Raw genomic sequence first — 57,671 nt, forward strand, 5'->3', positions numbered from 1 at the left:
AAAGAAAAAATGTCAGCGCCGGGATATGAAGATATCCATCCTGATGCCGTGCCGGATGTTGCTATAGGGCAACAGATCAGGGTGAAAATACTGGCTGGTGAATTTAATGGCGTCAGTGGTCCGGTTAAAAGTCATTCTGTCGATCCGCTGTTTATTGACGTACAAAGCGCTGCTGAAGAGGAAGTGATGTTGCCGCTGGCGGATGAACACAATACATTTGTTTACTGCTACGAAGGTGGCCTGCAAATTGCTAAGCAACCGGTAAGTCATGGAAAGTTGGCTGTACTAAGTAAAGGAACAGAATTAACGATGTCAATGCAGGCCGGCACAAAATGCATTATTGTCAGCGGTGCGCCTATTCAGGAACCTGTGGTGCAGTACGGACCATTTGTGATGAACACCGAAGCTGAAATTCATCAGGCCATTAAAGACTATCAGAACGGGCGTTTTGCTGGTTAAACAGGCATTTTTAAGCTGCTTTGTGTCGAAATTGTTAAAATTGCATGGTTTTGACGACTTTCCACTGACAAACAATTGAACCAAAGCAGCCACTCGCTTAGTATTCAGTGAGGCAGGAAAAAGAATTAGCCGTACTTATAAAACAGGAAAGTCAATGAAACCAGTTATCTTAGCCGGTGGGACAGGGAGTCGATTATGGCCCAAATCCCGCGCAGCACTTCCAAAGCAATTTCTCGCGCTTACGTCAGAACAAACTATGTTGCAGGAAACGGTTACCCGTCTGAAAGGGACCGATTCTGAAAGCCCCATTTTTATTTGTAATGACGCCCATCGTTTTCTGGTTGCAGAACAGTTACGCATACAGAACATTGCCCATGACGGAATTTTGCTTGAGCCGGTAGGGCGCAACACTGCCCCTGCGATTGCGCTGGCTGCGTTGCATGCAACCAAAAATGGTGAAGATCCTATTTTACTGGTGCTGGCAGCAGACCATCTGATTAAAGATACGCCGGCTTTCCATCTCGCCATCGAAAAGGCGGAGATCCTGGCACGAACAGGTAAGCTGGTAACCTTCGGGATTGTACCGGACCAGCCGCATACCGGTTACGGTTACATCAAAGCCGGAGACGGAATTGATAACGGATTTGTGGTTGATGAATTCGTAGAAAAGCCGGATCTTGCCACTGCGGAAGGTTATGTGTCTTCCGGTAAGTATTTCTGGAACAGCGGCATGTTCATGTTTAAAGCAAGCCGTTATCTGGAAGAGTTAGAAAAATTGAATCCTGAGATCTTGTCAGTTTGCCGTGATGCCATCGATACTGAGTCTGCTGATCTGGACTTCATCCGTGTCGACGGTGATGTATTTGCATCCTGCCCGGACGATTCAATCGATTATGCAGTGATGGAAAAAACCGACAGTGCGGCAATGGTACCACTTGACGCTGGCTGGTCTGATGTAGGCAGCTGGTCATCCTTGTGGGAAACCGCAGAGAAAGACACTCGTGGCAATGTTATTGTCGGAGATGCCATTCTTGAAGGCGTTAACAATAGTTATATTAATGCCGAGCAGCGTTTGATTTCTGTTATCGGACTGGATGATGTTGTTGTTGTTGAAACAAAAGACGCCATCATGGTTGCGCACAAAGACAAAGTGCAAAACATCAAAAATGTGGTTAACCGTCTGAAAGCTGAAAAACGCCCGGAATTCGAATTCCACCGTGAAGTATTCAGACCCTGGGGCAGCTACGATTCCATTGATAACGGTGCCCGTTTCCAGGTGAAGCGTATTACGGTTAAACCGGGTGAGAAATTATCAGTACAAATGCACCATCACAGAGCTGAGCACTGGATCGTAGTAAGCGGCACAGCCAATGTTACCATCGGAGAAAAAACGCAGTTGGTGACAGAGAACGAGTCGACCTATATTCCAATCGGTGAAGTTCATGCGCTGGAAAATCCGGGCAAGATCCCTCTGGAGCTGATTGAAGTGCAATCCGGTGGTTACCTGGGTGAAGATGATATCATCCGTTTCTCTGACCGTTATGGCAGAACAGAAAAAAAGGATGGTAAAGCGTGAGTCAGCTAATTACCTGTTTTAAAGCCTATGACATCCGCGGAGAGCTGAACAAGCAGCTCTCCGAGGAAGTGGCTTACCGTATAGGCCGCGCTTTTGCTGAAGAACTGAAAGCGAAAACTGTGGTTGTCGGTGGTGATGTGCGCCTTACTTCTACACCATTGAAACTGGCTTTGTCAGCGGGCCTGATTGATGGCGGTGCAAAGGTTTATGACTTAGGTGATACCGGCACTGAAGAGATATATTTTGCCACTAAGCACCTGGGTGTTGACGGTGGTATTGAAGTAACTGCCAGCCACAACCCGATTAACTACAACGGTATGAAGCTGGTTAAAGCCGGCTCTGTTCCTATCAGTGGTGATACCGGGTTAAATGCGATTAAAGCCCTTGCTGAGACATACGGTGACGAAGCGGTTGCAAGCCGTCTGGCATTTTATTGCAATGATGCCAGCATTGATGCTGAAGCGTTCTTCAATGGCCACAGTCATATTGATATTGCGAAGCTTAAGGCTTCCGGTGCCTACGAAGAAAAAGACTGCCTCACAGATTATGCTCGCCACGTTGTCTCGTATATTGATACAGCTAACCTGACGCCCCTCAAGATTGTCGCGAATGCGGGTAATGGTGCAGCCGGTAAGGCGCTGGATGCCATTGAAGCGGTATTCGCTGAAACTGGTGTGCCGGTGGAGTTCATCAAAGTGCACCATCAGCCTGACGGTACATTCCCTAACGGGATCCCCAATCCCCTTCTGCCTGAAAACCGTGCGGATACTGCAAAAGCGGTTATTGCCCATAACGCTGATTTCGGCATCGCCTGGGATGGTGATTTTGACCGCTGTTTCCTGTTTGATGCGAAAGGGGAGTTTATTGAAGGCTATTACATTGTAGGTTTGCTTGCTCAGGCGTTCATCGACAAGGAAGATGAAGCCAAAATTATCTACGATCCCCGCGTGTTCTGGAATACCGAAGACATCGTAAAAACATCTGGCGGGACGCCGGTTAAATCCAAAACCGGTCATGCGTTCATCAAAGAGCGTATGCGTAAAGAAGATGCTGTGTACGGCGGCGAAATGAGTGCTCACCACTATTTTCGCGATTTTGCTTATTGCGATTCAGGTATGATCCCCTGGTTGCTGGTGGCAGAATTGCTCTGCACAAAGCAAACATCGCTGGCTGATATGGTGGCAGCACGGATTGAAGCATTTCCGTCCTCAGGGGAAATTAACAGCGTGCTGAAAGACGCAGATGCTGCGCTGGCGCGGGTTAAAGAAAAATATGAAGCAGACGCTGAAGTTATCGATGATACTGACGGCATCGGTTATGAATTTGCTGAGTGGCGCTTTAATTTGCGTAAATCGAATACGGAGCCGGTAATACGCCTGAACGTTGAGTCCCGCGGTAACATTCCGTTGATGGAAGAAAAAACACAGGAATTAATTACGCTTATTCGATCTGAATAATAGTCATTCCTTAAATGTCTAAAGCCTCGTTCTAACGAGGCTTTTTCGTTTAAATAACCTGATTCAGAACAGGAAAATCAGCCATGCATGTAACAAAACAACCACTGTTGTTAAAGCCATCCGCAAGGTGATATAGCTGATAATCGCTGATTTATCTAATGCGAGTACCTGCTTGTCATAAAATAATACTGCCAGATAAGTCACCGACAGCACACCCAGCGTAGACAGGTTTCCTGCAAACACGAGACATAGCCAGCCAGTAATCGTGGGCAGCATGGCAATCACAAGTTGCGGACCATACGCTTTTTTATTCAGGGCATCCCACCAGTAGATGCCACCAAAAAATGAAAGCAGAACGGCAGAATACTGGGTGAAATAACGGGCACTTTCATGCAACGGCAGCAGGTTAAGGACCACTGCAAGAGGCAAAAATAAAAAAGGGACCAGTCCCGCAACCCCTAATAGCACAACCTGATAGGGCATATACACTCCTTAAAACAAAAATAGCGCCATAAGGCGCTATTTTAACTCATCGGGAAAAAATTACTTTTTCAGCGGTGAGAATTTACGTTGGTTGTAACCAGTATACATCTGACGTGGACGACCGATTTTTTGCTTTGGATCGCTCATCATTTCATGCCAGTGTGAAATCCAGCCAACTGTACGGGACAGGGCGAAGATACACGTGAACATGTTGGTAGGAATACCAATCGCTTTTAATATAATGCCTGAGTAGAAATCAACGTTCGGGAACAGTTTCTTCTCAGCGAAGTACGGGTCGTTAAGGGCGATTTTTTCCAGTTCCATTGCTACATCGAGTAATGGGTCCTGTACATTCAGCTCTTTCAGTACTTCGTGACAGCTTTCACGCATTACTGTGGCGCGCGGGTCGTGGTTTTTGTAAACACGGTGACCGAAGCCCATCAGACGGAAAGGATCGCTCTTATCTTTCGCGCGTGCGATAAACTCAGGAATACGGTCCACGCTGCCGATTTCTTCCAGCATTGTCAGACATGCTTCGTTTGCACCACCGTGCGCAGGGCCCCAAAGAGATGCGACACCGGCAGCGATACACGCATAAGGGTTAGCACCTGAAGAACCTGCCAGACGGACAGTAGACGTAGAAGCGTTTTGTTCGTGGTCAGCGTGAAGCGTGAAAATACGGTCCATAGCCAGTTCAACGGCAGGACTGATTTTGTATTCTTCAGCAGGGACTGAGAACATCATATTCAGGAAGTTTGCAGCGTAGCTTAAGTCGTTACGCGGGTAAACAAACGGCTGACCGATGTTGTACTTGTAACACATAGCTACCAGCGTAGGCATTTTCGCGATTAAGCGGTGTGCACTGCGCATACGCTCTTCAGGGTTAGAAACGTCCAGGTCACTGTGGTAGAAAGAAGACATCGCACCTACAGTGCCGCAAAGCATGGCCATCGGGTGGGCATCATTGCGGAAACCGTGGAAGAACATGTTGATTTGTTCATGAACCATTGTGTGACGGGTAATTGTCGCACGGAAATCATCATATTCTTCTTTAGTTGGTGCTTCGCCGTTTAACAGCATGTAGCACACTTCGAGGTAGGACGCATCACGTGCCAGCTCTTCGATAGGGTAACCACGGTGCAATAATACACCAGCCGCGCCATCGATATACGTAATTGCAGACTCGCAAGAGCCTGTCGCCATGAAACCGGGGTCAAACGTGAAATATCCGTGTGCACCCAGTGAACGTACATCAATTACATCTTGACCCTCGGTGCCGGACAAAATCGGTAGTTCGATCTCTTTATCACCGGCTTTCAGAATGGCCTTCTGATCTGCCATAAATGCTCTCCTCAGAATGGTTCTTTGGCAACGTTCTCGCTTAAAAACTAAACGAGTTAGTTGGAAAAAGTGGCGTAGTTTTACTTTATTATGCAGCTAAAAGTCAATTTAATTGCAAAATTGTATAATAAATATTCCAAGTTATTAAAAGTTATATCGAAACTGTATTACAACTTATGTTTATTTTATTTACGCACTAAAAAATAAGTTGTAATTGAAGTGAAAAGAAATGGTTTCTTCATGACAGATTAACAATCATGTGAAATTTCCATGGATTACATCTGTTTCATCTAAATGCATAGAATTTCAGGTGTGTTATATTAATACGCGACGCCATAGGTGTTGAGTGTAGATTGCCTGCTGCACTTGCGCTTGCTTCGATAAGCAAAAGTAACGCTCTCATCATACACCCCGCCATCCGGTGTTCAGAAGTTATACGACTAAAGTCCTAATAGGGTACAAAAAATTGTAATTGTACAATGCGCTGGATATACTCAGGCGTGCTTGAAACGAGGCACTACTGCCTTGTTAATAAAGCAATAAATACTTCACAAATTGTTAACAACTCATTGGACGAGACTATTAACAGGTAAACAACCGAATTACTCTGTCAGGACATAAAAACAGCGGGTAATTCATATCCCTACGGATTAAACAGGCATAAATTGTGAAAAAGCAAAGACCAGTAAATTTAGACCTCAAGACAATTAAATTTCCTCCCTCTGCTGTTTCTTCAATTCTCCATCGCGTCACCGGCGTAGCCATGTTTTTCGCACTTTTATTTGTTATCTGGGCATGGGCAGTTTCTGTTTCATCACCAGACGGCTTTGCTAACGTGCAAACAATCATGGACGGAGTAATTGGAAAACTGATTGCTATCGGTACAGCTTCCGCACTTACGTATCACATTCTTGGCGGTATCCGTCACGTTATTATGGATATGGGTCACTGGGAAGAATTAGAGTCAGGTAATAACAGCGCCCGTGCAATCATCGCACTGTGGGTTGTTCTTACTGTCGTTTTGGGAGTCGCACTATGGTAACTAACCAGGCAAGCATTAAGCGCGACGGTGTACAAGATTACGTTACACTGCGCACAACCGCCGCAATCATCACCGCATTTTCATTTTTCATGGTGTGGTTCTTCATCACCACCGATGAACTCAGCTATGAAATCTGGCGTGGTCTGTTTACTGGCTTAGGCATGAAGGTCTTCACATTTGCAACACTGGTTGCTGTTATGTTTCACGTTCGTGTTGGTCTGTGGCAAGTTCTTACCGATTACGTTAAAGCGCCCGGCCTGCGTGCTGTTATCCAGTTCGTATTGAACCTGATTGCGTTTGTATACGTTCTTGTTGGCCTGTTTGTTTTGTGGAGTATCTGATATGAATCTACCAGTACATGAATTTGACGCCGTTGTAATCGGCGCAGGCGGTGCGGGTATGCGTGCCGCATTGCAAATTTCTCAGTCAGGTAAATCCTGCGCCTTATTATCTAAGGTTTTTCCTACCCGTTCTCACACCGTATCTGCGCAGGGTGGTATCACCGTAGCGCTGGGTAACTCACATGAAGATAACTGGGAATGGCACATGTATGACACGGTAAAAGGTTCCGATTATATCGGTGACCAGGACGCCATTGAATATATGTGTAAAACCGGTCCCGAAGCCATTATTGAAATGGAAAACATGGGTCTGCCTTTCTCACGTTTCGAGAATGGTAAAATTTATCAGCGTCCTTTCGGTGGTCAGTCGAAAAACTTCGGTGGCGAGCAGGGCGCACGTACAGCGGCTGCTGCCGACCGTACTGGTCACGCGCTGCTTCACCTTCTGTATCAACAGAACGTGAAAAACAAAACGAAAGTATTTTCTGAGTGGTACGCACTGGATCTGGTTAAGAACCAGGACGGCGATGTAGTAGGTTGTACTGCTATCGACATTGAAACCGGTGAAGTGGTTTACTTTAAGTCACGTGCTGTTGTACTGGCTACCGGTGGTGCTGGTCGTATTTACGCTTCTACTACTAATGCTCACATCAATACCGGTGACGGTGTTGGTATGGCACTGCGTGCCGGTGTTTCCGTACAGGATATGGAAATGTGGCAGTTCCACCCGACAGGTATTGCCGGTGCCGGTACGCTGGTAACCGAAGGTTGTCGTGGTGAAGGTGGTTACCTGCTTAATAAAGACGGCGAACGTTTCATGGAGCGTTATGCTCCTAACGCGAAAGACCTTGCCGGTCGTGACGTTGTTGCCCGTTCAATGATGACGGAAATCCGTGAAGGTCGTGGTTGTGAAGGTCCCTGGGGTACTCACATTAAATTGAAGCTGGACCACCTGGGTAAAGATGTACTTGAGTCACGTCTGCCTGGTATCCTTGAGCTGTCACGTACATTTGCTCACGTTGACCCGGTTAAAGAACCTATTCCGGTAATCCCGACTTGTCACTATATGATGGGTGGTATTCCAACCAACGTTCATGGTCAGTGTCTGACTGTTGATGAAAACGGTAACGACTCCGTAGTAAATGGTTTATTCGCCTGTGGTGAGATTGCTTGTGTATCTGTACATGGTGCAAACCGCCTGGGTGGTAACTCATTGCTTGATCTCGTGGTGTTCGGTCGTGCGACCGGTCTGCACCTGGGTGAAAAACTGTCTGAAATCGCGCCTGCCCGTGATGCTTCTCAATCTGATCTTGATGCGGCTATGGCCCGCTTCAATCGATGGGAGTCCTCTGAAAAAGGCAAGGGTGAAGATCCGGTTCAAATTAAAAAGGACCTGCAGCAATGTATGCAACTTAACTTCTCGGTATTCCGTGAAGGTGATGCAATGGCTGAAGGTTTACAACAACTTAAAGAAATCAGAGAACGCCTGCAACACGCCCGTCTTGATGATAAGAGTTCAGACTTTAATACCCAGCGTATTGAGTGTCTTGAGCTTGATAACCTCATGGAGACAGCATACAGCACTGCAGTGGCTGCGAACTTCCGTACGGAAAGTCGTGGTGCACACAGCCGTTTCGACTTCCCGGACCGTGACGATGAGAACTGGTTATGCCATAGCATCTATCGCCCGCAAACCGAGTCTATGTTGAAACGTGACGTCAATATGGCGCCAAAGTTACGGGAAGCATTCCCGCCTAAAGTGCGTTCGTATTAAGAGAGGCAAGTACCATGCAATTACATTTTTCAGTTTATCGCTACAACCCTGACGTAGACGACGCACCTAAGATGCAAGACTACAAAATGGAAGTGGAAGAAGGCCAGGATATGATGGTGCTTGATGCACTGCTGCTTCTTAAAGAACAGGATCCTACGCTGTCTTTCCGTCGCTCATGCCGTGAAGGTGTATGTGGTTCAGATGGTATGAACATGAATGGCAAGAATGGCCTGGCATGTATCACACCATTATCTGCTCTGGGTAAAGGTAAAATTGTTATCCGCCCACTGCCAGGTTTGCCGGTAGTGCGTGACCTGGTTGTTGACATGACGCAGTTCTACAACCAGTACGAGAAAATTAAACCGTTCCTGATTAACGACAGTAAGCAGCCGCCTGCACGTGAACATCTGCAGTCGCCTGAAGACCGCGCAAAACTGGATGGCCTGTACGAGTGTATTCTATGTGCTTGTTGTTCAACGTCTTGTCCGTCGTTCTGGTGGAACCCTGACAAGTTCATCGGCCCTGCTGGTCTGCTTCATGCTTATCGTTTCTTAATCGATAGCCGTGACACCGCTACCGAAGAGCGACTCAACGACCTGGATGATGCATTCAGCGTCTTCCGCTGCCACGGTATCATGAACTGTGTCAGTGTATGTCCGAAAGGATTGAACCCGACAAAAGCTATCGGTCAGATTAAGTCGATGCTTTTACAACGGGCTGTTTAGTACAAATTTCTGTCACTTTTTTAGTTTCAGATTGTAATTAGCTAAATGGCCATCCATCGAGGATGGCTATTTTTTTATATATACGGCATAAACGGTTGGTTTTTATTCACAATATGATCATAACTATTGGTTCTTATGAAAATAACCGTCATAATATAACACCGTGTTAAAGAATATTTCCTAAACGTAGCAAGGCACAATAATGCAAGAAAGCGTGATGAAAGCGTGGTGGGATTCCTCGCATATGGCGGGCGCCAATGCTGCCTATGTGGAAGAGCTGTACGAAATGTACATCGACAATCCACAAAGCGTTTCAGATACATGGCGTCAAGTGTTCGATACCCTACCGAAAGTTGACGGCGTAGAACTGGAAAGCAACCATACGTCAATTCGTAATCAATTCAGGCAGCTCGCTGCCCTTGGACCAACAGCCAGGATGTCTTCATCTGCCAGTCAGGAAGGCTCCGCTCCTTCAGATGACCGTCAGGTTAAAGTTCTTCAGCTGATTAACGCGTATCGTTTTCGTGGTCACCAGAATGCAAATCTCGACCCGCTTGGACTTTGGAAACAAACTAAAGCCCGCGATTTGGATCTCTCTCATCACTCTCTGACAGATGCAGACCTCGACGTTAACTTTAATGTCGGTTCGTATGCTATCGGTCAGGACAGCATGTCGCTACGTGACCTGTTTAAATCTCTTAACCGCACTTACTGCGAATCTATCGGTGCAGAATACATGCACATTACCGATACTGAGCAGAAGCGCTGGTTACAACAACGCATTGAATCTGTAGAAGCCAGCCCGCAAATCTCTAAAGAAGAGAAGCTTGCTATCCTTAAAGGGCTGACAGCTGCTGATGGTATGGAAAAATACCTGGGTGCAAAATTCCCGGGTGCCAAGCGCTTCTCACTGGAAGGTGGTGATGCACTGGTTCCTATGCTTAAAGGCCTTATTACTGAAGCCGGAACCGTTGGCACTAAAGAAGTGGTAATCGGTATGGCTCACCGTGGCCGTCTGAACGTACTTATTAATGTGCTGGGTAAAAACCCGTCTGTATTGTTCGACGAGTTCTCCGGAAAACATGACAACACGTTGGGTTCCGGTGACGTTAAGTACCACGCAGGTTTTTCTTCAGACTTCGCAACGCCCGGCGGTAATGTTCACCTGGCGCTGGCGTTTAACCCGTCTCACCTTGAAATTGTTAACCCGGTAGTGATGGGCTCTGTACGTGCACGTATTGACCGCCGCAATGACGATTTCAATAAAGTGCTGCCAATTACCATTCACGGTGACTCTGCGATTGCCGGTCAGGGTGTTGTGCAGGAAACCTTTAACATGTCTCAGACACGTGGTTTCGCTGTGGGCGGTACAGTGCGTATCGTAATCAACAACCAGGTTGGTTTCACAACGTCCAAGACTGAAGATACCCGTTCGACTCAGTATTGTACTGACATCGCGAAGATGGTTCAGGCGCCTATTTTCCACGTGAATTCTGACGATCCTGAAGCGGTGATGTTTGTGACTAAACTGGCCCTTGAGTATCGTAATAAATTCAAAAAAGACGTGGTTATCGATCTGGTTTGTTACCGTCGTCATGGTCACAATGAGTCTGATGAGCCGAATGCGACTCAGCCATTGATGTATCAAAAAATTAAAAAGCATCCTGTTCCCCGTCAGATCTATGCTGACCAATTAATTGCTGAGGGTACAATTGAAAGTCGTGATGCTGAACGTTTCATTGAAGAATACCGTGCAGCATTAGATCATGGTGCTTGTGTGGTAGAAGAATGGCGTCCGATGACAGAGCATTCTGTAGACTGGACTCCGTATATTGGTCACGATTGGGATGCACCTTACGATGGCAGTTTGTCTATCGAAAAACTGAAGTCTCTTGCTGAAAGCATCAGTAGTTATCCGGAAGACTTCAAACTGCATTCACGTGTAAATAAGGTCTATCAGGACCGTAAGGCCATGGCATCCGGTGAGAAACCTCTTGACTGGGGTATGGCTGAAAACCTGGCGTACGCATCGATTGTTGACGATGGAAGCAGCATCCGTATGACCGGTCAGGACTCAGGTCGTGGTACCTTCTTCCACCGTCATGCTGTACTGCACAACCAAACTGACGCTTCAACCTATATGCCTTTACAGAATATCCGTGAAGGTCAGGGTGAAATCGAAATCTTCGATTCTGTATTATCAGAAGAAGCTGTTATGGCGTTCGAATACGGCTTTGCTACTGCGGAACCCGGTACGCTGACTATCTGGGAAGCGCAATTCGGTGACTTTGCTAACGGCGCTCAGGTTGTTTTTGACCAGTTCTTAAGCTCAGGTGAAGCGAAGTGGGGCCGTCTGTGTGGTCTGACTGTGTTACTTCCACACGGTTACGAAGGGCAGGGCCCGGAACACAGTTCTGCACGTCTCGAACGTTTCCTGCAATTATGTGCTGACCACAACTGGCAGGTATGTATCCCTTCTACGCCGGCTCAGGTGTTCAATATGATTCGTCGTCAGGTTGTACGTCCAATGCGTAAGCCTCTGATTGTCATGTCACCTAAGTCATTACTGCGTCACCCGCTTGCGGTTTCGTCGATAGAAGAACTGTCAGAAGGCGTGTTTAAGAACGTTATCGGCGAGATTGATGATATCGATCCGGCAGGCGTGAAACGCGTGGTGATGTGTTCAGGTAAAGTGTACTACGATCTGCTTGACCAGCGTCGTAAGAATGAACAGACCGATGTGGCTATTATCCGTCTTGAACAGTTGTATCCGTTCCCTCAGGAAGAAGCAGCAAAAATCGTTGCCGAATACAGCCATGTTAAAGATTGGGTATGGTGTCAGGAAGAGCCTCAAAATCAGGGCGCCTGGTACAGCAGCCAGCATCACTTCTGGCAAGCCATCCCTGATGGTGCAAAATTATCATATGCGGGACGTGAAGCATCGGCTTCTCCTGCCGTAGGCTATCTATCCGTTCACAACCAGCAACAGAAAGCCCTGGTTGAAGACGCACTCACGATTAAATAAAGGAACAGTGATGACAATTGAGATAAAAGTTCCGGTTCTGCCTGAATCAGTTGCCGATGCGACCATTGCAACTTGGCATGTTAAAGCCGGTGATGCAGTTAAGCGCGATCAAAACCTGGTTGATATTGAGACCGATAAAGTGGTTCTGGAAGTAGTAGCACCTGCTGACGGTGTTATCGGAGAAATCCTGAACGAAGAAGGCGCGACTGTATTAGGTGAGCAAGTGATTGCGAAGCTGAGCGAAGGCGGTGAAGCACCGGCTAAATCAGAAAGCAAATCTTCTGAAGCTAAAGCTGAATCTAAAGAAGCCGCACCGGCAGCTTCCGGCAAAACCAGCGATGTAAAAGTACCAGTACTGCCTGAGTCAGTTGCTGATGCCACCATTGCTACATGGCATGTTGCTGTGGGTGAAGCAGTAAGTCGCGACCAGAACCTGGTTGACATCGAAACCGATAAAGTGGTTCTTGAAGTTGTTGCACCTGCAGATGGTTCTCTGGCAGAAATTCTGGCAGAAGAAGGTGCTACAGTAACGGCTGAAGAAGTGATTGCTAAGTTTGTTGAAGGTGCGGCTTCCGGTAAAGCGGCTCCTGCAGCGGCTGAAGAAGCTGACGACAGCGATGATGGCGATGCGTTAAGCCCGTCTGTACGTCGTTTACTTGCTGAAAAAGGCGTTGATGCGTCTAAAGTAAAAGGTACCGGCAAAAACGGTCGTATCACCAAAGAAGACGTTGAGCAGTATCTGAAAGGCGGTAGTGCCGCACCTAAAGCAGCAGCTACAGCGGCTGAACCGGCAGCTAACCTGCCTGTTGGTGACCGCAGCGAAAAACGTGTTCCTATGACACGTCTTCGTAAAACAATCGCTACCCGTCTGCTGGAAGCGAAAAACTCGACTGCGATGCTGACAACCTTCAACGAAGTAAACATGAAGCCAATCATGGATTTGCGTAAGCAGTATCAGGACAGCTTCGAGAAGCGTCACGGCATTCGTCTTGGTTTCATGTCTTTCTACGTGAAAGCAGTCACTGAAGCGTTGAAACGTTTCCCTGAAGTAAATGCATCTCTTGACGGTGATGACATTTGCTACCACAACTATTTTGATATCTCTATCGCGGTTTCTACCCCGCGTGGTCTGGTAACGCCAGTGCTGAAAGACACTGACAATCTGGGCATGGCAGGTATTGAAAAAGGCATCAAAGATCTGGCTCTGAAAGGTCGTGACGGTAAACTGTCAATGGCTGATCTGCAGGGCGGTAACTTCACCATTACTAACGGTGGTGTGTTCGGTTCTCTGTTGTCTACGCCAATCATTAACCCGCCACAAAGCGCGATTCTGGGTATGCACAAGATTCAGGAACGTCCAATGGCAGTGAATGGCAAAGTAGAAATTCTTCCTATGATGTACCTGGCCCTGTCTTATGACCACCGTATTATCGATGGCAAAGAGTCAGTTGGCTTCCTGGTTACTGTGAAGGAAATGCTTGAAGATCCAACACGTCTGTTACTGGACGTATAAGTTTTCAGGTAGTCATTGTGTGCAGGCAGCAACCCGTTGCTGCCTGTCACAGCGCTGGTTTCGAAGAATGAGGCCGGTCATACTAATCAAGTCGCATAAGCGACTTTTGTCTTACTAAAAATCGGATAGAAACACCATGAATTTGCATGAATACCAAGGTAAGCAGCTATTCAAAGAATACGGTTTACCTGTTTCTGAAGGATACGCATCAGACACACCAGAAGGTGCTGTAGAAGCGGCCGACCGCATCGGCGGTGACGAGTGGGTTGTGAAATGTCAGGTACATGCCGGTGGTCGCGGTAAAGCGGGCGGCGTTAAACTTGTAAAAGATAAAGAAGACATTCGCGCATTTGCAGAGAAGTGGCTTGGCAAGAACCTGGTAACTTTCCAAACTGATGAGAAAGGTCAGCCAGTAAGCAAAATCTTAGTTGAATCTTGCACTGATATCGCAAACGAATTGTACTTAGGTGCGGTTGTTGACCGTGGTACACGTCGCGTTGTTTTCATGGCATCTACTGAAGGCGGTGTTGAAATCGAGACCGTTGCAGAAGAAACGCCTGAAAAAATCCTGAAAGCTGAAATCGACCCAATCGTTGGTCCTCAGCCTTATCAGGCACGTGAAATGGCATTCAAACTGGGTCTGGAAGGCGTACAAGTAAAACAATTTACGCAAATCTTCCTGGGTCTGGCGAAAATGTTCGAAGACCTTGACCTGGCGCTGATCGAAATCAACCCGCTGGTAATCAAGACTGACGGTAACCTGCACTGCCTTGACGCCAAACTGGGCGTAGACGGTAACGCACTGTATCGTCAGAAGAAAGTGAAAGAAATGCACGATCCTTCACAGGAAGATGCCCGTGAAGCGCACGCTGCCTCTTTCGAGCTGAACTACGTTGCACTTGACGGTAACGTTGGCTGTATGGTTAACGGTGCAGGTCTGGCCATGGGTACCATGGACATCGTAAACCTGCACGGCGGTAAGCCTGCAAACTTCCTGGATGTTGGTGGCGGCGCGACTAAAGAGCGTGTAGCTGAAGCATTCAAAATCATTCTGTCTGACAGCAATGTTAAAGCAGTACTGGTAAACATCTTCGGTGGTATCGTGCGTTGTGACATGATCGCTGAAGGTATCATCGGCGCAGTAAAAGAAGTAGGCGTTGAAGTACCGGTTGTTGTACGTCTTGAAGGTACAAATGCTGATCTTGGCCGTGAAGTTCTTGCTAACTCAGGTCTGGATATCATCGCTGCTGAATCGCTGACTGATGCAGCAGAAAAAGTTGTTGCTGCAGCGGAGGGCAAATAATGTCAGTTTTAATTAATAAAGACACCAAAGTAATCTGTCAGGGTTTCACTGGTGGTCAGGGTACTTTCCACTCTGAACAGGCTATTGCTTACGGTACGCAAATGGTTGGCGGTGTAACGCCGGGCAAAGGCGGTACTGAGCACTTAGGTCTGCCAGTATTCAACACTGTACGTGACGCGGTAGAAGCGACGGGTGCGACTGCATCTGTTATCTACGTACCGGCTCCTTTCTGTAAAGATTCAATCGTTGAAGCGGCTGATGCCGGTATCGAGCTGATCGTTTGTATCACAGAAGGTATTCCTACGCTGGACATGCTTTACGTTAAAGAATACGTAAATGCGAAAGGCGTTCGCATGATCGGTCCTAACTGTCCGGGTGTTATCACTCCGGGTGAGTGTAAGATTGGTATCATGCCTGGTCACATCCACAAGCCTGGTAAAGTAGGTATTGTTTCCCGCTCTGGTACGCTGACGTACGAAGCGGTTAAACAAACTACTGACGAAGGTTTCGGCCAGTCAACCTGTGTTGGTATCGGTGGTGACCCAATCCCGGGTTCTAACTTCATCGACATTTTGAAAATGTTCCAGGATGATCCACAGACTGAAGCGATTGTTATGATCGGTGAAATCGGTGGTACTGCTGAAGAAGAAGCGGCTGCGTTTATCAAAGAAAACGTAACTAAGCCGGTTGTTTCTTACATCGCGGGTGTTACTGCTCCTCCGGGTAAGCGCATGGGCCACGCCGGTGCAATTATCGCAGGTGGTAAAGGTACTGCAGACGACAAATTCGCAGCCCTTGAAGCAGCAGGCGTTAAGACTGTTCGCTCACTGGCTGACATCGGTAAAGCACTGCGCGAGCAGACCGGCTGGTAAGCCCCGCTTTTTGATGATTATAAAGCCCGCTGATAGCGGGCTTTTTTAATATAAATCAATGGTTACTCTTTCTGATCCTGTATCGTGAACTATAGTTATCGCTATATCCAGCCTGTTCATGATGAATTGAGGGAAGCCTATGTTTTTTGGAAAGAAGAAAACCACTACTACTCAGGTTACATCGTCAGTACTGACACGTTCTAAAAGTCTGCAAAGTAATCAAATTTCTGAATCATTTCTCAGAGAGCTGGCATTCGATGAAGGCACGGCGCTGATTATTGCTTTTGTCTCTCCCCACCTTGATTTTGCATCTGTAAGCAGACAGATAACCCAATCCGCCAGCTTCTGTAAACATGTCATCACAATCATGACTTCAGGTGAGTTAGGTGGCGGCACGACACTTTACCATCCAGCTCCGGCGCGGTGGGACAACATTGTTATACATAGTTTTTCTTCTGCGCTGATTAGTCAAATCAGTATTCACAGCGTTCCTCTATACAGTGATGATATTAAAAAGGGTAAGCCGGTAATGCCACCTGTAGAGCGGGTTAAACGCATCGCTTCAGAGTTAGCCAAAGTAAATGTACCTTTTGATATAGGTAGCAGGGACACCTTTGCCTTGACCTATTTTGACGGCATAACAGCCAGTGAGGATTTTTTCACTCAGGCTTTGTACAAAGTGAAGCGGTTCCCCTGTTTCTTCATAGGGGGTAGTGCAGGGGGAAAGCTGGATTTTAAACAGGCTGACATTGCCCTTAACGGAGAAATAAAATCAAATCAGGTTTTACTCACATTTTGTAAGTTATCCCGAAATTACCGTTACGGGATCATGAAAAGCCATAATTTTGTGACTACAGGTACGGGTTTTACTGTAGCTAAATTTGACCCGCTAACCCGAACGCTGCATTCAGTACTTGATAAAGATATGTCGCTGCGCACACCAGTTGATGCATTAGCACGGCATTTTAAATGTACTACCGGAGAACTGGACAGCAAACTGACCAGTCACTCATTCGGTATTGATATCGACAAGAGTATTTATATTCGCTCAGTAGCTTCAATCAACGATGATGGCAGCATCCGTTTCTTCAGCGACATGGGGTTTGGCGAATACTTACAACTGGTTAAGGCCACAGATTTTAAACAATCTTTGCAGCGGGACTTTGATAATTTTCTGAGAGGAAAAAACGGAAAACCTGTGGCACTGATTGCCAATGACTGTATTTTAAGGCGGTTAAACAATCCGGATAATTTAAGCGGGATTGGTACGTTTGATCAGGTGGTTGTGTCAGGTTTTTCCACATTTGGTGAATATCTGGGCTTACACCAGAATCAGACGGTAACCGCCATCGGTTTCTTCAAACATGATGAGCAACAGTCCTATTTTGATGAATATGTTACCAATTTCCCGTTTCACCTGGCCGCATTTTCAAATTATCACATGCAGGCAAAACTTATCAGTATGAGCAATATCAATATGTTACAGAGCAAGTTAATTGAGCAGACTGAGAAATTTCATCCCTTACTCAAAGAGTCAACCGGACAGTTAAAGTTTGTAGCATCTCAGGCCAGTGATTCAGCTAACCGTCAGTTAGATCTTGGAAAACAATTTGATTTCTTCATGCAACAAATTGCCCGTCAGGAGCATGAACGAGCTGAATTATCTGGTGGTATGGACAGGCTTCGTGAAAGTGCAGAGAAGATTGTAAACATTATTCAGTCTATCAGCGGTATTGCTGAACAAACTAACTTGCTGGCGTTAAATGCTGCGATTGAGGCTGCACGTGCAGGTGAAGCAGGGCGTGGTTTTGCCGTTGTGGCTGACGAAGTCAGAGCGCTTAGTCAGCGTACCCAGTCGAGTCTCAAAGAAACCGGCGATACGATCAACGAAGTCTCTGCGTCTATAGACGGGATATCCTCTGCTATCGACAGTATTAACGGATTGCTACAGGAAATTGAGTCTGGATCGGTAAGTTTAAGCAGCGAATTAGCGGCCTTATCGGAGTCTTCTTCCGGTGCAAGTCAACGTGCTGAGGAAGGGATCAAGCGGGCAGATGAGGCATACAGTCAGATGCAGGAAATTGAAGCCGAAACCCAACTGATAGATAAACTGAATCAACTTGCTAAATCTCAATAGAATAAATGGCCGGTAAATCGAATTTGCCGGCTGTTCCTCTTACAGGCATACCGTTTTTACATCTGTGAAAACAAGTCCTCTCAGATATCACATTCGCGTCAATAAACTTAATCGATACAGTCCGTTATTTTAAAAGGTTTTGAGAGGCAGCCGGTCAACCTGTTGCCTCTCCACCGGCATTACTACAATGTTAAGTTATTGTTTTAATTGTTTTATGAATACGTATGCAGATGATTGAGCAATTTTTATCTTCCCGATAGGATGCACGCGACACAGAGAATTGTCATTTAACGGTAATAAAAATAACTAATGGCGTTCTCAGGAACTGTTTCGCGGCGGGCCCCAACCAGCGTACCGGCAGCCCATTCTGGCGGTATGTTACCGCCGCGATAACAGATTGCCCGCATAACCTTAGGGAAAGATTGATGACACAATTTAAACCAAATTTAATTCAAATGGCGATGATCGCCACCGGATTATCCCTTACCTCTGTACCCGTATTCGCACAATCTGACGACACACAGGCGGAAGATAATGTAGAAGTTATCCAGGTTTCAGGGATCCGCGGAAGCCTTCAGCGTGCTCAGGCTATCAAGATGGACAGCACCTCTATTGTTGAAGCGTTGTCAGCAGAAGATATCGGTAAACTGCCTGACACCAGTATTGCAGAATCATTGTCCCGTTTGCCCGGTCTTGCGGGTGAACGTCGTAACGGACGTACCAGCGGTATTTCAGTCCGGGGTTTTAACGAGAACTATGTAGGTACATCTCTTAACGGTCGTGAACTGTTAGGTATGGGTGACAACCGTGGTGTTGAATTCGACCTTTATCCTACCGAAATCATTTCTAACATTCTGGTGTATAAAACACCTGAAGCCGGCATGACTACGCAAAACATTGGCGGTTCTATTGATTTGCAAACCGTTAAGCCGCTATCTGCAGAAAGTACTGTTACCCTCAACGGTACATTAGAAAAGAACAAAGAAGATGCTGCGAACCCTGATTTTGATAATCAGGGACACCGTTTGTCCTTTAACTTCGTTGATCAATTTCTTGATAATACGTTAGGTGTGGCGCTTACGGTTGCGACCATGGAGTCACCACGTCAGGAACAACAGTTCCGTGGCTGGGGTTATGCTGATGCGAATCCGGATAAAGCGGCCAGCGGTGTTGATGTGCCGGAAGGCACACTGGTTCTTGGCGGTCATGACTCCTTTGCCCGTTCTGCCATGATGAACCGTGATTCTGTCGCTGCTGTAATTCAATGGGCTCCGCAGGATCAATTAAATATTCAGTTAGACGCACTGTATATCGACTTCCTCGAAGATGATGCCCGTCGCGGTGTTGAAGAAGGTGGCGCAGAGTGGGGAACCGGTGACTACACTATTACCGGCGTTGAAGATGGCCTGGTGTCTTCGGGCTATTACGATGGGTTCTACAGTGTGGTACGCAATGATGTACGCCGGCAGGAAGCAGAGCTGAAAACCTTTGGTTTGAATGTCGAGTACATGCTCAATAATGACTGGAGTATCACTGCAGACATTTCAACCGGCAGTGTCGATAAAACCATTACTGACGTAGAAAGTTACTCCGGTGTGGGCCGTACCGGTACTGACGGACGTCCCATGACAGCACGTTCGTGGGAAATGACATCCACCGGCGTAATGTATTCAGATCATCCTGAAATCGCGCCTGTTGATTTAACCGACGCAAGCCTGATCACACTGGCAGGTCCGCAAACATGGGGTGCTCCCATTGTTGGTGGTGACGCCCAGGATGGCTTTGTTAACCAGCCTGTATTTGAAGAGAGCCTGGATTCCTTCCGTCTTTCTACTGAAGGTTTTGTGGAGTGGGGAATTTTCTCCGGTCTGGAAGTCGGCATGGTGTATTCTGACCGTGAAAAATCTAAGGTAAATAACGGCGCTTATCTGACTGCTCCGTCTTATCCTGGTGACGCAGCTATTCCTGAAGTACTTGGTGTTGTCTCCCTTGATTTCATAGGCATCAATGGTGTGCTGGCGTACGATTCTATTGGCTTGTATGACAGCGGATATTATATTGCTACAGACGCAAAACTGGTTGATGCCGGTCGTCTGGGTGATACATACACCGTGAATGAAAAACTCACCACATTGTACGGTAAACTGGATATTGATACCTCTGTAGACGATATCTACATACGCGGTAATGTGGGTGTTCAGGTTGTGCGTGCCGATCAAAGTTCTCTGGGCTTCAGTACTTCTGTTAATCAGGATGGTCTGGTGGAAGCTGTGCCTGTTACGGGTGGAACCGATTACACAGATGTATTGCCGACTCTGAACCTCAGCGCAGAATTTGCTGAAGGCCAATTTTTGAGAATGGGATTAAGTAAGGTTCTGACCCGTCCGCGTATGGATGATATGCGTCCGAATACTCAGGTGACTTTCTCTTATAACAACACCAATATTCTTTCCAATAATGTTGAGAACGGTCCATGGGGTGGCAGCTCCGGAAACCCTGAGTTGCGTCCTTACGAAGCAAATCAGTTCGACTTGTCCTACGAGAATTATTTTGCTGATACAGGTTACGTAGCCTTGTCGTATTTCTTTAAAGACATTAAAAACTGGCATCGTGAGAACGGATTATTGTCTGACTTTACTCAGGACTACATTCCGGAAATTCACCATACCCAGGATGAAGCCGCATTAGCTCCGGTGTTGTTCGAAGGTTATAAAACCAAGCCTCAGGACGGCTTTGAAGGTCTGGTCCGCGGTTATGAGATCCAGATGAGTCTGCCGGGCGATCTTATTGCTGATGCACTGTCCGGATTTGGTGTGTTTGCCAGTGCCACATTCATGGACGGTCATGCTGACGCCGCCGGTGAGGGTGGTGAAACACGGATCCCGGGATTATCCGATGAAAACTACAGCCTGACTGTTTTCTATGAAAACAGCGGTTTCGAAGTGCGGGTAGCCGGTACCAAACGTTCTGATTATCTTACAGAAGCCCGTGGTCTGAGTCTGGCCTTGTCTGATACCACCAACCAGGGTGGTACTTTCATCGACGCACAGATTGGCTATGACTTCAGTGAGTCTGGTATTGAATCGCTGGAAGGGCTGCGCGTCACATTACAGGCTCAAAACCTGACCGACGAAGACGATATTCAGACATCGGGAACTGACAGCCGTCAGGTCCTGCTGTATCAGGCTTATGGCGCTAACTACCTGTTAGGTTTCAACTACACCTTCTGATCGCTTTTTAGCCGATAACCGGTGAATAAGCCGTCTGTACGTCAGTGCAGACGGTTTTTTTAATTACAGCCATCGATTTTTCCCGTCTGTAAAATTTACCCTGCCCGGATAATATTTCCCTGTTGTCGGGGAGACATCACATACTGGTGCACATCCCGCCAGCGTTTTAATCTGCAGTTTTCCTATTAAGCTTCTGTTTTAGTTATTCATTTCATTAGTCATGGATCAGCTGCACGATTGGTACAATATATGCTGGTCTTACCAGATAGAGAGTGAAAGACAGGAAGACTAAAATGAGCGGGATTAAATCAGCACTGGTAGTTGAAGGCGGGGCAATGCGGGGGATCTTTGCCGCGGGTGTGCTCGACAAATTCATGGAAGAAAAACACTACGGATTTGATTTCGCCATCGGTGTTTCTGCAGGTGCAACAAATCTTTCTACCTATGTGTCCGGTGCACAGGGTCTGAGTAAGACAATCATCACTGAGTTTGCAACGAAAGCCGAATTTTTCAGTCCCCTTCGTTTTATAAAGGGGGGGCACATGACAGATGTCCACTGGTTATGGCATCACGCGAAAACGGTTTTAGGTATACCTGTACCGGGTGAACAAAGTGCAATTCCTCTCTACGTAGGTGTCACAAATACACAAACCGGCAAATGTGAATATCATCTGGCCACACCGGATACCGTTGACGATTTGATGGTAGCTTCTTGTGCAATACCTACAGCATTCAGGGAACAGCCGGTGATCAATGGCGTACCTTATGTAGACGGCGGAGTAGGGGATTCAATACCGGTTAAACATGCCTACGGGATGGGAGCCAGAGACATTACCGTGGTGCTGTCACAGCCTGCGGGATTTTCCAAGCCTGAAGTGAAAAACGCCTGGCTACTGACTAAGCTGTACGGTCATCAGCCTGCTTTGCTCGAAACCATGCTTCAAAGGGCGCGCATGTATAATGAAACGCTGGCCTTTCTGAATAATCCTCCTGCCGATTGTAAAATCACCGTAATCGCACCGGATGCCGGATTTTGTGTAAAACGACTCACGATGGATAAGCGTAAACTATTACTTGGCTATGCGCAGGGAAGAAGGATGGCCAGACGGCTGTTATCCTCCCGTAAAAGGCTCGCAGCATAACAGTAAATATTTTTTCTTTGCCTGCTGGTTAAGCGGATTGCTTTTTGCGATACTGCCGCGGTTTTTCCAGCGGGGTACTTAATGTCATCGTCAAAACTTTCATATATCGGTCTGGTTAACCCGAAAAGTCCGGTGAATGTGGCCTCAGTGCTCCGTGGCGCGGGTTGTTTTAATGCCAGCGCTGTGTATTACACCGGTGAACGGTATACCCGGGCCAGAGAGTTCTATGCGGACACCAAAGACATACATAAACAAATACCCGTTGAGGCTGTTTCTGATTTGCAACAGGTCATCCCCGAAGGCACAAAAGTTGTTGTAATTGAACTGGTTGAAGGAGCAATTCCGCTACCTGAATATCAGCATCCGGCTAATGCATTTTATATATTCGGGCCCGAGGACGGTTCCGTGCCTGCCAGTCTGGTTGCACGGGCCGATGATGTTGTTTATGTGCCAACGACAGGTTGTATGAATCTGGCTGCGACAGCGAATGTCGTGCTTTATGACCGGCTTGCAAAAAGCCAGTATCAGCATGGTGACGAGCTTATAAGAGCTTCGCGGGACCGTAATAATCAGTTACGGACTGAGAAATCCTGAGGTCTTGTAAAATGGTGTTTCCATATGGCAACACCCTGGTAACCATATCTTTGAAAGTGTCAGAGTTTTTTACGATCTCACGCTTAGATCCGGATGTTGTGACACGGGATCTAAAATTATCTCACCCTCAATTAAATTAATTTACGCTTATGAATTTGCCTGGTCTGAACGAAATTTCGGCAGGTTTTTCATAGGTTTAGATTTGCCGGTTACAATTAATAACAAATTAAATCATACAGTTATGAAATTAGTTTTCATTTTGCATAAAAAAACTGAGGTTTAAGTCTTACTTAAAAATATTATTAATACTCTTTGATAGTATTGCGGGTTCATAACTATTTTCGATGATCCTGATAAAGTGGTCTGAAACTTGTTTAAGAAAGTACGCAATGGGTTTATACAAAAAATACAAAAACCTATAAAAGTTGACGCTGTTAGTATGCATTTGAGTTGTGGCATTAATAATTATAATCCGTTATTCAACTGATCTCACAGGGTGACTCTCACACCTCACGGGTGTGGTTTGTTTGGTTAGTCACGGAAGCACCAAGTAAGACTCATTAATAGAATAAAAAATCCTCTTTCGAATCGTTGGGAGTCAGAGTGAAACGTCGCTTGTTAAACGCTTTTAAAAAAGTGCATCAAGTACCTGGTGTCAAACATATGGTAAAGCCTCTTGTCAGGCGCCAGATGAACAAAGCCATAGATGCAGCCGCCAATCACTTCTTTGAGCACTTTACCCTTGTTGTGGCAAATGAAGAAAAAGATCAGAGAGCCTGTTTTCGTACACGCCATCAGGTGTACTGCGAGGAAATGGGGTTTGAGGAAGTGCGTCAAACCAAAATGGAGTTTGACGAATTCGATGAATATGCGATCAGTTGTTATATACAGCACAAGGCCACCGGAGATTGCGCCGGTACTATCCGCGTGGTTATGCCTCAGCACAGCGGACAGGTACTGCCAATAGAGCAAAATTGTGCAGATGCCATCCGGATGGATGAGAACAGTCCGAGCCGCTTGCCGCGCCACTCGGTGTGTGAAATTTCCCGCCTGGCCATTCCAAAACGCTTTCGCCGTCGCGAAACCGATACAAATCTTTCTCCGGTGACGGGTAAGTCACTCGACAAAGGTTTCAAAAGAACCAAACCCGATCGAAATTTCCCTTATCTCACACTGGCACTGTATTTCTTTGCAGCAACAATTTGTGTGCTGAGGGATGTAGAAAATGTATACGTTATGATGGAGCCGAAACTGGCCAGAAGTCTGCGTATGCTTGGCATTGAGTTCAATCAGCTTGGTCAGGTCATTGAATATCATGGTAAGCGTGCAGCCTACCGCTTGTCTCCTGAAGAGTTTTTCCATCAAATCTCACCGTCGCTGCATCGTTTCTACAGAAAAATTATGAAAGAGCTGGAAGATGTACCGAACTTTGGTTCGATCCACAAACCAGTACCTTCCACATTGACAGGAAAAGGTCAAAAAACACGCGCTGCTTGATTATGAATACGTATGTTTATTGCTGAAAAAGACCGGGTCGTTATGCTCGGTTTTTTTATGCATGGAGTTTGCTTGTCGTGTCAGCCACTTTACTTTCCATCCGGCTTGCCGCCATACTGGTATGTGTTATTTTTTCCAGTTTATTTGTTGTTGCCTGTCACACAGAACCTGGGGGCCCGATGACAGCAACCCCGTCAAAGACCAACGATACAAAATCGGATACCGCTGAAAAGCTGGTAATTTATCAGGTATTCACCCGATTGTTTGGTAATACCAATACGACCAACAAACCCTGGGGAACCATCGATGAAAACGGGTCAGGTAAATTCAGTGATTTTTCAGAAAAGGCCCTGGATGAAATCAGTGCGCTTGGCGCAAACTGGATCTGGTATACCGGTGTTCCCCATCACGCTTCAGTAACGGATTATTCTGCTTACGGCATTGCAGGGGACGATCCGGATGTAGTTAAAGGACGAGCCGGTTCGCCTTACGCAGTGCGTGATTATTACAATGTGGACCCGGATCTTGCAGATGATCCGGCGAGCCGGCTTGAGGAGTTTGAAGCACTGATCTCCCGTACTCACGCAGCCGGCCTCAAGGTCATGATTGACATTGTGCCTAACCATGTTGCCAGACAGTACTATTCAGTAGTGAGACCACAGAGCAGCTTTGGCGCTCGTGACGACACTTCGGTCACCTATAGTAAAAATAATAATTTTTACTATATTCCGGGAGAACCTTTTGAGGTCCCGGATTTCACCCCGGCAACAAAACCGTTAGGTGGTGCAGCACATCCTCTGGCAGACGGTCATTTTGATGAATCACCGGCCCGCTGGACAGGTAATGGTTCCCGTAATGCTAAACCTGATGTCAATGACTGGTATGAAACCGTTAAAATTAACTACGGTGTTACGCCGTCGGGTGACCATGAATTCCCTGATGTACCGGAAGAGCTGCGTTTTGCGCCGGCTCAGACTCACTATCAGTACTGGTCTGATAAAGTTGTACCGGATTCGTGGGTAAAGTTTAAAGATATCACACAGTACTGGCTGGATAAGGGCGTAGACGGGTTTCGCTATGATATGGCTGAAATGGTGCCGGTGGCGTTCTGGTCATATTTAAACAGTCACATTAAGCACACTTCTGCGGATGCGGTATTGCTTGCTGAAGTCTATCAGCCAGCGCTTTACCGTGACTATTTGCAGTTGGGTAAAATGGATTACCTGTATGACAAGGTGGATTTTTATGACTCACTTAAAGATGTTATGCAGGATAATGGCGATGTCGCAAAACTGACTGATATTCAGGAACAATACGGAGATATCCGTCAGCATCTTCTTCATTTTCTTGAAAACCATGATGAACAACGAATAGCCAGTCCTGAGTTTGCCGGAAATGCTGAGTCAGGCAAACCTGCTCTGGTTGTGTCTGCGCTTATCAGTGAGTCTCCGGTTTTGATTTACTTTGGTCAGGAAAATGGCGAAGACGGTAGTGAAGTCGCGGGATTCGGCCAGCCGTCCAGAACGTCTATTTTCGATTACATCGGGGTGCCGGCTCACCAGCGTTGGATGAACAACGGCAAATTTGATGGTGGACAATCAACCAAAGCAGAGCAGGCACTGCGTGATTATTATAAAACCGTACTGAATATCGCCGTTTCAACCCCGGCAGTGATATCCGGTAACTACCAGTCTTTACATCAGTCGTTAAAGGTAAACGGCCAGCTTTCTGATGCAAAGGTATTTGCTTTCGTGCGCTGGAACAATGATGACATTTTGATAAGTGTCAGTAATTTTTACAGTGAAAAAGAGGTGCTGGCAGAACTGGATTTGTCTGAATTACCCGCAGAATTTTCTGACTTGAGGGAGTTAGAGGATAAGTTGACCGGGGCCAGAGTGAAATCTGAAGTTAAAGACGGCAAACGAAGCATATCCTTTAAATTATCACCGAATCAATCGGTTATATTGACCATGTAAAGGGTTATGCGTAACCTTTTTCTGGCCGGTACTTGGCGGACTGCCTCCTCAGCCGCCATGTTTTCATGCCATCTCAGCGCAAGCCGGGAAGAATGACCACAAAGGAACAAACTGGAGTGCTGCACCACCTCCGGGCACAAGTTCAGTTGTAATGTGTCTCCGCCTTTCAACAGTCTTTAGTATAGTGAGCTTTTAACTGCCGGGGATCTACGTGTAACCTCTTTAAGATACGCAGTGTGATCGGGGAAATTTAACAGACAGCCTTTAAAGAATGCCTCAGTATCATTGTCTTTGTAGAGATCACCCTGTCTGGGCTGCTGTTTAGCCAGCGGGGGAAAAATGCCGTATCCGGCGAGCAGGCAATGCCATGATGTAATGCCAAAGTGAGACTGAATGTTCTGCCGTTGAATTTCTGCCGGAAAATCGCCTTTCCGGTACCAGACATCCAGAAGTTGCAACAGAGATTCAGATAAAGCCATATTATTACGGTTATCCCGCCAGTATGCCGAATCGTCACGGGTATTGAGTTTGTAATGGGCGACGATGTAATCCCTTACTCTGGAAAACCTTTCAGTGACGTCTTTATTAAACTTGTCCTGTAAAGCGGGACTGAAGTTACCCTGTTCATAATCTTCCATGAAAAATTCGACGGACAGTTGCACCAGATGCAGCGCTGTGGCTTCAAGCGGTTCAATAAAACCCTGCGCCAGCCCCAGCGCCAGACAATTCTTGTGCCAGTGCTTTTCAACCTGACCAACACGCATAGACAGGAAACGCACATCACCTTCATTGTCCTGCACGGAAAGATGACGGCGAAGTTCAGCCTCTGCTTTATCGTCTGAGAGATGAGCTGAAGAAAAGACATAACCGTTTCCGGTACGGCTACTCAAAGGGATAGACCACGCCCAGCCATTGCTGAGCGCCGTGGACGTTGTTTCCACAGGCAGTTGTGCCTGCGCCGTTGTGGCCAGTACCGCAGCCCTGTCGTTAAACAGGTTTTCACTGAATGAATTAAAGCGGATATCCAGTGTCTGTTGTAACAACAAAGAACGGAAGCCCGTACAGTCGATGAAAAAGTCACCTTCAACTATCTCGCCGGAGTGTAATGTCAGCGACGTAATATGGCCCGAAAGACTGGTAATGACATCGTCAATTTTCCCTTCAATGTGATTTACACCCAGGCTGACGGCATGGCGTTTCAGATACCGGCCCAGTAAGGCAGAATCAAAATGGTAACCATATTCGATACGAAAAGGGAACGAGGGTGGCGTCACCGGGGCTTTCCCTGCTCCGGCCAGCCACCCGTTCAGCAGAAAGTTTTCCGGGGTAACGTTCACGTCCAGACCCAGCCGGCGGTTGTGGCAATTCACATGAAAGGGGCGCTCGGTGAATGCATCCGGTTGAGAAATGAACGGGTGACTGTAACTGGCAGGCCCGTTTTGGGGACTCCAGCCTTTAAACCGGATATTCACCTTATAAGTGGCGTTGCAGGCTGGCATCCAGTCACTTTCCGCAATGTTCAGATCGCTGAAGAAGCGTTTCAATGTAGGGGTTGAACCTTCTCCTACGCCCACGGTGGCAATATCAGCTGATTCCACCAGCGTAATGCTCACCGGCTTATCACGCCAGTGGTGCGCCATGAGGCAGGCAGCAATCCAGCCGGCGGTGCCGCCACCGGCGATAACAATACGATGAGGCGCTGACATTATTGAGTAAACCGTTTGAGAAATTCATCATGGGGAAGCATCTGTGTAAGAGGCTGCTGTTTTGCCTGTAATACTTTTCCCATGACATCGAGTAATTGGGGGACGGTTTGTGTATTGGCTGCAGGATGATGATCCCGTGGCATGATTCCCTGGCCTGCCATGACCTGAAGCCAGGAAGCATCACGGAAGATATCGTTCTGTTCGTTAAAAATAGTGGCTGTATCTTTAAACGCGTTGATTTTCTGCTCCAGTCTCGCAGGAATGGACATGGTTTGCATATCCCGCCAGAATTCAGAGTCATCACGTTCATTTACCACATAATGCAAAATGATAAAGTCGCGGATGGTTTCAAATTCTTCCTTCGATTCCGCGTTATACATGGTTTCCATCGACGGATTAATTTCCCTGTGCGGAAACATCTTCAGTAACCTCACCAGACCGCTTTGGATAAGATGAATGCTGGTCGATTCCAGAGGTTCAAGGAACCCGCTGGACAAACCGATCCCGATCACATTTTTTGACCATTGCTTTACGGTCCGGCCAGTGCGGAAACTGATTTTCCGGGGTTCATCCAGTGCCGGCGTATCCAGGTTTGTCATCAGCAACTCCCTGGCTTTGTCATCGTCCATATATTTTGAACTGTACACCAGTCCATTACCGTTACGATGGGTGAGGGGGATACGCCATTGCCAGCCCGTTGAACGGGCGATGCTGCGGGTGAACGGAGCGGTATGCTCATGCCTTTGTGACGGCACTGCCCATGCTCTGTCAGCACATAACCAGTGAGACCAGTCCTCGTATTCTGTACCCAGCGTCTTTTGTAAAAGCAGGCCGCGCATGCCGGTGCAATCCAGAAATAAATCGCCGGCAATCTGCTCACCACTTTTTAACTGCAGTGCTTCCACAAAGCCCGTGGTTTCATTCTGCTTCACATGTTCAATCGTGCCTGCTGTGCGTTTTACGCCGGCGTTTTCTGCCATGCGTCTTAAGAACTGACCATACAGGGTGGCATCGAAATGATAAGCATAAGGCAATTGATACACCGGATTATCAGTCTGAATTTTATTAAATTTTCCTTCCAGACAAGCCAGGTAATTAAGATCGAAATCCCACAATGACTGTGTCAGCCCGTTTTGTGCCGCCCGTAACCAGTAGTGCTGGAAGCCGACAAAGCCCAGCGTGGCGCCCGGTGCGCCGAATGTGTGGTAATAGCTGCTGCCTTCCTGCTTCCAGTTTTCAAAGCGGATAGCCAGCTTTACACTGGCGTGCGTTTCTTTAAGAAACGCTTTTTCATCCAGACCAAGATATTGATTAAAGGTTTGAATAGGGGGAATGGTTGCTTCACCGACACCGATGATGCCAATATCTTCTGATTCAATCAGCTCTACTTCGATGTTGTCTGCGAGGACTTTCTTAAACAGAGCGGCTGCCATCCAGCCGGCGGTGCCTCCGCCGGCAATGACTAATTTGCGCACACCTGAGGTCATTCAGTAATCCGTTGATGCTATTGATATTAAATTTACTATAAACACTTTCGTAACCGTTTTTGTAGTAAAAGCTGCTACGAAAATATTTAAAAAGAAGGGCGGCAGTAAAGCTGCCGCCCGGATTGATTAATAGAAGGAGTAGTTGAAGTTCAGCATATAAGAAGGTCCGAACTCCCGTCTCAGGGTGACGAAACCATTCGAATCGCGGGTCTCTTCTTTTTCATCGGTCAGGTTCGTACCCTGCAAAGATATACGCAATCCTTCAAGGTATTCAATACCACTGCCCTCGAAGTCATAGCTGATTTGCGCATCCACCTGGGTAACCGCATCCCGTGTCGCACCTTCAATTTTGTTTGAACCGCCGCGCTGATAGGTGAAGAATTCACCCCGGTCTGTCGCAGCAACACGCACTTCAAAGCCATTCATTTCGTAATAGGCAGTCAAAGACGTAACTCTTTCTGACTGACCGGGCACCGGTGAGTCATCTTCCAGAGTCGCATCAATGTAAGTATAAGAAGCGGCGATACCAAAACCGTCCAGTACGTCACTCACCATACGCAGGGGTATCTGAGCGGTAACCTCAGCACCTTTTACGCTGCCGGTCAGACCATCTTCGAAGAATGAAAATGTACCTGTATCCGGTGGAGTGATGTAAGTGCCGGGCGCATAGACCGTGCCGTCCGGACCTACCAGCCCGTCGGCACCCACGGTTCTGTCATGGAATCCGGGAATGAAGTAATCTGCGCCATCATTGGTGGGGTCGTTGGTGAAATCTATAGTCAGGTTACCGTCACGCGTCCAGTTGACCAGGTCTTTATAGAATAACGCCACAGACACATAACCTTCATCTTCAAAGTAGTTCTCGAAAGACAGGTCATAGTTATTTGCTTCCAGAGGACGAAGACGGGGGTTACCCTGGAACTTGGACCATGGTGTGCCGTACTCGTCTACTGCCGCCTGAGTATTTGGAATAGCAATCAGGTTAATGTTCTGGTCGAATTTCACAAAGCCCGATGCTTTCATTTGATCGATACGGGCACGGCTGATGGTTTTATTGGCCGCAAAGCGAACAAACTGATTCTCGCCCACTTCAACAGAAACGTTCAGGCTGGGCAGGAAGTGATTGTAATCGTCAGAAATATCCTGCTCACAATCTGCGTCGATCACGCCGTTATCATCGCCGTCACACACTTTGAAGTTTGCGCCAACGACACCGATATAGCCGGTCGAGCGCTGATCGGTCTGAACGTACTGCGCACCGAAATTACCGGTGACAGGGAAATCACCGATTTCTGTTTCAAAATCAAATTTGGCAAACAGTGTGGTGACTTCTTCATACACTTTGTAGGTGTCGCCTAAACGGTCCGGCTCGAGCAGACCGGCATCATTTAATTCATACTCGCCGTCGTTATATGGCGCAAAACCGTCGTACGCTACTACATAGCCCATGCCAGCCCAGGTCAGATCTGCCAGACCGTTGTACAGGTATGAAGACGGAATTGATTCTGAATTCGGATAGCTTGAAGCAGTAGCAAAGAAGCCTTTGTTATCTTTTGACTTATAACGGTCGCTGTATGCAACACCCACATTAATCTGGTTCACAATGCCCCAGTCAACATAACCTTCTGTTTCAAGACGAACTGTTGTCAGCTCTTCTTCAAAATCTGCATAGTTCAGGAAGCCATCCTGCGCGTTGATGAAGGTATATGGTGTGCCGTCTGCACGAAGGACGTCAGTATCGAACTGATCGGCAAGCGCCGCCATACCGCCACCCCATTGCTGCGGGCCGGTAAGTTGTAACAGGTTAGGATCAGAGAATGCATCCAGGCCGGTTGAGCCGGTAAAGTAAATCCCGTCAGGTCCCATCACAAAATCACGGGTACGCTGATCGCCGGCAGCAATTTCAGCTCCGCTACGGGCAAGACCGGCGTAAGATTCACCGCGCAGGTCACGCTTACTGGAGCTGCTGTCAGCAACATCCAGTTTCACCGACCATTCATCATTCAGTTGATAATCAATGTTCAGGCCCACCGTCGTCAGTTCACCGTCTTTCTGTGCAGGGTCAGTACGCAAAACCGGATTCGCGTTTGTCTGGGTACCGGTAGAATTTGCACCACTGCCATTTAAAGAGCTGGCATCCAATTCGAATGGTTCGATGAAACCGCGGATCACACCGGAATCAGAGTAATCGATGCTAAGTACGTCTACCACAATGTCCAGATTGTCTGTGGGGCGCCACTGGAAGATTGCAGAAACGGTATCACGTTCCAGCACGCGGCTGATTGCCTGACTGTCAAGCCCGAAGGGCAGGGAAGCACCGTTGTTATCACCGTAACCCCACACTCCGTATTTTCTCTCGTTACGGGGAGACTCTGTGGTGGCCAGCGCGACAGCAATACCGACCGTGTCATCGGCGAATTTTTCTACAAAAGACAAGGCATAGCGTTTGCCCGTATTGTCGAATTCAGGGTTATCAGAGTCATTGCCACCCATTTCATACACACCGGTGAAGGTGAGTGTTTCCTGTGCAGCCAGCGGTCTGACTGTTTGTAGGTCAACTGTACCACCTATACCCTGGACCAGAAGGGATGCATCGGTGGTTTTATAAATCGTGGCACCGGTCATAATTTCTGAAGGATACAAATCATATTCAACACCACGGTTGTCACCGATGCCGATAAGCTCACGGCCGTTTAATGATGTACCGACAAAGTCTTCTTTGAAACCACGGACTGAAATACCTGATGTACGGCCACCTACACGTTCACCGGCCATACCGGGTAATCTTGCCAGCGATTCTGCAATGGATGAATCAGGCAGCTTACCAATGTCTTCAGCAGAAATAGCTTCCACAATAGACGAGTTGTCCATTTTAATGGCCTGCGCCCGCATCAGAGACCCGCGAATACCTTTTACCGCGATAACCTCAAAATCCTTAGCTTCTTCATTATCTGTTTGTTGTGCCAGGATGACACCGGGGAAAAGTGCAGAGCTGACTGCCAGGGTCAGTAGTGCAGGTTTAAATAACTGTTTTTTGGTCATTTTTGTGTGCCCTTTCTCATTAACATGAATGTGCGCTTATGCAACATTAAATTAACAATAGTTTGGTTTTTACAGAACATCAAGTGAAAAACACAAAATTACTTAATCAATTAAGATTGGTGAGGATTAACAAATTTCTGTAATCCGGTCCGGAATGTAAAACCCGCTTAATTGATTCAGCGACGCGCCGGATGCTGAAATCTCAACCATGTCGCCGCCTGCAACGACAATGCAGCGTTCTGATATTCTGAAAGTTCACCGCGCTTTCAAAAGCATAGACGCTTTTAGTGAAATGCGCTGAATACGTATGCAGAACATTGGCGCAGTCCGGGCATCCGGTTACTATCCCAAAAAGTTTAACGAAACATTAACAGCGCTTGTTAAAAAGCCGGAAGTATTACAATGAAAAAAGCAGCAACGGTGTGCGGAGCCGTACTGGCAGCAAACTTACTCTGTATACCTGCTTACGGTGTATCAGTGTCACCACCGGACTGGTGGGTGAACATGGCCGACTCCCGTTTGCAACTGATGATCCGGGATAAAGATCTGGGCAAAGCAAATGTAAAAACCCGTTACCCGGGCGTTCACGTTGATAGTGTCCACCGGCCTTCAAATGCAGATTATATTTTTGTCGATCTCACGTTGTCAGACAACGTAAAACCGGGCGTCATTCCGTTTGAAATCACCAAAGAAAACGGCGGACGGGTGTCTTTCTCATATGTGTTGCATGAGCGTAAAAAGGGTTCAGCACAACGACAGGGCTATTCCGGAAAAGACACGATCTATCTGCTCACTCCAGACCGGTTCGCTAACGGCGACGAATCCAATGATTCTCTTGAAAACTACACAGATAAACTAAACCGTGAAGAAGCCGGAGGCAGGCACGGTGGAGATATTCAGGGGATTATTGATCACCTGGACTATCTGTCAGACATGGGGTTTACGCAGATATGGAGTATGCCATTGCTGGAAAATGCCATGGACAGTTATTCTTATCATGGCTATGCCATCACTGACTACTATCAGATTGACCCGCGATACGGTTCAAATGACCTTTATAGGACGCTGAGCGAGCGTGCAGCAGAGCAGGGGATCGGTGTGATCATGGATATGGTGTTGAATCATATCGGCAGCGGACACCCCTGGACAACCTCGCCCCCTGATAAAGATTGGATCCACCACGACGGCAATTTTTCTGCCACCACGCATATCCGTGAAACTCTGCATGACCCTCACGGTGCAGAAGCCGACAGACTGGCATTCAGTGACGGCTGGTTCGTTCCGTCAATGCCGGACTTAAATCAGCAGAATCCCTTTCTCGCTAATTATCTGATTCAAAATGCTGTCTGGTGGGTGGAGTATGCCGGTTTAAGCGGTATTCGCGTGGACACTTATTCCTATTCCGATAAGGACTTCCTGTCTGCATGGACAGCGAGGCTGATGAAGGAATATCCGTCGCTGAATATTGTCGGGGAAGAATGGTCGGTGAATCCGGTAATTACCTCTTACTGGCAGTCCGGCACCCTGAGACAGGACGGTTATGAATCTTCGCTACCGTCAGTGATGGATTTTCCTCTGCAACACACCCTTGTCTCTGCCTTGAAAGAAGAAGAGTTGTGGGGAACCGGGCTGAAAAAATTGTACGAGTTACTCGCCGGGGATTTCATCTACGGTGATGCCGGTAACCTGGTGGTATTTGCAGATAACCATGATATGAGCCGGATCTACACACAACTGGACCAGGATATGGCGCTGTGGAAAATGGCCATGACAGTGGTGCTGACTACGCGGGGTATTCCGCAGGTATTCTACGGCACTGAAATTCTGATGGATAATGCGGGCACAGAAGATCATGGCATTATTCGCAGTGATTTTCCGGGGGGCTGGCCGGGAGATGAGTCACCGGCATTTTCTTATGAAAGCGACAGTGCCCGCTCTGTGGAAGCACAGCAATTTATCCGTCAGCTTTTACACATCAGAAAGCAGTATCCGTTACTTTTCGAAGGACAGCTCACGCAGTACGTACCGGAAGACGGCACTTACATTTATTTCCGGCATAACAGGAAAACGGATACGCAAATTATGGTGGTAATTAACAAAAACGGTAAAAAGGACGTAAACTTACAGCGTTTCAGTGAGCGCATGGCTGGTGTAAAAACGTTACAGCAGGCCGGTGACGATGAAATAATGGCAGCCGGAAACTCCTTGTCAGTGCCTGAGCACAGCGCAACGGTGTGGATCCTGAATTAATAATAATAACGGACAGAATATGAATAACAAACAGCCTGTATTACCGTTCTGGCAAGTCTGGAATGTCAGTTTTGGCTTTCTCGGCGTACAGTTTGGTTTCGCTCTGCAAAATGCCAACGTCAGCCGCATTTTATCTGATCTCGGTGCAGACCTTCATTCGCTGGCATTGTTCTGGCTGGTGGCGCCGGTGATGGGGTTGATCATACAGCCCGTGGTCGGCAGTGCGTCTGACCGCACATGGAATCGCCTTGGCCGACGCCGTCCATACATTCTCGCCGGTGCCTTTGCCGCCGGCCTGGGTATGATCCTGATGCCGAATGCTCCCTTATTTGTCACCATCATGGCGCCTATGTTATTCGGTGCATTGATGCTGGCATTGATGGACGCCTCCTTCAATGTTTGCTTTCAGCCATTCCGTTCTCTGGTATCGGATATGGTGCCAGCCAGCCAGCGCAACCTGGGTTACTCGGTGCAGTCATTACTGATCAACATTGGCGCAGTTATCGGCTCAATTCTTCCATTCCTTCTGACTAATGTGGCGGGTCTTAATAATACCGCGTCGCCCGGACAGGTGGCTCCGTCGGTGATTTGGGCATTCTATATTGGCGCTACCGTATTGCTTGGCTCAGTACTCTGGACGGTGTTTCGCACTAAAGAATACGCGCCGTCAGATTACGCCCGCTATAAAGGATTGCAGACAGATTCTGAAGACAAAACGGAGAAAACCGGATTCTTCAAACTTGTGGCCACCATGCCCGCCACGATGAAACAACTTGCAGTGGTGCAGTTTTTCTCCTGGTTTGCGTTGTACATCATGTGGGTTTACACCATGCCGGCTATCACCCAGCATATCTGGGGAGTGGATAAACAGTGGTTTGATCCAGCATTTATTGCTGCTGCGGGTACTGTGCCTGCTGATGTCATTGCTGCGAAAGGTGCGGCCGGTGACTGGGTAGGTATTCTTTTTGCCGCATACAGTGTGTTTGCCGCCGTATTTTCCGTGTTTCTTGCCCGCCTTGCAGATACATTTGGCCGCAAAACCGTTTATGCCTCTTCACTGGTTTTAGGGGGACTGGGTTATATCAGTTTCCTGATATCCGGAGACATCAGTCCGGTACACGTGAATTTAGTCATTACAGAAGTCACGGTACCACAGGGCGCTGTCAATCTGGTGTTTCCCATGATCGGAGTAGGAATTGCCTGGGCTGCTATTCTGGCTATGCCTTATGCCATGCTGGCCGGCGCACTTCCTGCAGATAAAACCGGTGTGTATATGGGCATATTTAACTTCACAGTAGCCATTCCGCAGATCGTTGCAGGACTCACTGCAGGCTGGATACTGAGCAGGGTATTTGAAAACACCGCCATCAATATCATTGTGGTGGCCGGTGTTTCCATGCTTTGCGCAGCAGTGGCGGTATTTTTTGTTAAAGAAAAAGAAATCCATGCCGTCGCCTCACAGAATACGGCAGGAGAATTACAATGAGAATAAGCCACACAATGTATGCGATTGCCAGCGTATTAACCCTCAGCGGGTGTGAAAATACGCCAGATTCTTCCCTGTCAGATGGGATGCCGGAAAGTACAAACACACCCTTTATAAGGGGTACTGCAGAGCCGTTCAGTGCAGAAGCCGTTTACTTCATTATGACTGACCGTTTTGTCGACGGTGATAAACAAAACAATTATGAAACTCAGGGCGGTGATCACCCCAGCTGGAATTTGCCTCTTAATGGTCCCGACGGTGCAACAGCTAACGTAGGCTACATGGGCGGTGACTTGCAGGGTGTGGTCAACAATATTGATTTCATCAAAGATATGGGTTTTACCGCTGTGTGGTTAACACCTGTAGTCGATAACCCGGATCAGGCATTTACCGGCAGTGAACCTATTACGTTTGGTGGCCAGTTTAAAGATGGGGGTAAAACCGGTTACCACGGCTATTGGGCCACCAATTTCTATCAGCCCGATGAACATCTGATCAGTGCCAGCTTGTCGGTCAAAGACTATACCACTGCCATGCATGATGCCGGCCTCAAAACCGTGTTTGATATTGTCGCCAATCACGGCTCTCCCAGTTTTTCAATGCCACAGGATCAACCGGGATTCGGTGAAATTTATGATGCGCAGGGAAAACTGGTGGCCGATCATAGTAATACGCTGCCATCTGAACTGGATACCACTCAGCCTTTGCAGGCATTTTTCCACGACTACCCGGATCTGGTAGAGCTGTCTAATCTCGATGAGTCAAATCCGGACGTTCAGGATTACCTGATTAATTCTTATCTTTACTGGATAGAGCAGGGCGCTGATGCATTCCGGATCGATACTATCCGGCATGTGCCTCATCATTTCTGGCGCACGATGTCTGACCGCATACGTGCAGAACATCCCGGTTTCTTTATGTTCGGGGAGAGTTTTCAGTATGATGCGAACTTTATTGCCCAGCATACGCTGCCCAAAAACGGCAATATCAGCGTGCTGGATTTCCCCATGCAAAAGGCTATGGTCAGCGTATTCGGGACTGAAAATGCAGGATTCGAAACGTTAAGCGGCGCACTGCATCTAACCCACGGGCCTTATCATAATCCCTATGATCTGACGACTTTTTACGATAATCACGATATGCCGCGGATGAATGCTTCGGATGACGGCTTTATTGATGCCCATAACTGGCTGTTTACTTCACGGGGTATACCGGTGGTTTATCAGGGCTCAGAGACCGGCTTTATGCGCGGTACAGCAGAGCACAGCGGAAACCGTAACTATTACGGACAAGACAATGTGGATAAGGCGCCGCAGCACCGTATCTATCAGTCTCTGTCTGCTATTGCTCACGTTCGTAAAGCCACACCGGCATTACAGCGTGGCTTACAAACCATGCTCGAACTGAATGGTGAAAAAGCCGCCTTCTACCGTGTTGTACAGGATGACAGCGCAAAACAGATTGCCCTTGTACTGTTGAATAAAGGTGATACACCAGTTTCTTTTGAGATAGCAGAGTACATGCAAAACGGACGCTGGAGTGAACAACTAAGTGGCAGGGAAAAGGAAGTGAACAACCGTGTTTTAACCAGCGAAGTCAGAGCCCACAGTGTACAGGTCTGGTTGCGGGATGGTCCGCTCAGTGATGATAGGTTTATTCAGCATCTGTATGAGCAGATAGGGAATCAGTGATGACACAGGGGGTTGCAAAGGCAACCCCCTTTTCTTTTAGATTTTCAGTATTTTTTTCCGCCACAGGACTCGCGGATGATGAGCTCTGCAGACATCAGAAAATCACTGACGATTTGTTTATTAATCGCCTTAAGCAGGCTGGTAACCAGCAATTCGCCGGCCAGCCTGGTATCCTGTTGCACGGTGGTCAGGGCCGGCGTAGTAAAAGCGGAGATACTGATGTTGTCGTAGCCGGTGACGGCGATGTCCTGCGGTACCCTGTATGGTGTTTCTTTCAACGCCTGTAATACACCGGTAGCAATCAGATCTGATGCACATACCACGGCGTCAGGCTTTTGTTCAGAATGAAGGATTTTACGGATAGCCTGCGCTCCGGCCTCTTCAGTAGAGTTCGCATCAATACGGATAAAGTCACCGGCATCAATACCGGCGTCTTTTAATGCCTGTGTGTAACCCTGATAGCGGGCCAGGAATTCCGGCGCATGTCCGCCGGCATCACCGATAAACGCAAACCGCCGGTGTCCATTTTTCACCAGGTGGGTGGTGAGATCATATCCGCCCTGAAAGTTATCACAGCCGATGCTGATACCGGGATGATCTGCATCTTTAGCCCCCCAGCGCACAAAATGGGTACCCTGATTTTCCAGTTGGGCCAGTTTGTCCCGCCAGGCGGTGTAGTCTCCGTAACCGAGCAGAATGATACCGTCAGCTTTTTTGGAGTCTTCAAACTCAGCGTGCCAGTCATCGTCCAGATTCTGAAAAGACACCAGCAAATCGTAACCGGCGTCAGAACTCGCCCTTGTTATGCTTCCCAGCATGTTCAGGAAAAACGGGTTGATCATTGAGTCGTCAGACGTGGGATCTTCAAACAGCAGTAATGCAATAGTATTGCTTTTCTGTTTACGCAGGTTGCTGGCGTTTTTGTCTACTTTGTAGTTCAGTTCTTTGGCAATACGCTGCACCCGCTCGCGGGTTTCTTTATTTACCAGCGGGCTGTTACTGAGCGCCCTTGAGACCGTGGACTGCGATACGCCGGCCAGGTGAGCAATATCAAAAGACGTGGCTTTTTCTTTCATGCCTGTTACTGAAAGGGTTTAAAGTGGCTTATGTTACCATACTTAACGCTGATAAGTGTCTGAGTTAATTGCCCGGACAGCGGTTTTCGTTGTAAATTTAGCCGTTCGGGCAGGGCGATTTCAATTAATCATAGTGACCCGCCGGGCAACCGGTTATACTCGGCGATTATTATGTCAGAACAGATTTTCATTTAAGGGGAAAGGGCGAATGGCGGAAACGGAACATCATCCGACCAATTTTATCCGGCAGATTATTGAAAAAGATCTTGCTGCAGGTGTTCATGATTCTATAAAAACACGTTTCCCACCGGAACCGAACGGTTTTTTACACATTGGACATGCGAAGTCTATTTGTCTGAATTTTGGTGTAGCCAGTGATTACAACGGTACGTGTAATCTGCGTTTTGATGACACCAACCCTGCCAAAGAAGATATCGCTTACGTCAATTCCATTAAGGAAGACGTTAACTGGTTGGGTTTCCAGTGGAGTGGTGATGCCCGTTATTCTTCGGATTACTTCGATTTGCTGCATGGCTATGCGATGGAGCTAATTGATAAAGGTCTGGCTTATGTGGATTTCTCCAGCCAAGAAACCATGCGTGAACTGCGCGGGACACTGACAGAACCCGGTAAAAACAGTCCTTACCGTGATACCGATCCTGCGACCAACCGTGCAGAATTTGAGAAAATGACTGCCGGTGAGTATGCAGAAGGCCAGTGTTCACTGCGTGCAAAAATTGACATGACATCCCCGTTCATGTGTATGCGGGATCCGGTGATCTACCGGGTGAAATTCGCACACCATCACCAGACCGGTGAGAAATGGTGCGTTTATCCCATGTACGATTTCACCCACTGTATCTCAGACGCCATCGAGGGGATCACCCACTCTCTGTGTACACTGGAATTCCAGGATAACCGCAGACTCTATGACTGGGTGATTGAGAATATTTCAATCGAATGCACACCCCGTCAGTATGAATTCTCCCGGCTGAATCTGGAATATACGGTGTTGAGTAAACGTCGTCTTATTCAACTGGTAGAAGAAAATCACGTGAGCGGCTGGGATGATCCCAGAATGCCTACCATAGCCGGTTTGCGCCGCAGAGGCTATACGCCTGCGTCTGTGCGTGAATTTTGTAAGCGTATCGGTGTAACCAAAATGGATAACATGGTGGAAATGGGCATGCTGGAAGCCTGTATCCGCGATGATCTGAACGTCAACGCTCCCCGTGCAATGGCCGTTCTTGACCCGGTTAAACTGGTTATTGAAAATTACCCTGAAGGTGAGTCTGAATCATTGCAGGCACCTAATCATCCGAATGATGAATCTATGGGCAGCCGCACAATTCCTTTCAGCCGCGAAGCGTGGATTGAAGCGGAAGACTTCCGTGAAGAAGCGAATAAAAAGTTTAAGCGTCTGGTACTCGGCAAAGAAGTGCGTTTACGTAATGCTTATGTGGTAAAAGCTGAACGGGTCGAAAAAGATGCGGATGGTAATATCACTACCATTTTCTGCACTTATGACGATGAAACCCTGGGTAAAGATCCTGCTGATGGCCGCAAGGTTAAAGGTGTGATCCACTGGGTTGATGCCAATGCCGGTGTCAAAGCCGAATTCCGCTTGTACGACCGTCTGTTTAACGTACCGAATCCGGCAGCGGAAGAGAATTTTACAGATGCCATTAATCCTGCTTCTCTTGAAGTGAAATCCGGTTTCGTTGAACCGGGATTAACGGAAAATCCGGTAGCCGGAGGCTGGCAGTTTGAGCGCACCGGTTACTTCTGTCTGGATAAAGATTCATCTGATACCCTCAGTGTGTTTAACCGCACAGTAGGACTTCGGGATTCCTGGGCTAAGATTGCTGATTAGTCCTGATAAAGTTTCTTATATAAAACCGCAGTTTATCTGCGGTTTTTTTATGCATATTTCTCATTGATGCTGACCGTAGTGTTGCGTAATCTGTAAAAAACAGTTCATAACAGGGAACATCATGAAACGGGGAATTCTGGCACTCACTTCACTTTTGTCTTTCTCAGCTATGCCGGCAACCTTTCCGGTGTACTTTCTCGGCGGACAATCCAATATGCAGGGATACGGCGTCAGTAAAGATCTTGAACCTCTCTACAGTAAACCTGCTGACAATATTTATATGTTTGCCGGCAATGCGGTTTCAGATGATGACCTTTCAGGCGGTAAAGGTGTCTGGGCACCGCTGCAGCCCGGTACGGGTAAGGGTTTTAAATCTAATGGCCGCGTGAGCCTGTACAGTGACAAGTTCGGTCCGGAAGTTTCATTTGGTCATCAACTCTATTCACTGAACAATAACCAGCCCTTTGCCATTATAAAGTACGCCAAAGGAGGTTCGGCGATTGCTGAAGGGATTGGCCACGGCAGCTGGTATCCTTTCTATAAGAAGAACACCGGCGTTAACCAGTTCGACCACTTCCTCACGACTATCCGCAATGCATTTTCTCCTGTTGATATCGATCTTGACGGTGAAGTTGATAACCTGGTACCGGCTGGTATTGTGTGGATGCAGGGTGAGTCTGATGCGGCAGAAACGAAAGAGATTGCAGAGGCGTATCAGGCAAATTTAAAAGAGTTGATGGCACTGATAAGAGCGGCCTTACGAGATGATGATTTACCTGTCGTGATTGGAAAAATTACCGATTCGGGTATGGATGAAGCAGACGGCATGAGGATGAATTATCATAAAATTGTTCAGCAGGGACAGAAGGCTTTTGTGGAAAATGATGTGTGTGCGGCGTATGTGACAACTCTGGAAAAAGAAACGCATCTGGATGACGGTTGGCACTATCAAAGTGAAGGATATGTGCATCTGGGTGAGGAATTCGCAGCTGCCATGCTTAAATTGCAGCAAACCTGTGGTCAACGTTAAACGATGGATGGCGCATGGAAAACGGGGAGCCTAACGCTCCCCGTTTTATATTTACAGGCAATAAACCTTACTTCGGCTGACAGTCAATTGACTGGCCATTCACATTCAGACTGTCATCACCCATCAGATACAGATATGCCGGCATCAAATCAGCCGGTGTTTTTAATGTGTCAGGATTTTCTGCGGGGTAAGCACTGGCGCGCATGGCGGTGCGGGTAGCGCCCGGGTTAATGCAATTAAATCGCAGGCCACGGTTTTCAAATTCGGATGCCAGCACCTGCATCATACCTTCGGTGGCAAATTTAGAGACGGCATAGGTGCCCCAGAACGCACGGCCTTTTTTCCCGACGCCTGAGCTGGTAAAAATAACCGAAGCAGAAGGCGCTTTACGCAGTACGGGGATCAGCGCCTGCGTCATCAGCGCAGCACTGTTTACGTTAACCTGCATAACATCCATCCATTCCTGCTCAGGAATATCGCCGAAGGCACTTAAGTGGCCAAGCATTGATGCATTGTGCAGTACACCATCAAGTTTTCCGAACTGGTCAGTAATGGTTTGCGCCATGTCCTGATAGTTTTTCAGTGTTGCACCCTTCAAATCAAGAGGGACAATGGCGGGCTGTGGTCCGCCATTTTCTACTATACGGTCGTAGACCTGTTCCAGCTTTGAGACGGTTTTACCTAACAAAATACAGGTAGCCCCGTAAGCCGCAAACGTCGTGGCAGCTTCTGCACCAATTCCGGCGCCGGCACCGGTGATGAGTATGGTTTTTTCTTCGAGAAGTCCGGCAGGTGCCTGGTAGAGATTCGGCATAGGGTCTAACCTTGATCTGTTAACTATGGGCAATGTGAGGCTTGATGATACTCAGCTCCCGGTGGTTGTAAATATCTAGCCCTATAATTCTCAACAGATTTTAGTGGCGTAAAATTAATTTACGAAAAGTTAACAAACCTTTGCAAAATTCGGGTAATGACCATAATATTAAGCTACAACCAACTGGTCATACTTGTTTGAAATGTGTGTTTCCACTTGTCATCAGGTGGATTGAAACAAGCATTTACATTGCCTTGACTGTAAAACAGACAATAACAACAAAGCCTTTTATTAGGGAGAAAAAATGAGAAAACTCTTTATCAGTACCAGTGTTGCTCTGGCACTGGGTTTAACGGGTTGCGGTGGCTCCAACGAAACGCTGGAGGACATTGAGTCCGGAACGCCCGTTCAGAAGCCTTTCTCTCGTGTCGTTTTTGATCCGTCTAACGGCGTGCTTAACATACCTAACGATCTGCTCATGCTGCCGGGTGATGACGGCTTCTTCGACTATACACTGAACATTCCGGTAGATGACCCGACAGATTTTACTGATCCGCAAAACGCACTCAACGTGCTGGACGGCTGGTCAACCCAACATCCTTTTGTTATCGACGTGACAACACCGTCAGGGGTAACACTGGATGAGTCAACATTATCTGCTGGTGTCATGCTGTACGAAGCAACGCTGGGGCTTGACCAGAGTGATCCTGATTGTGCGGGGGCCGCAATACCGTCCTCCGGTTGTAAAGTCGGTAACCAGTTACAGTACGGCACTGATTTTGTGCTTTCGCTGGTGGACGGCGATACTATTTCCGTTGTTCCCCTGAAGCCATTGAAACCGGCACACGGCTATATGCTGGTGATGACAACAGATTTGAAAGACAGTGAGGGGAACGGCGTAATGGGTTCCACATCATGGGAACTGGCTCGTCAGGACATCAATACATTACCGCTTTCTTCCGACGCTCAGTTGCAGTTGCAAACGCTGGTCAACTCGCTGGTCGATCCCCTGATTGAAATGGGCTATGACCGTGAAGACATTTCCTATGTCTCTGCTTTCACAACCCAGAGCACAGACATCGCCCTGCAATCATTGAAAAAAGTGATGGTGGCTGAATTTGCTGCCCGTTTTGCCGCAGGTGACCCTACAGCGGCTACCGCGCTGCCGGTTATTACTGTAAACGACCCTGAAGGTGCCACCAATGCGATGGAAGCTTTGGATCTGGTCGATGATGCAACCCTTGCCGGTGCGGTTCAACTGGGCATCAATGCCTTACCGGAGTCCGCCGCAGCATTCATTCCAACTATTGAAGCCACACTGGATGCCGGAGGTTTCGCACCGTTACAAACCTGCGCCGGATTGCTGGGTACTGTGTCAGGTCAGCTGTCTGCTACCTGGGGCGGATTAAATGATTTCGCCGTGGGTGTCTCTACCGGCATTCTTGCTCAGGCAGGCCCGTTCTGCGCCGCGTCTCATTATGAAGGCTCTGTGTCATTGCCGTATTATCTGCCTGTGCCTTCGGCCGAAAACCCGCTGGCACCGACTACCGGTTTCTGGGAAGCGGCCTGTGACAGCGGTATTGTACTGGCGGGTGCACCTGATGAGGTACTTGCTTCGGCTACACCCGGTCCTAACTTCACCTTGTGTGATCAGCTAGGCCTTGCTGATTTACGCATCGGTGAAGCGATGCTGGATTCAGCCCGCAATATCACAAAATTCAACCCTGTACCGCAAACTCAGGCCGTTCCTTCACTGGATGTGCAGGTAACCGTGCCCAATGCTACCGTAGCCGGAGCGTTAGGTTTCCCCATCGCTCAGCCTGAAGCCGGCTGGCCTGTGGCTATTTTGATGCACGGTATCACCAGTAAAAAAGAAGATATGCTGGCGATTACCGGGGCGCTGTCACTGGCGGGAATAGCCACTGTCGCCATTGACCACCCGCTACATGGTAGTCGTGGTTTTGACGTGAATGGTGACGGTTCCGACGACATCAATGCGACTACGGTCAGCGCGACTCATTACATGAATCTGCAATCACTGCCAACTGCACGGGATAACGTCCGTCAGAGTGTTTCTGATATGCTGGGATTACGTCTTGGTCTGAACGCAGTGAACGATCAGACAACCGGCGGTGCAGCATCGTTTGACTTAAGCCGTGTTTACTTCATGGGCGTGTCTTTAGGTGCGATTACCGGGGCTGAATTTGCCGCAGTAACTAACAGCACAATGGGTGACGAATTGGCAGCGCTGGACGGCATGTATAGCGTGCAGGCAGCATCTCTGGAGTCTCCTGGAGGCGGTCTGGCTCAGTTCCTGATTGAGTCGCCAACCTTTGGTCCTCTGATCCAGGGGCTGTTGTTATCTCAGTCTTCTGAAGAGTTTCAGGCGTTGTTAGTGCAATTGTACGAAACAACTGATGTCACTCAGGCGCAGCTTGTTGCCGCGGTGGATGTGTTCCTTGCGAACCTCACTGATGCACAGATGGCGGAAGTGCAGTCTGTACTGAATCAGTTCGCGTTCGCCGCGCAGACGGTTCTGGATGCAGGTGATGCAAACAACTATGCCGCTACACTGGCGTCAAACACGCCGGTACATATGATGACTGTGGTGGGTGACGGTGCGGATAATTTACCGGATCAAGTGATTCCGGTATCTACAGCGCTGCCACTGGCTGGTCAGCTGCCATTTTCAGCCTTAGCCGGACTGGAGCAGGTCAGCAGCACTGCCACCGGCGATCCGGTAAGCGGTATTGTACTGTTCACAGAAGGTGCTCATGCATCCAGCCTGAGCCCGGAAGCCAGTGCTGCGGCTACCACTGAAATGCAAAAAGAAGTGGCGGGTTACATGTCTACGGGTGCAACAGTTCTGCCCGTTACCGATACTTCAGTGGTGCAAAACTAACTTCACAGCGACGTAATCGTCGGCTGTCAGCAAAGACCCCCTGCGGAAGAAGTTTTCTCAGGGGGTCTTTTTATATAGTTTTATCTTAGTTAACTGGTTTGATTAAGAACAAGGCTATGAGAGATGCGCAGACGATAATTCCTTTAAGTGCCAATTGTATTGGCAATAACCCTGAAATCGCTGCAATGGCCCCGACGGCGCAAACCTGGAAAAAGGATCTATGCGTTTTCATGTAATATTTTCTATTTTTTTCTTAGCTCCAGGGTTCTTTGCTCATAAAGACAGATTAACCAGTATCAGAACGAAATGAAGCTGATCTGAAGACGGTAAATAATGCTAAATTCGGGCCGCTACAGATATAGCATATCGATATTTTTAAACGGTTTAATCAGCACAAATGCATTAATTTCCGTATCGCACGGGCCAGATGAATCCAGCTGTCGTCAGCGTGCGTAAACGCTGCTACACTATGCCGCTGTTTAAAGGGCATTTTTTAATCATATGTCCTGGTCTGGCATGACGATACTTGCCGCACAGAATAATAATCAGGAGAACATGTTGGAGTTTTTGTACGAATACGGATTATTTCTGGCTAAAGCCGTGACGCTGGTAGTAGCCATAGTGGTAGTACTTATTGCTATCGTCGCCAGTGCCAGCCGGCAGAAGCCCGGAAAAGGGCACCTTGAAATCGTGTCTCTGACAGAGCAACTGAACGATATTAAACATTACGCCCGTTCTGTTCTGCTGGATAAAGCCGCTATGAAAAAGCTGGCGAAAGAACAGAAAAAAGAAAGTAAGCAGAGTAAATCTGAGAAAGATAAAAAAGAGGGAGAAGAGGCTTCACGTCTTTTTGTTATCGATTTTACCGGTTCCATGGATGCCCACGAAGTTGAGCGTCTTCGTGAGGAAGTGACTGCTGTACTGTGTGTGGCACAAAAGCATGATGAAGTGCTGGTCAGGCTGGAAAGTGGCGGTGGCGTTGTTCATGGCTATGGTCTGGCAGCGTCACAATTGCAGCGTATTAAAGAGAAAGGGATCAAGTTGACGGTAGCAGTCGATAAAGTAGCGGCCAGCGGTGGCTACATGATGGCCTGTGTGGCAGATACGTTACTCTCAGCCCGGTTCGCTTATATCGGATCAATTGGCGTGCTGGCGCAAATCCCTAATGTGAACAAACTGCTCAAAAAACATGATATTGAATTCGAGCAGCACACTGCCGGTGATTACAAACGTACGTTAACGGTGTTTGGCGAAAACACTGAAGAAGGCCGTGAGAAATTCAGAAAAGATCTGGAAAACATCCATGTTCAGTTTAAAGACTGGGTGAAGTCTCAGCGTGAAACACTGGATATTGAAAAAGTGGCTACCGGTGAAGTATGGCTGGGCAGTGAAGCGAAAGAGATGGGACTGGTGGATGACATCATGACGTCTGATGACTATATTCTTTCTCACCATCCGGCCCGTGAAATCTTTGCAGTGAAATATGCGACAAAGAAAAGCATGGCAGAGAAATTAGGGATCTCGGTATCTGCTGCGGCGGAAAGCACTGTGATGCGCCTGTTGTCCAAATCCCGCCACTGGTTCTGATCTGCTGATTTCACATGGCGAAAGACACTAAAAAACGTATTCTGGATGCAGCTGAAACCCTGTTTGCTGAACAGGGTTATGCACAAACTTCCATGCGTGCAATTACCGCCCGCGCAGATGTGAATCTGGCGTCGGTAAATTATCATTTTGGCAGTAAAAAAAATCTGATTCAGGCAGTGCTGAAGCGCTACTTTGATGTATTGATGCCACAAATTGATGATGTTCTTAACAGCACCGGCACAGAGACCGGTGCGGACGGTGTGGAAAGTCTTTTGCTTTCCCTGGTTCCACCCATGATGACCTTGTCGGACATGCGCCCTGAAGGTACTGCACTGTTTGTCCAGCTTCTGGGCAGGGGCTACAACGAAACTCAGGGACATCTTCGCCGTTTCATCATGCATGACTACGGCAGTACGGTAGCTAAACTGATGATGGCCTTACATGCCTGTTTACCCCACGTAGAAGATAATGAACTATTCTGGCGTTTGCATTTCGCCATCGGCAGCTTTGTTTTTTCCATGGCATCCAGCCGGGCACTGACAGAAATCGCGGAAGCAGATTTTAACCAGAAAGTGGATATTAAAGCCGTGATCCTTCATCTTGTTCCCTTCGTTTCACAAGGTATCGCCGGCCGTCAGGCCTGAGTTACACCGCTTATTTCAGGAGAATGATATGGCAATCAGCAGACATGAGCTGGTCTGTGCGCTGGACACGTTATTACGTCCTCAGGATGTTCAGGACTATTGTCCTAACGGCTTGCAGGTAGAGGGTTCTGACCGGATCCGTAAAGTCATTACCGGTGTAACTGCCTCACAGGCACTGATTGATGAAGCTGTCCGGCGGGAAGCAGACGCTATTCTTGTGCATCACGGTTATTTCTGGAAAGGGGAAGACCCCGTAATCACCGGCATGAAGGGAAAGCGTATCCGTACATTGCTCGCCAACAACATCAATCTTATCGCCTATCATCTGCCGGTAGATATTCACGCCAGTTACGGCAATAACGCACAACTTGGCAGTGTAATGGAACTCAGCAATCTTGCTCCTGCGAAAGGCGTGAAGCCTGAGGGGATCATTTATACCGGTGAAAGCAGCGAACCTGTTCTGGCTTCAGAATTTAAAGGCCGTCTTGAAAATAAACTCGGCAGATCTGTACTGCATGAAGGAGACGCCGGTGACCGGCTGGAAACCTTCGCATGGTGTACGGGCGGTGGTCAGGGATACATCGAAAAGGCGGTTGCAATGGGCGCAGATGCGTTTATTACCGGTGAGGTCTCTGAACAGACCATACATGTTGCCCGTGAACTCGGTATTCACTTTTTTGCTGCCGGTCATCACGCTACAGAGCGCTACGGTATTAAAGCGGTGGGAGAGTGGTTGTCTTCCTCTTTCGACATTACCGTTGATTTCATCGATATTGATAATCCTGCCTGATCCCCGGCGCAAAGAAACGACTTATGAAATCCACCGACCAGTATTTTGATGGTATCGCAGATAAATTTGCGAGTAACATTTACGGCACGACCAAGGGCCGTCTGCGGCATCTTTTGTTACTTGATATCCTTAAACCTCTCCTCGAAAAGATGCCGGTCAGCAAGGTAATTGATCTGGGCGGCGGGACGGGCATCATGACCCGTGAAGTTGCACAGATGGGTCATGATGTCACGTTGGTGGATGCGTCTGCAGATGTACTTGTGCTGGCTCAGGAATATCTGGCCAGTGTGGAAAATGTGACGTTCAGAAAAGGCACTATTCAGTCTGAAACCGATCTTCAGCGCTATGATGTTGTTATCTGTCATGCTGTTCTTGAATGGCTCGCCAGTCCGCTAGAAACCCTTTCGGAAATCTGTCTTAACATGCGCCCGGGTGCGCTGCTGAGTCTGACCTTTTTTAACCGCGATGCGGCGTTATTTGGTAATGCTGTATATGGAAATTTTGATTACATTGCCAAAGGCATGAAAGTCAAAAATCAGGTCAGACTGAATCCGCAGAATCCGCTTGTCCCTGCAGACGTAATCCGCTGTGTTGAAGAAGCCGGCATGGAAGTAAAGTCGTTAAGCGGCATCCGCTGTTTTCATGACTATATGAGAGAGAGACATCTCAGCGACAGTCAGTTTGAAGAGCTTGTTGCACTGGAAAGACAATATATGAATACCGAGCCGTTTTGCCGGCTCGGTAAGTATATGCATTTGCTGATCAGCAAGCCGGCTTAACCAGAAAGGTGGTAGTATCCATGGTGCCGTTTGCACAGGCTGCCACATTGTTCAGCGTGGTTTGTGCAATCTGTCCCAGTGCTTCCTGAGTAAAAAATCCCTGATGGCCGGTTATCAGAACGTTGTGAAACGTGGATAAACGCTCAAATATATCGTCCTGGATGATTTCACAGGAATGATCTTTGAAGAACAACTCAGATTCCATTTCATAGACATCAAGTCCCAGATAACCAATCTTATGCGATTTTAACCCGTTAATTAACGCCTGCGTATCGGCCAGACCACCCCTTGAGGTGTTGATCAGCATCACACCATCACGCATTTTACTGATGCTTTCTTCATTGATCATATGATAACTGTGCTGGTTCAGAGGACAATGCAAACTGATGATATGAGCGCGGGACAAGAGTTCATCCAGGGAGACAAATCGTGCCCCGGCATCCTGTAACTGACGGTCAGGAGCGGGGTCGTAGCACAATACTTCACAGCCGAAACCCAATAAGATTCGTGCAGTAGCACGGCCTATATGACCGGTGCCGATAATGCCTGTGGTTTTTCCGGCCATGTTGAAGCCCAGCAACCCGTTTAAGTCAAAATTACCTTCTTTGACCCGGTTGTACGCTTTGTGCATGCGCCGGTTTAATGTCAGCATCAGCGCTACTGAATGTTCAGCAACCGCTTCAGGCGCGTAAGCCGGCACGTGCGACACCGCGAGCCCTAAACGTTTTGCCGCCTCCAAATCCACATTGTTATATCCCGCACAGCGCAGAGCAATATGACTCACGCCTGACGCTTTTAATTTCTCCAATACAACGGCATTTACCGTGTCATTCACAAATACGCAAACAGCGTCGAGACCGTCGCACAGCGGCACGGTGTTCTCATCCAGACGGGCAGGGAAACAGTGCAGATGGACATCCCCGCCGGCCTGTTTGCTGATTGATGCTTCATCGTAGGGCTGGCAACTGAATATACCCATTTGTATGGTCATGAATATTATGCTCCATCTATTCCCGTATGATCGGGTCAATAATTTTTTGCAGTTCGTCGGGTTTGGTTACCGGCGCATAGCGTCCACGAACCTTACCGTCACGATCAACAACAAACTTGGTAAAATTCCATTTAATTGCCTTTGAGCCAAGCACACCCCTGGCTTCATTTTTCAGATAAGTAAACAAAGGATCTTCGTCCGGTCCGTTCACGTCTATCTTCGCCGAGATGGGAAAGGATACACCGTAGTTGAGTTCGCAAAACTGTTTAATATCGTCATCACTGCCGGGTTCCTGGCTACCGAACTGATTACAGGGAAAACCGATAATCATTAAATCGTGAGGTTCATACCTGAGAAAGAGCTTTTCGAGACCTTCATACTGAGGCGTAAATCCGCACCGGCTTGCCGTGTTAACAAAGACAATGACAAACCCTTTCAATTTACTGAGCGCCAGCGTTTCGCCGGTGTTTAATGTGACGGTATAATCATAAATTGAAGACATAGAGTTAATCCTTTACGGCAAGTGAAACGCGGTCAAAAGCTACTTTTAACATGAAATTTGTTATTATTCAGCCGGTTTCGGTACAGTCGGTTTCTTTAACCGGCTTGTTATCACTTTTGCAGCCACACGGAGAATAGGTAACCGGTGAAAAAATTAACGTTTCTTGGACTTGGTGTCATGGGCTACCCCATGGCAGGGCATCTGCAAAAAGCAGGATTTGACGTAACAGTTTACAACCGCACTACTGCTAAGGCAGAGGCCTGGGTGAAAGAGTATGGCGGGTCTTTTGAGCCTGCTGTAGCGGCTGCAGTTCGTGGTGCTGAAATCGTATTTATGTGCGTCGGTAATGACAATGACGTTATGGACGTGGCCGGTCAGGCAACAGAGGCGATGGATGCCGGTGCCATTCTGGTAGACCATACAACGGCGTCAGCAGATGTGGCGCGCACCTTGTGGGAAACCTGCAAAGCGAAACAACTGGGTTTTCTTGATGCCCCGGTATCCGGTGGTCAGGCCGGCGCTGAAAACGGCCAGCTTACTATTATGACCGGCGGCGATGAAGCTGTGTTTGATGTGGTAAAGCCTGTCATGGACAACTACGCAAGACACAGCCAGTTACTGGGAAAGGCTGGTAGCGGACAGCTGGCCAAAATGATGAATCAGATTTGTATTGCCGGCATTGTTCAGGGGCTGGCTGAGGCGCTGCACTTTGGTCAGCAGGCAGGGCTCGATTGTGCAGCCGTGGTTGACGTTATTTCAAAAGGTGCAGCACAGTCATGGCAAATGGAAAATCGTGCAGCGACCATGCTGGATGGCAAATATGACTATGGTTTCGCCGTAGACTGGATGCGTAAAGATCTCGCCATTGCACTGGATGAGGCGCGCAGGAACGGTTCTACGCTGGCACTGACTGCGCTGGTCGATCAATATTACGCTGATGTACAAAAATCCGGTGGTGGTCGCTGGGATACTTCCAGCCTGCTGACCCGTTTAGCCGCTAAATAACGGCTAGCCGGCAGAGGCTTGTGTGTCGTCTGCCGGTGTTACCGGTGTCGCTGTCAGAAAGTAAGCTGCGTCAGCTTCGGCAACTTTTCTCAACCTGAGCAAGCGTTGTCTGTTGGCATTATTCAGCGCACCGGTATCAATTTTGTCCAGTAATGTGGCGACGGTGTAATTACGGTAACTGTGGTGACGGGATTCCAGCATACATTGCAGCAGGTTGAGTCCGAATGCCTGCGTTGCAGGCATCATCTGAAAGGCCTGATAGAAGTAATACATTGCACGGACATAATCTTTACCAATAAACATCCGCATGCCCGTTTCATTCAGCTCCAGCGCTCTTTCACTGGCCAGCCCCATACTTTTTTCAGCCCGGGTCAGTACGCTTTCGTTTAATGTCTGCGCAGATAAATCATCGTCCAGATGATTTCTCTCATGTGCCATAGCCAGTAAGTCTTTGGCCTTCTCTGTATTGCCTAGCGCATTATTGATTTTGGCGGCCACGATGAGGGTGGCGGGATCAGTGCGTACAAACATGTCCATGTGTTCGTGGGTCAGGTATTGCTCCGCTTTTTCCGGGTCATTTTCAAGCACTGCAGCGAAGGCAAGAAGATAGTCTTTCTTCTGAAGTTGTTGCTGGTCGTTCTGATTACGTCCTGCAATCCCTACCAGCCGGCGGGCCTGAGTCAGGCTTTCGTCCCGGTTAGATTTTGGCTGCTCTTCCGCGATAGAAAGATAAAATTCAGCCAGTTCAAAGGTAAATTCGTTAAACCTGTCCCGGGTACTGCGGTTGTAATCACGTTTCTTCTGCAGCAGTTCGATCCCTTCCAGTACTTTGTCCTGCTTTTGATAAGTTAACGACTTCAATCGTGTTGCCGGCACGCTTAAGTCACTGGTTTTGATGTGGTTTAGATAGAACTCTGCCTGCGACCAGGCTTCCTGTTCAAAACACAGACAGGCGAGCCACTCAAATGCCTTATCCCGTGCCAGTGAATTGGTCATCAGATCGGACAATTCTTCTTTACAGTCTGCCCAGTTACCCGCCAGGTACTCGCATTTTATTTTTCCCCACTGGGCCCAGAGCACACGTTCTGAGCGCGCCAGCACAGACTCGTACAGCGCTTTAGCCGCCAGTAACTGACCATTCTGAAACAGGATCCTGGCATGAAGTTTCAGCACATCGTTTTTGAGCTTTGCCGGTGTTTTCTGATTATTCAGTTTTGCCACAATTTGCAGCGCGCCGGCGGGATCGTTATTGTCCAGTGCATTAAGTGCCTGTTTGACATAATTCCGGTAACTGAGGTAGTGACTGAGACCACGTGAAAGGGTGGCAATATTGTAGGGCTTGATGATCAGTAAATCCGGCTGTGCATCGATGATCTGGCCCACCGTTTGTGGCAGCCGGTCTGCTGTAATAAACACGATGCCGGTACTGGGCCGGATAAACTGGCTTTGCCGGAGCTGATGTACCCATTCCACACCGTTTTTACCTTGCCCGAGGTGAAAGTCCATCAGAATAATTTCAAAGTGTTGCCGGCGCAGGGCTGACTTGAGCTCTGCGCCGTTACTGAAACTGCTGATTTCGAATTCGCCCACAGGCAAAAGGTGGCTTCTTATTGCTGAACGCGCAGTGGCGTTGTCTTCGATAATCGCCAGACGGTAAGGCATGAAGGGCACCAGTAATGTAATGAAAGTACGAACTTTGTCATACCGGAATTTAATAAATATATCAGCGCTTTGACGGTTCGTCATCTATACGAAAAGATAATAGTCCCGGGAGCAGGCATATTTGCCGGTATACCGGTAGTCTGGTTTGTCGTCCCGAACACTCTTTATGTCACAATATATTTACAAAATAGTTTTATTTGTTTTACGTTAACGTTTACGTAAACCTGTGTGATTGTTTAAGGTAACAGGGTATTCACTAACAAGAGAACCCTATGCAACAGGTGCCCATGCTGATAAACGGGGAATGGGTTAACGGACAGTCAGAAGACAGGATTGTCGTTACCAACCCCGCCACCAATGAACCCATTGCACAAATTTGCAGTGCATCACAAACCGACATGGATGCAGCCGTTGCCAGTGCGGCAAAGGCTTTTGAAAGCTGGCGTGATGTGCCGGTGACCGAACGGGCCCGCGTGATGATGCGTTACCAGGCGTTACTGAAAGCGCACCATGACGAACTGGCGACATTGCTTGCCAGCGAGACCGGCAAGACCTTCGACGATGCCAAAGGTGATGTGTGGCGCGGTATTGAAGTGGTTGAACAGGCGATGAATGTGCCGTCCTTAATGATGGGCGAAACGGTGGAAAACGTTGCCCGTAACATAGATACCGCCAGCTTTATTCAGCCACTGGGTGTATGCGCCGGCATCACTCCGTTTAATTTTCCGGCCATGATCCCGCTGTGGATGTTTCCGCTGGCCATTGCCTGCGGCAATACCTTTGTACTGAAGCCCTCTGAGCAGGATCCGCTGACGCCTAACCGCCTGGCAGAGTTGTTTATGCAAGCCGGAGCGCCGGCAGGCGTGCTGAACGTGGTGCACGGCGGTAAAGAGCAGGTTGATGTTCTGCTTCATCATGAAGACATTAAGGCCGTGTCATTTGTGGGGTCTGTTCCCGTTGGTCAGTACATTTACAAAACTGCCACCGCCAACCTCAAACGTGCCCAGTGCTTCGCAGGCGCGAAGAACCATACGGTGATCATGCCCGATGCTAACAAAGAACATGTTCTGAATAACCTGGTGGGTGCATCGGTCGGGGCAGCCGGGCAGCGTTGTATGGCAATTTCTGCTGCGGTGTTTGTGGGTGAGTCTGAAAAGTGGATCCCGGAGCTGGCAAAACGTATCAGTGAAATTAAACCGGGCCTGTGGAATGACCCCGAAGCCGGTTTTGGTCCGCTGATTTCTGCAGCTGCAAAACAACGCGTGTTATCGCTGATAAAAGCCGGTAAAGAAGAGGGCGCAGAATGTCTGGCTGACGGATCTGACTTTACTGTCCCGGGATGTGAAAAGGGTAACTGGGTAGGCCCGGTGGTGTTTGACCGGGTAACGCCGGACATGACTATCTATAAAGAAGAGATTTTCGGCCCCGTCTTGTCCTGCATGCGGGCTGACTCTCTGGAGGATGCACTGAAGCTGGTAAACAGTAATCCTTACGGCAACGGCACCAGCATATTTACTAACAGCGGTGCAGCGGCCAGAAAGTATCAGCGTGAAGTTACCGTGGGCCAGGTGGGAATTAATGTGCCGATCCCTGTTCCGTTGCCATTCTTTTCCTTTACCGGCTGGAAAAATTCGTTTTACGGCGATTTACATGCTTACGGTAAACAGGCAATCCGCTTTTATACCGAAACCAAAACGGTAACCAGTCGCTGGCTGGATGAGGATATTCCGGGTGGTCCGAACCTGACTATTTCGATGGATTAGAGGAGACGACGATGGATTTTTCATTAAATGAAGAGCAACTGGCATTCACGGACACTGCACGTCAGTTTGCTAAGCAGGAATTTGCACCGTTTGCCGCACAGTGGGACAGAGAGCATCACTTTCCGGTTGAGGCCATTAAAAAGGCCGGCGAACTCGGCTTCTGCGGGTTATACACCCCCGAAGACGCCGGCGGTCTGGGCTTATCGAGGCTGGATTCGTCGTTGATTTTTGAGCAACTGGCCATGGGATGCACCACCACTACGGCCATGCTGACAATCCACAATATGGCGACATGGATGATTGCATCCTATGGCACAGAGGAGATAAAAAGCCGCTGGTGCGACTCACTGGTGAGCGGAGAAAAACTGGCGTCGTATTGCCTTACCGAACCGGGCGCCGGTTCTGATGCGGCTTCACTTAAAACCAAAGCGGAACGCACCCCTGACGGGTATCGCCTGAACGGCGCAAAGGTATTTATTTCCGGCGCGGGCGCAACAGATGTGCTGGTGGTCATGGCCCGTACCGGCGGGCCGGGTCCGTCGGGTATATCGGCCTTCGTGGTTCCGGCGAACGCTGAAGGAGTGGTATACGGCAAAGCCGAAGAAAAAATGGGCTGGAATGCACAGCCCACCCGCATGATCACATTCGATAATGTGATGGTGGATGAAAGCAGTTTACTGGGCGCAGAAGGTGAAGGGTTTCGTCTGGCGATGCAGGGGCTGGATGGCGGCCGTGTGAACATTGCCACCTGTTCTGTGGGCACGGCGCAACAGGCACTGGAAACCGCGGCAACTTATATTCAGGAGCGTGAGCAGTTCGGTAAGCCGGTGGGGGCATTTCAGGCTATCCAGTTCAAAATGGCCGATATGGCCACAGAGCTCGTGGCAGCCAGGCAACTGGTGAGGCTGGCGGCCTGGAAGCTTGACTGTAATGACAAAGACAAAACCACCTATTGCGCAATGGCCAAACGATTTGCAACAGACACCGGTTTTATGGTGTGCAACGAGGCGCTGCAGGTACACGGCGGGTATGGCTATATTAAAGAATACCCGCTGGAGCGGCACGTAAGAGATGTGAGAGTGCATCAGATCCTGGAAGGCACCAATGAAATCATGCGTGTGATCATTGGCCGACGTCTGATGGGTGAAATGAATGACATTCTCTGACACAGTAACGGGCATCATCAGCACTTTCAAAGGATAGATCATGTCTGCAGAACAACGCATTATTATTAATGAACACCGCACCGGTTGTGGCCGGATAGCAGGGCACATTACATTGAATAAGCCGGCGTCGCTGAATGCGCTGGATCTTGATATGGCATCAGCCATGCAGAACCAGCTGAATGTATGGGCGCAGCAGGAAGACGTGCTGTTCATCGTTATTGACGGTGCCGGTGAGAAGGCCTTTTGTGCCGGTGGCGATATTGTTTCCATGTATCATGCGATGAAATCCGCGCCCGGCACGATTCCGCCGTTTATCCGTGATTTCTTTACCGTGGAATACGAACTCGATTACACCCTGCATACATACCCCAAACCTGTTGTGGTGTGGGGAGATGGTATTGTGATGGGTGGCGGTATGGGCTTGTTACAGGGCGCTTCTCACCGGGTGGTGACAGATAAAAGCCGCCTTGCCATGCCCGAAGTGACGATTGGCTTATTTCCTGATGTGGGAGGCAGCTACTTTCTTCCCCGCTTAACCGGACAACTCGGCCTGTTCCTCGGCCTGACTGCGGCGCAGGTAAATGGTGCTGAAGCGGTAAAGTATGGTCTGGCCGACCATTTGTGTGCCCGCAGTGATCTGGCAGATCTTATTACACAATGGAAAAGCACTGAGTGGAAATCAGGCAGCCGTGAGGACGTTGCCGGTATGCTGGCAAAGAGCCTGAATGCCGGTACAGCAGATGCGTCAATTGAAAGCAGTCAGCCCGATGACCGGATTGCGCCATGGCTTGAGCGTATCAATGCAGCCTGCTCATTTCCGTCTGTACAGGAAGTCGTTGCTGCCATTACAGCTATCGATGCCGGTGGTGACAAATGGATGTTAAAAGCTCAACAGGCGCTGGCATCCGGCTCATCACTCACGGCTGCGCTGTTTTACC

41 protein-coding genes (2 of these 41 running past the window's edge) are annotated in these 57,671 nt (G+C 48.1%); 31 read left to right on the plus strand and 10 right to left on the minus strand.

The features are described from left to right. The 3 genes from ACXAGR_RS19530 to ACXAGR_RS19540 form a co-directional block, all read left to right on the plus strand. On the plus strand, window positions 1–459 hold the 3' portion of the coding sequence (locus ACXAGR_RS19530; RefSeq protein WP_474852048.1) for a pirin family protein. The gene continues 375 nt to the left of window position 1, outside the view; only the last 459 of its 834 coding nucleotides appear in the window; its start codon lies off the left edge, out of view; it ends in the stop codon at window positions 457–459. Window positions 460–613: 154 nt separating this feature from the next. Continuing rightward, the gene (locus ACXAGR_RS19535) at window positions 614–2,035 is read left to right on the plus strand and encodes a mannose-1-phosphate guanylyltransferase/mannose-6-phosphate isomerase (RefSeq protein ID WP_474852050.1); all 1,422 of its coding nucleotides are present in this window, start codon (window positions 614–616) and stop codon (window positions 2,033–2,035) included. Further along, window positions 2,032–3,492 (plus strand): phosphohexomutase domain-containing protein, encoded by a 1,461-nt coding sequence (locus tag ACXAGR_RS19540; protein WP_474852052.1) that lies wholly within the window; start codon window positions 2,032–2,034, stop codon window positions 3,490–3,492. The genes ACXAGR_RS19535 and ACXAGR_RS19540 overlap by 4 nt, the downstream gene beginning before the upstream one ends. A 63-nt stretch (window positions 3,493–3,555) precedes the next feature. On the opposite strand, the gene ACXAGR_RS19545 is transcribed toward ACXAGR_RS19540, so the two are convergent. Continuing rightward, the gene (locus tag ACXAGR_RS19545) at window positions 3,556–3,975 is read right to left on the minus strand and encodes a DUF3429 domain-containing protein (protein WP_474852054.1); all 420 of its coding nucleotides are present in this window, start codon (window positions 3,973–3,975) and stop codon (window positions 3,556–3,558) included. A 60-nt stretch (window positions 3,976–4,035) separates the two neighbouring features. After that, window positions 4,036–5,316, minus strand: coding sequence for a citrate synthase (locus tag ACXAGR_RS19550; protein WP_474845847.1), 1,281 nt, complete (start codon window positions 5,314–5,316; stop codon window positions 4,036–4,038). Between the two features lie 667 nt (window positions 5,317–5,983). On the opposite strand from ACXAGR_RS19550, the gene sdhC reads away from it, so the two are divergent. The 14 genes from sdhC (at window position 5,984) to ACXAGR_RS19620 (ending at window position 26,487) form a co-directional block, all read left to right on the plus strand. Then, window positions 5,984–6,358 (plus strand): succinate dehydrogenase, cytochrome b556 subunit, encoded by a 375-nt coding sequence (gene sdhC, locus ACXAGR_RS19555; protein WP_119501253.1) that lies wholly within the window; start codon window positions 5,984–5,986, stop codon window positions 6,356–6,358. After that, window positions 6,352–6,699: a succinate dehydrogenase, hydrophobic membrane anchor protein gene (gene sdhD, locus ACXAGR_RS19560; protein WP_119501254.1), complete on the plus strand. Its 348-nt coding sequence runs from the start codon at window positions 6,352–6,354 to the stop codon at window positions 6,697–6,699. Before sdhC ends, sdhD begins: the two co-directional genes overlap by 7 nt. A gap of 1 nt (window position 6,700) precedes the next feature. After that, window positions 6,701–8,473 (plus strand): succinate dehydrogenase flavoprotein subunit, encoded by a 1,773-nt coding sequence (sdhA, locus tag ACXAGR_RS19565; RefSeq protein WP_303574205.1) that lies wholly within the window; start codon window positions 6,701–6,703, stop codon window positions 8,471–8,473. 14 nt (window positions 8,474–8,487) lie between these two features. Beyond that, a complete protein-coding gene (locus tag ACXAGR_RS19570) occupies window positions 8,488–9,198 on the plus strand; it encodes a succinate dehydrogenase iron-sulfur subunit (protein WP_119501256.1) in 711 nt (236 codons plus the stop codon). Window positions 9,199–9,400: 202 nt separating this feature from the next. Beyond that, window positions 9,401–12,223 (plus strand): 2-oxoglutarate dehydrogenase E1 component, encoded by a 2,823-nt coding sequence (locus tag ACXAGR_RS19575; RefSeq protein WP_474852056.1) that lies wholly within the window; start codon window positions 9,401–9,403, stop codon window positions 12,221–12,223. 10 nt (window positions 12,224–12,233) lie between these two features. Beyond that, a complete protein-coding gene (odhB, locus tag ACXAGR_RS19580; RefSeq protein WP_474845852.1) occupies window positions 12,234–13,736 on the plus strand; it encodes a 2-oxoglutarate dehydrogenase complex dihydrolipoyllysine-residue succinyltransferase in 1,503 nt (500 codons plus the stop codon). 136 nt (window positions 13,737–13,872) lie between these two features. After that, window positions 13,873–15,039: an ADP-forming succinate--CoA ligase subunit beta gene (gene sucC, locus ACXAGR_RS19585; RefSeq protein WP_119501259.1), complete on the plus strand. Its 1,167-nt coding sequence runs from the start codon at window positions 13,873–13,875 to the stop codon at window positions 15,037–15,039. Next, window positions 15,039–15,911, plus strand: a complete 873-nt coding sequence (sucD, locus tag ACXAGR_RS19590) for a succinate--CoA ligase subunit alpha (RefSeq protein WP_070124076.1) — start codon at window positions 15,039–15,041, stop codon at window positions 15,909–15,911. Before sucC ends, sucD begins: the two co-directional genes overlap by 1 nt. A gap of 139 nt (window positions 15,912–16,050) precedes the next feature. Further along, window positions 16,051–18,048, plus strand: coding sequence for a methyl-accepting chemotaxis protein (locus ACXAGR_RS19595; RefSeq protein ID WP_474852058.1), 1,998 nt, complete (start codon window positions 16,051–16,053; stop codon window positions 18,046–18,048). A 425-nt stretch (window positions 18,049–18,473) separates the two neighbouring features. Further along, window positions 18,474–21,278: a TonB-dependent receptor gene (locus ACXAGR_RS19600; protein ID WP_474852060.1), complete on the plus strand. Its 2,805-nt coding sequence runs from the start codon at window positions 18,474–18,476 to the stop codon at window positions 21,276–21,278. 302 nt (window positions 21,279–21,580) lie between these two features. Further along, window positions 21,581–22,420 (plus strand): patatin-like phospholipase family protein, encoded by an 840-nt coding sequence (locus tag ACXAGR_RS19605; RefSeq protein ID WP_474852159.1) that lies wholly within the window; start codon window positions 21,581–21,583, stop codon window positions 22,418–22,420. Between the two features lie 81 nt (window positions 22,421–22,501). Next, complete coding sequence (locus ACXAGR_RS19610) at window positions 22,502–23,014, plus strand: RNA methyltransferase (RefSeq protein ID WP_474845858.1); 513 nt, start codon at window positions 22,502–22,504, stop codon at window positions 23,012–23,014. 663 nt (window positions 23,015–23,677) lie between these two features. Next, window positions 23,678–24,511, plus strand: a complete 834-nt coding sequence (locus ACXAGR_RS19615) for a PEP-CTERM/exosortase system-associated acyltransferase (protein WP_119501263.1) — start codon at window positions 23,678–23,680, stop codon at window positions 24,509–24,511. Window positions 24,512–24,690: 179 nt separating this feature from the next. Further along, window positions 24,691–26,487, plus strand: coding sequence for an alpha-amylase family protein (locus ACXAGR_RS19620; RefSeq protein ID WP_474852062.1), 1,797 nt, complete (start codon window positions 24,691–24,693; stop codon window positions 26,485–26,487). A gap of 176 nt (window positions 26,488–26,663) precedes the next feature. Here the strand turns inward: ACXAGR_RS19620 and ACXAGR_RS19625 are convergent, their stop codons facing one another. From ACXAGR_RS19625 to ACXAGR_RS19635, 3 genes are all read right to left on the minus strand, one after another. After that, window positions 26,664–28,193: a tryptophan halogenase family protein gene (locus ACXAGR_RS19625; RefSeq protein WP_474852064.1), complete on the minus strand. Its 1,530-nt coding sequence runs from the start codon at window positions 28,191–28,193 to the stop codon at window positions 26,664–26,666. Beyond that, window positions 28,193–29,680 (minus strand): tryptophan halogenase family protein, encoded by a 1,488-nt coding sequence (locus ACXAGR_RS19630; protein ID WP_474852066.1) that lies wholly within the window; start codon window positions 29,678–29,680, stop codon window positions 28,193–28,195. The genes ACXAGR_RS19625 and ACXAGR_RS19630 overlap by 1 nt, the downstream gene beginning before the upstream one ends. A 126-nt stretch (window positions 29,681–29,806) precedes the next feature. Continuing rightward, the gene (locus tag ACXAGR_RS19635) at window positions 29,807–32,722 is read right to left on the minus strand and encodes a TonB-dependent receptor (RefSeq protein ID WP_474845868.1); all 2,916 of its coding nucleotides are present in this window, start codon (window positions 32,720–32,722) and stop codon (window positions 29,807–29,809) included. Window positions 32,723–33,124: 402 nt separating this feature from the next. Here ACXAGR_RS19635 and ACXAGR_RS19640 point away from each other — a divergent pair, with 402 nt between their 5' ends. Genes ACXAGR_RS19640 through ACXAGR_RS19650 form a run of 3 tightly spaced genes read left to right on the plus strand, consistent with a single transcriptional unit; the run spans window position 33,125 to window position 38,149 of the window. Next, a complete protein-coding gene (locus tag ACXAGR_RS19640; protein ID WP_474852068.1) occupies window positions 33,125–34,972 on the plus strand; it encodes a glycoside hydrolase family 13 protein in 1,848 nt (615 codons plus the stop codon). A gap of 19 nt (window positions 34,973–34,991) precedes the next feature. Further along, a complete protein-coding gene (locus ACXAGR_RS19645; RefSeq protein WP_474852070.1) occupies window positions 34,992–36,458 on the plus strand; it encodes an MFS transporter in 1,467 nt (488 codons plus the stop codon). Continuing rightward, window positions 36,455–38,149 carry an alpha-amylase family glycosyl hydrolase gene (locus tag ACXAGR_RS19650; RefSeq protein WP_474852072.1) on the plus strand — a complete coding sequence of 565 codons (1,695 nt, stop codon included), beginning with the start codon at window positions 36,455–36,457 and terminating at the stop codon, window positions 38,147–38,149. The genes ACXAGR_RS19645 and ACXAGR_RS19650 overlap by 4 nt, the downstream gene beginning before the upstream one ends. Window positions 38,150–38,193: 44 nt before the next feature. Here ACXAGR_RS19650 and ACXAGR_RS19655 read toward each other — a convergent pair whose 3' ends face one another. After that, window positions 38,194–39,225 carry a LacI family DNA-binding transcriptional regulator gene (locus tag ACXAGR_RS19655; RefSeq protein ID WP_474852074.1) on the minus strand — a complete coding sequence of 344 codons (1,032 nt, stop codon included), beginning with the start codon at window positions 39,223–39,225 and terminating at the stop codon, window positions 38,194–38,196. Window positions 39,226–39,433: 208 nt separating this feature from the next. Here ACXAGR_RS19655 and glnS point away from each other — a divergent pair, with 208 nt between their 5' ends. Together glnS and ACXAGR_RS19665 are read left to right on the plus strand one after the other, a co-directional pair. Beyond that, a complete protein-coding gene (gene glnS, locus ACXAGR_RS19660; protein WP_474852076.1) occupies window positions 39,434–41,098 on the plus strand; it encodes a glutamine--tRNA ligase in 1,665 nt (554 codons plus the stop codon). 121 nt (window positions 41,099–41,219) lie between these two features. Continuing rightward, window positions 41,220–42,128 carry a sialate O-acetylesterase gene (locus tag ACXAGR_RS19665; RefSeq protein ID WP_474852078.1) on the plus strand — a complete coding sequence of 303 codons (909 nt, stop codon included), beginning with the start codon at window positions 41,220–41,222 and terminating at the stop codon, window positions 42,126–42,128. A 67-nt stretch (window positions 42,129–42,195) separates the two neighbouring features. Here the strand turns inward: ACXAGR_RS19665 and ACXAGR_RS19670 are convergent, their stop codons facing one another. Then, complete coding sequence (locus ACXAGR_RS19670; RefSeq protein ID WP_474852080.1) at window positions 42,196–42,942, minus strand: YciK family oxidoreductase; 747 nt, start codon at window positions 42,940–42,942, stop codon at window positions 42,196–42,198. Between the two features lie 304 nt (window positions 42,943–43,246). On the opposite strand from ACXAGR_RS19670, the gene ACXAGR_RS19675 reads away from it, so the two are divergent. From ACXAGR_RS19675 to ACXAGR_RS19695, 5 genes are all read left to right on the plus strand, one after another. Beyond that, window positions 43,247–45,844: a VolA/Pla-1 family phospholipase gene (locus ACXAGR_RS19675; protein WP_474852082.1), complete on the plus strand. Its 2,598-nt coding sequence runs from the start codon at window positions 43,247–43,249 to the stop codon at window positions 45,842–45,844. Between the two features lie 558 nt (window positions 45,845–46,402). Continuing rightward, the gene (sohB, locus tag ACXAGR_RS19680; RefSeq protein ID WP_474845983.1) at window positions 46,403–47,431 is read left to right on the plus strand and encodes a protease SohB; all 1,029 of its coding nucleotides are present in this window, start codon (window positions 46,403–46,405) and stop codon (window positions 47,429–47,431) included. A 14-nt stretch (window positions 47,432–47,445) separates the two neighbouring features. After that, window positions 47,446–48,075 (plus strand): TetR/AcrR family transcriptional regulator, encoded by a 630-nt coding sequence (locus ACXAGR_RS19685; RefSeq protein WP_474852084.1) that lies wholly within the window; start codon window positions 47,446–47,448, stop codon window positions 48,073–48,075. 28 nt (window positions 48,076–48,103) lie between these two features. Then, a complete protein-coding gene (locus ACXAGR_RS19690; RefSeq protein WP_474845888.1) occupies window positions 48,104–48,865 on the plus strand; it encodes a Nif3-like dinuclear metal center hexameric protein in 762 nt (253 codons plus the stop codon). 23 nt (window positions 48,866–48,888) lie between these two features. Then, entirely contained in the window at window positions 48,889–49,644 is a 756-nt protein-coding gene (locus tag ACXAGR_RS19695) for a methyltransferase domain-containing protein (RefSeq protein ID WP_474852086.1), read from the plus strand. Here the strand turns inward: ACXAGR_RS19695 and ACXAGR_RS19700 are convergent. After that, entirely contained in the window at window positions 49,628–50,635 is a 1,008-nt protein-coding gene (locus ACXAGR_RS19700; RefSeq protein ID WP_474852088.1) for a 2-hydroxyacid dehydrogenase, read from the minus strand. The two genes, ACXAGR_RS19695 and ACXAGR_RS19700, sit on opposite strands and share 17 nt — an antisense overlap. 16 nt (window positions 50,636–50,651) lie before the next feature. Continuing rightward, entirely contained in the window at window positions 50,652–51,137 is a 486-nt protein-coding gene (locus ACXAGR_RS19705) for a glutathione peroxidase (protein ID WP_474845894.1), read from the minus strand. A gap of 144 nt (window positions 51,138–51,281) precedes the next feature. Here ACXAGR_RS19705 and ACXAGR_RS19710 point away from each other — a divergent pair, with 144 nt between their 5' ends. After that, a complete protein-coding gene (locus tag ACXAGR_RS19710; RefSeq protein ID WP_474845896.1) occupies window positions 51,282–52,142 on the plus strand; it encodes an NAD(P)-dependent oxidoreductase in 861 nt (286 codons plus the stop codon). Window positions 52,143–52,145: 3 nt separating this feature from the next. On the opposite strand, the gene ACXAGR_RS19715 is transcribed toward ACXAGR_RS19710, so the two are convergent. Beyond that, window positions 52,146–53,804, minus strand: a complete 1,659-nt coding sequence (locus ACXAGR_RS19715; RefSeq protein WP_474852090.1) for a response regulator — start codon at window positions 53,802–53,804, stop codon at window positions 52,146–52,148. 272 nt (window positions 53,805–54,076) lie between these two features. Here ACXAGR_RS19715 and ACXAGR_RS19720 point away from each other — a divergent pair, with 272 nt between their 5' ends. The 3 genes in view from ACXAGR_RS19720 to ACXAGR_RS19730 are tightly spaced (at most 40 nt apart) and all read left to right on the plus strand, a layout consistent with a single transcriptional unit that may run on beyond the window. Beyond that, window positions 54,077–55,567, plus strand: a complete 1,491-nt coding sequence (locus ACXAGR_RS19720; protein WP_474852092.1) for a CoA-acylating methylmalonate-semialdehyde dehydrogenase — start codon at window positions 54,077–54,079, stop codon at window positions 55,565–55,567. An 11-nt stretch (window positions 55,568–55,578) separates the two neighbouring features. After that, a complete protein-coding gene (locus ACXAGR_RS19725; RefSeq protein WP_474852094.1) occupies window positions 55,579–56,733 on the plus strand; it encodes an acyl-CoA dehydrogenase family protein in 1,155 nt (384 codons plus the stop codon). Between the two features lie 40 nt (window positions 56,734–56,773). After that, a protein-coding gene (locus ACXAGR_RS19730) for an enoyl-CoA hydratase/isomerase family protein (RefSeq protein ID WP_474852096.1) crosses the window boundary here: on the plus strand, window positions 56,774–57,671 show its 5' portion. The gene runs 248 nt beyond the window's last position; only the first 898 of its 1,146 coding nucleotides appear in the window; its start codon is at window positions 56,774–56,776; the stop codon falls past the right edge of the window.

It is taken from the genome of Alteromonas sp. ABH4_457, from assembly GCF_056160625.1.

Coding starts and splice junctions, on each gene's coding strand:
- ACXAGR_RS19535 (WP_474852050.1), top strand. CDS start 614: ATGAAACCAGTTATCTTAGCCGGTGGGACAGGGAGTCGATTATGGCCC.
- ACXAGR_RS19545 (WP_474852054.1), bottom strand. CDS start 3,975: ATGCCCTATCAGGTTGTGCTATTAGGGGTTGCGGGACTGGTCCCTTTT.
- ACXAGR_RS19550 (WP_474845847.1), bottom strand. CDS start 5,316: ATGGCAGATCAGAAGGCCATTCTGAAAGCCGGTGATAAAGAGATCGAA.
- sdhD (WP_119501254.1), top strand. CDS start 6,352: ATGGTAACTAACCAGGCAAGCATTAAGCGCGACGGTGTACAAGATTAC.
- sdhA (WP_303574205.1), top strand. CDS start 6,701: ATGAATCTACCAGTACATGAATTTGACGCCGTTGTAATCGGCGCAGGC.
- ACXAGR_RS19570 (WP_119501256.1), top strand. CDS start 8,488: ATGCAATTACATTTTTCAGTTTATCGCTACAACCCTGACGTAGACGAC.
- ACXAGR_RS19575 (WP_474852056.1), top strand. CDS start 9,401: ATGCAAGAAAGCGTGATGAAAGCGTGGTGGGATTCCTCGCATATGGCG.
- odhB (WP_474845852.1), top strand. CDS start 12,234: ATGACAATTGAGATAAAAGTTCCGGTTCTGCCTGAATCAGTTGCCGAT.
- sucC (WP_119501259.1), top strand. CDS start 13,873: ATGAATTTGCATGAATACCAAGGTAAGCAGCTATTCAAAGAATACGGT.
- sucD (WP_070124076.1), top strand. CDS start 15,039: ATGTCAGTTTTAATTAATAAAGACACCAAAGTAATCTGTCAGGGTTTC.
- ACXAGR_RS19595 (WP_474852058.1), top strand. CDS start 16,051: ATGTTTTTTGGAAAGAAGAAAACCACTACTACTCAGGTTACATCGTCA.
- ACXAGR_RS19600 (WP_474852060.1), top strand. CDS start 18,474: ATGACACAATTTAAACCAAATTTAATTCAAATGGCGATGATCGCCACC.
- ACXAGR_RS19610 (WP_474845858.1), top strand. CDS start 22,502: ATGTCATCGTCAAAACTTTCATATATCGGTCTGGTTAACCCGAAAAGT.
- ACXAGR_RS19615 (WP_119501263.1), top strand. CDS start 23,678: ATGGTAAAGCCTCTTGTCAGGCGCCAGATGAACAAAGCCATAGATGCA.
- ACXAGR_RS19620 (WP_474852062.1), top strand. CDS start 24,691: ATGACAGCAACCCCGTCAAAGACCAACGATACAAAATCGGATACCGCT.
- ACXAGR_RS19625 (WP_474852064.1), bottom strand. CDS start 28,193: ATGTCAGCGCCTCATCGTATTGTTATCGCCGGTGGCGGCACCGCCGGC.
- ACXAGR_RS19630 (WP_474852066.1), bottom strand. CDS start 29,680: ATGACCTCAGGTGTGCGCAAATTAGTCATTGCCGGCGGAGGCACCGCC.
- ACXAGR_RS19635 (WP_474845868.1), bottom strand. CDS start 32,722: ATGACCAAAAAACAGTTATTTAAACCTGCACTACTGACCCTGGCAGTC.
- ACXAGR_RS19640 (WP_474852068.1), top strand. CDS start 33,125: ATGAAAAAAGCAGCAACGGTGTGCGGAGCCGTACTGGCAGCAAACTTA.
- ACXAGR_RS19645 (WP_474852070.1), top strand. CDS start 34,992: ATGAATAACAAACAGCCTGTATTACCGTTCTGGCAAGTCTGGAATGTC.
- ACXAGR_RS19650 (WP_474852072.1), top strand. CDS start 36,455: ATGAGAATAAGCCACACAATGTATGCGATTGCCAGCGTATTAACCCTC.
- ACXAGR_RS19655 (WP_474852074.1), bottom strand. CDS start 39,225: ATGAAAGAAAAAGCCACGTCTTTTGATATTGCTCACCTGGCCGGCGTA.
- glnS (WP_474852076.1), top strand. CDS start 39,434: ATGGCGGAAACGGAACATCATCCGACCAATTTTATCCGGCAGATTATT.
- ACXAGR_RS19665 (WP_474852078.1), top strand. CDS start 41,220: ATGAAACGGGGAATTCTGGCACTCACTTCACTTTTGTCTTTCTCAGCT.
- ACXAGR_RS19670 (WP_474852080.1), bottom strand. CDS start 42,942: ATGCCGAATCTCTACCAGGCACCTGCCGGACTTCTCGAAGAAAAAACC.
- ACXAGR_RS19675 (WP_474852082.1), top strand. CDS start 43,247: ATGAGAAAACTCTTTATCAGTACCAGTGTTGCTCTGGCACTGGGTTTA.
- ACXAGR_RS19685 (WP_474852084.1), top strand. CDS start 47,446: ATGGCGAAAGACACTAAAAAACGTATTCTGGATGCAGCTGAAACCCTG.
- ACXAGR_RS19690 (WP_474845888.1), top strand. CDS start 48,104: ATGGCAATCAGCAGACATGAGCTGGTCTGTGCGCTGGACACGTTATTA.
- ACXAGR_RS19695 (WP_474852086.1), top strand. CDS start 48,889: ATGAAATCCACCGACCAGTATTTTGATGGTATCGCAGATAAATTTGCG.
- ACXAGR_RS19700 (WP_474852088.1), bottom strand. CDS start 50,635: ATGACCATACAAATGGGTATATTCAGTTGCCAGCCCTACGATGAAGCA.
- ACXAGR_RS19705 (WP_474845894.1), bottom strand. CDS start 51,137: ATGTCTTCAATTTATGATTATACCGTCACATTAAACACCGGCGAAACG.
- ACXAGR_RS19715 (WP_474852090.1), bottom strand. CDS start 53,804: ATGCCTTACCGTCTGGCGATTATCGAAGACAACGCCACTGCGCGTTCA.
- ACXAGR_RS19720 (WP_474852092.1), top strand. CDS start 54,077: ATGCAACAGGTGCCCATGCTGATAAACGGGGAATGGGTTAACGGACAG.
- ACXAGR_RS19725 (WP_474852094.1), top strand. CDS start 55,579: ATGGATTTTTCATTAAATGAAGAGCAACTGGCATTCACGGACACTGCA.